58 protein-coding genes, 4 pseudogenes and 1 riboswitch (1 of these 63 running past the window's edge) are annotated in these 57,671 nt (G+C 38.7%); of the genes and pseudogenes, 15 read left to right on the top strand and 47 right to left on the bottom strand.

Annotation, left to right across the window (positions count from 1 at the left end; genetic code table 11):
- The 6 genes and pseudogenes from H0185_RS06280 to H0185_RS06250 form a co-directional block, all read right to left on the bottom strand.
- Positions 1–681 carry the 5' portion of a response regulator transcription factor gene (locus tag H0185_RS06280; protein WP_221872260.1) on the bottom strand. The gene continues 12 nt to the left of window position 1, outside the view, so only the first 681 of its 693 coding nucleotides appear in the window; the start codon lies at positions 679–681; the stop codon falls past the left edge of the window.
- A 350-nt stretch (positions 682–1,031) separates the two neighbouring features.
- Positions 1,032–1,545, bottom strand: a pseudogene (locus tag H0185_RS24425) (TnsA endonuclease N-terminal domain-containing protein); the annotation flags it as partial.
- Positions 1,546–1,672: 127 nt separating this feature from the next.
- Positions 1,673–2,278: pseudogene (locus H0185_RS06270) on the bottom strand (vitamin B12-dependent ribonucleotide reductase); the annotation flags it as partial.
- A gap of 297 nt (positions 2,279–2,575) precedes the next feature.
- Positions 2,576–3,091 (bottom strand): annotated as a pseudogene (locus tag H0185_RS06265) (vitamin B12-dependent ribonucleotide reductase); the annotation flags it as partial.
- A 193-nt stretch (positions 3,092–3,284) separates the two neighbouring features.
- Positions 3,285–5,049: pseudogene (locus H0185_RS24560) on the bottom strand (ribonucleotide reductase N-terminal alpha domain-containing protein); the annotation flags it as partial.
- Positions 5,050–5,389: 340 nt separating this feature from the next.
- Positions 5,390–6,226: a lipoate--protein ligase family protein gene (locus H0185_RS06250; RefSeq protein WP_221872256.1), complete on the bottom strand. Its 837-nt coding sequence runs from the start codon at positions 6,224–6,226 to the stop codon at positions 5,390–5,392.
- Positions 6,227–6,435: 209 nt separating this feature from the next.
- Here H0185_RS06250 and H0185_RS06245 point away from each other — a divergent pair, with 209 nt between their 5' ends.
- Positions 6,436–6,816: a rhodanese-like domain-containing protein gene (locus H0185_RS06245; RefSeq protein WP_221872254.1), complete on the top strand. Its 381-nt coding sequence runs from the start codon at positions 6,436–6,438 to the stop codon at positions 6,814–6,816.
- A gap of 63 nt (positions 6,817–6,879) precedes the next feature.
- On the opposite strand, the gene gcvPB is transcribed toward H0185_RS06245, so the two are convergent.
- The 3 genes from gcvPB to gcvT are packed head-to-tail and all read right to left on the bottom strand — an operon-like array spanning position 6,880 to position 10,804.
- Complete coding sequence (gene gcvPB, locus H0185_RS06240; RefSeq protein ID WP_221872252.1) at positions 6,880–8,340, bottom strand: aminomethyl-transferring glycine dehydrogenase subunit GcvPB; 1,461 nt, start codon at positions 8,338–8,340, stop codon at positions 6,880–6,882.
- The gene (gene gcvPA / locus H0185_RS06235; protein WP_221872250.1) at positions 8,333–9,679 is read right to left on the bottom strand and encodes an aminomethyl-transferring glycine dehydrogenase subunit GcvPA; all 1,347 of its coding nucleotides are present in this window, start codon (positions 9,677–9,679) and stop codon (positions 8,333–8,335) included. The genes gcvPB and gcvPA overlap by 8 nt, the downstream gene beginning before the upstream one ends.
- Positions 9,680–9,700: 21 nt before the next feature.
- The gene (gene gcvT / locus H0185_RS06230) at positions 9,701–10,804 is read right to left on the bottom strand and encodes a glycine cleavage system aminomethyltransferase GcvT (protein WP_221872248.1); all 1,104 of its coding nucleotides are present in this window, start codon (positions 10,802–10,804) and stop codon (positions 9,701–9,703) included.
- Positions 10,805–10,994: 190 nt separating this feature from the next.
- Positions 10,995–11,082, bottom strand: a riboswitch (glycine riboswitch).
- A 170-nt stretch (positions 11,083–11,252) separates the two neighbouring features.
- Between gcvT and H0185_RS06225 the strand changes: the two genes are divergently transcribed.
- Both H0185_RS06225 and H0185_RS06220 read left to right on the top strand, forming a co-directional pair.
- Complete coding sequence (locus H0185_RS06225; RefSeq protein WP_221872246.1) at positions 11,253–12,941, top strand: DEAD/DEAH box helicase; 1,689 nt, start codon at positions 11,253–11,255, stop codon at positions 12,939–12,941.
- Positions 12,919–13,713, top strand: a complete 795-nt coding sequence (locus H0185_RS06220) for a YqhG family protein (protein WP_221872243.1) — start codon at positions 12,919–12,921, stop codon at positions 13,711–13,713. Before H0185_RS06225 ends, H0185_RS06220 begins: the two co-directional genes overlap by 23 nt.
- Before the next feature lie 32 nt (positions 13,714–13,745).
- On the opposite strand, the gene H0185_RS06215 is transcribed toward H0185_RS06220, so the two are convergent.
- The 8 genes from H0185_RS06215 to comGA form a co-directional block, all read right to left on the bottom strand.
- A complete protein-coding gene (locus H0185_RS06215) occupies positions 13,746–13,928 on the bottom strand; it encodes a YqzE family protein (protein ID WP_221873051.1) in 183 nt (60 codons plus the stop codon).
- Positions 13,929–14,000: 72 nt separating this feature from the next.
- Positions 14,001–14,375: a competence type IV pilus minor pilin ComGG gene (gene comGG, locus H0185_RS06210; RefSeq protein WP_221872241.1), complete on the bottom strand. Its 375-nt coding sequence runs from the start codon at positions 14,373–14,375 to the stop codon at positions 14,001–14,003.
- Between the two features lie 3 nt (positions 14,376–14,378).
- Positions 14,379–14,816 carry a competence type IV pilus minor pilin ComGF gene (gene comGF, locus H0185_RS06205; RefSeq protein WP_221872239.1) on the bottom strand — a complete coding sequence of 146 codons (438 nt, stop codon included), beginning with the start codon at positions 14,814–14,816 and terminating at the stop codon, positions 14,379–14,381.
- Entirely contained in the window at positions 14,800–15,138 is a 339-nt protein-coding gene (locus tag H0185_RS06200) for a hypothetical protein (RefSeq protein ID WP_221872237.1), read from the bottom strand. The genes comGF and H0185_RS06200 overlap by 17 nt, the downstream gene beginning before the upstream one ends.
- Entirely contained in the window at positions 15,122–15,562 is a 441-nt protein-coding gene (comGD, locus tag H0185_RS06195; protein WP_221872235.1) for a competence type IV pilus minor pilin ComGD, read from the bottom strand. The genes H0185_RS06200 and comGD overlap by 17 nt, the downstream gene beginning before the upstream one ends.
- The gene (gene comGC / locus H0185_RS06190; RefSeq protein WP_221872233.1) at positions 15,562–15,879 is read right to left on the bottom strand and encodes a competence type IV pilus major pilin ComGC; all 318 of its coding nucleotides are present in this window, start codon (positions 15,877–15,879) and stop codon (positions 15,562–15,564) included. The genes comGD and comGC overlap by 1 nt, the downstream gene beginning before the upstream one ends.
- A gap of 64 nt (positions 15,880–15,943) precedes the next feature.
- Positions 15,944–16,978, bottom strand: a complete 1,035-nt coding sequence (gene comGB, locus H0185_RS06185) for a competence type IV pilus assembly protein ComGB (protein WP_221872231.1) — start codon at positions 16,976–16,978, stop codon at positions 15,944–15,946.
- Positions 16,962–18,044, bottom strand: coding sequence for a competence type IV pilus ATPase ComGA (comGA, locus tag H0185_RS06180; protein ID WP_343223097.1), 1,083 nt, complete (start codon positions 18,042–18,044; stop codon positions 16,962–16,964). Before comGA ends, comGB begins: the two co-directional genes overlap by 17 nt.
- Before the next feature lie 233 nt (positions 18,045–18,277).
- Here comGA and H0185_RS06175 point away from each other — a divergent pair, with 233 nt between their 5' ends.
- Entirely contained in the window at positions 18,278–18,979 is a 702-nt protein-coding gene (locus H0185_RS06175; protein ID WP_221872229.1) for a helix-turn-helix transcriptional regulator, read from the top strand.
- Between the two features lie 81 nt (positions 18,980–19,060).
- Positions 19,061–19,303 (top strand): DUF2626 domain-containing protein, encoded by a 243-nt coding sequence (locus H0185_RS06170; protein WP_221872227.1) that lies wholly within the window; start codon positions 19,061–19,063, stop codon positions 19,301–19,303.
- A 62-nt stretch (positions 19,304–19,365) separates the two neighbouring features.
- Here the strand turns inward: H0185_RS06170 and H0185_RS06165 are convergent, their stop codons facing one another.
- Together H0185_RS06165 and H0185_RS06160 are read right to left on the bottom strand one after the other, a co-directional pair.
- Positions 19,366–20,445 (bottom strand): class I SAM-dependent methyltransferase, encoded by a 1,080-nt coding sequence (locus tag H0185_RS06165; RefSeq protein WP_221872225.1) that lies wholly within the window; start codon positions 20,443–20,445, stop codon positions 19,366–19,368.
- Between the two features lie 160 nt (positions 20,446–20,605).
- Positions 20,606–21,241 (bottom strand): MBL fold metallo-hydrolase, encoded by a 636-nt coding sequence (locus tag H0185_RS06160; RefSeq protein ID WP_221872223.1) that lies wholly within the window; start codon positions 21,239–21,241, stop codon positions 20,606–20,608.
- A 94-nt stretch (positions 21,242–21,335) separates the two neighbouring features.
- On the opposite strand from H0185_RS06160, the gene H0185_RS06155 reads away from it, so the two are divergent.
- Complete coding sequence (locus H0185_RS06155) at positions 21,336–21,812, top strand: hypothetical protein (RefSeq protein WP_221872221.1); 477 nt, start codon at positions 21,336–21,338, stop codon at positions 21,810–21,812.
- A 102-nt stretch (positions 21,813–21,914) separates the two neighbouring features.
- The gene (locus H0185_RS06150) at positions 21,915–22,088 is read left to right on the top strand and encodes a DUF2759 domain-containing protein (protein WP_221872219.1); all 174 of its coding nucleotides are present in this window, start codon (positions 21,915–21,917) and stop codon (positions 22,086–22,088) included.
- A 33-nt stretch (positions 22,089–22,121) separates the two neighbouring features.
- Here H0185_RS06150 and H0185_RS06145 read toward each other — a convergent pair whose 3' ends face one another.
- From H0185_RS06145 to H0185_RS06050, 20 genes are all read right to left on the bottom strand, one after another.
- Positions 22,122–22,439, bottom strand: a complete 318-nt coding sequence (locus tag H0185_RS06145; protein ID WP_221872217.1) for an MTH1187 family thiamine-binding protein — start codon at positions 22,437–22,439, stop codon at positions 22,122–22,124.
- 29 nt (positions 22,440–22,468) lie between these two features.
- Positions 22,469–23,626 carry a YqgU-like beta propeller domain-containing protein gene (locus tag H0185_RS06140; protein ID WP_221872215.1) on the bottom strand — a complete coding sequence of 386 codons (1,158 nt, stop codon included), beginning with the start codon at positions 23,624–23,626 and terminating at the stop codon, positions 22,469–22,471.
- A gap of 112 nt (positions 23,627–23,738) precedes the next feature.
- Positions 23,739–25,601, bottom strand: coding sequence for an LTA synthase family protein (locus H0185_RS06135; RefSeq protein ID WP_221872213.1), 1,863 nt, complete (start codon positions 25,599–25,601; stop codon positions 23,739–23,741).
- A 389-nt stretch (positions 25,602–25,990) separates the two neighbouring features.
- Positions 25,991–26,974 carry an ROK family glucokinase gene (locus H0185_RS06130; protein ID WP_221872211.1) on the bottom strand — a complete coding sequence of 328 codons (984 nt, stop codon included), beginning with the start codon at positions 26,972–26,974 and terminating at the stop codon, positions 25,991–25,993.
- A gap of 5 nt (positions 26,975–26,979) precedes the next feature.
- Positions 26,980–27,195 carry a YqgQ family protein gene (locus H0185_RS06125; RefSeq protein ID WP_221872209.1) on the bottom strand — a complete coding sequence of 72 codons (216 nt, stop codon included), beginning with the start codon at positions 27,193–27,195 and terminating at the stop codon, positions 26,980–26,982.
- A 93-nt stretch (positions 27,196–27,288) separates the two neighbouring features.
- Positions 27,289–28,749, bottom strand: a complete 1,461-nt coding sequence (locus H0185_RS06120) for a spore germination protein (protein WP_221872208.1) — start codon at positions 28,747–28,749, stop codon at positions 27,289–27,291.
- A 275-nt stretch (positions 28,750–29,024) separates the two neighbouring features.
- The gene (locus tag H0185_RS06115) at positions 29,025–30,572 is read right to left on the bottom strand and encodes a rhomboid family protein (RefSeq protein WP_246629081.1); all 1,548 of its coding nucleotides are present in this window, start codon (positions 30,570–30,572) and stop codon (positions 29,025–29,027) included.
- A 113-nt stretch (positions 30,573–30,685) separates the two neighbouring features.
- Positions 30,686–30,883, bottom strand: a complete 198-nt coding sequence (locus H0185_RS06110) for a hypothetical protein (protein ID WP_246629046.1) — start codon at positions 30,881–30,883, stop codon at positions 30,686–30,688.
- Positions 30,884–30,985: 102 nt separating this feature from the next.
- Positions 30,986–31,936, bottom strand: a complete 951-nt coding sequence (locus H0185_RS06105) for an L-lactate dehydrogenase (RefSeq protein ID WP_221872202.1) — start codon at positions 31,934–31,936, stop codon at positions 30,986–30,988.
- Positions 31,937–32,014: 78 nt separating this feature from the next.
- Positions 32,015–32,803, bottom strand: coding sequence for a DUF92 domain-containing protein (locus H0185_RS06100; protein WP_343223103.1), 789 nt, complete (start codon positions 32,801–32,803; stop codon positions 32,015–32,017).
- Positions 32,793–33,362 (bottom strand): 5-formyltetrahydrofolate cyclo-ligase, encoded by a 570-nt coding sequence (locus tag H0185_RS06095; protein WP_221872200.1) that lies wholly within the window; start codon positions 33,360–33,362, stop codon positions 32,793–32,795. The genes H0185_RS06100 and H0185_RS06095 overlap by 11 nt, the downstream gene beginning before the upstream one ends.
- Before the next feature lie 109 nt (positions 33,363–33,471).
- Positions 33,472–33,621, bottom strand: coding sequence for a 50S ribosomal protein L33 (rpmG, locus tag H0185_RS06090; RefSeq protein ID WP_090740981.1), 150 nt, complete (start codon positions 33,619–33,621; stop codon positions 33,472–33,474).
- 82 nt (positions 33,622–33,703) lie between these two features.
- Positions 33,704–34,363, bottom strand: coding sequence for a phosphate signaling complex protein PhoU (gene phoU, locus H0185_RS06085; protein WP_221873048.1), 660 nt, complete (start codon positions 34,361–34,363; stop codon positions 33,704–33,706).
- Between the two features lie 75 nt (positions 34,364–34,438).
- On the bottom strand, positions 34,439–35,224 hold the full coding sequence (pstB, locus tag H0185_RS06080; protein WP_221873047.1) for a phosphate ABC transporter ATP-binding protein PstB: 786 nt from the start codon (positions 35,222–35,224) through the stop codon (positions 34,439–34,441).
- Between the two features lie 62 nt (positions 35,225–35,286).
- Positions 35,287–36,171, bottom strand: coding sequence for a phosphate ABC transporter permease PstA (pstA, locus tag H0185_RS06075; protein ID WP_221872197.1), 885 nt, complete (start codon positions 36,169–36,171; stop codon positions 35,287–35,289).
- Between the two features lies 1 nt (position 36,172).
- Positions 36,173–37,120: a phosphate ABC transporter permease subunit PstC gene (gene pstC / locus H0185_RS06070; protein WP_246629044.1), complete on the bottom strand. Its 948-nt coding sequence runs from the start codon at positions 37,118–37,120 to the stop codon at positions 36,173–36,175.
- A 117-nt stretch (positions 37,121–37,237) separates the two neighbouring features.
- Positions 37,238–38,227: a PstS family phosphate ABC transporter substrate-binding protein gene (locus tag H0185_RS06065; protein ID WP_221872195.1), complete on the bottom strand. Its 990-nt coding sequence runs from the start codon at positions 38,225–38,227 to the stop codon at positions 37,238–37,240.
- A gap of 286 nt (positions 38,228–38,513) precedes the next feature.
- A complete protein-coding gene (locus H0185_RS06060; RefSeq protein WP_221872193.1) occupies positions 38,514–40,634 on the bottom strand; it encodes a peptidoglycan D,D-transpeptidase FtsI family protein in 2,121 nt (706 codons plus the stop codon).
- Positions 40,635–40,898: 264 nt separating this feature from the next.
- Positions 40,899–42,116, bottom strand: coding sequence for an MFS transporter (locus H0185_RS06055; protein WP_221872191.1), 1,218 nt, complete (start codon positions 42,114–42,116; stop codon positions 40,899–40,901).
- Between the two features lie 132 nt (positions 42,117–42,248).
- Positions 42,249–42,857 carry a superoxide dismutase gene (locus H0185_RS06050; protein ID WP_221872189.1) on the bottom strand — a complete coding sequence of 203 codons (609 nt, stop codon included), beginning with the start codon at positions 42,855–42,857 and terminating at the stop codon, positions 42,249–42,251.
- A 374-nt stretch (positions 42,858–43,231) separates the two neighbouring features.
- Here H0185_RS06050 and H0185_RS06045 point away from each other — a divergent pair, with 374 nt between their 5' ends.
- Positions 43,232–43,924, top strand: coding sequence for a Crp/Fnr family transcriptional regulator (locus H0185_RS06045; protein WP_343223096.1), 693 nt, complete (start codon positions 43,232–43,234; stop codon positions 43,922–43,924).
- Between the two features lie 202 nt (positions 43,925–44,126).
- On the opposite strand, the gene H0185_RS06040 is transcribed toward H0185_RS06045, so the two are convergent.
- Both H0185_RS06040 and H0185_RS06035 read right to left on the bottom strand, forming a co-directional pair.
- Complete coding sequence (locus H0185_RS06040; RefSeq protein ID WP_221872186.1) at positions 44,127–44,606, bottom strand: DUF456 domain-containing protein; 480 nt, start codon at positions 44,604–44,606, stop codon at positions 44,127–44,129.
- Between the two features lie 61 nt (positions 44,607–44,667).
- Complete coding sequence (locus tag H0185_RS06035) at positions 44,668–46,299, bottom strand: Na/Pi cotransporter family protein (RefSeq protein ID WP_221872184.1); 1,632 nt, start codon at positions 46,297–46,299, stop codon at positions 44,668–44,670.
- A 214-nt stretch (positions 46,300–46,513) separates the two neighbouring features.
- Here H0185_RS06035 and H0185_RS06030 point away from each other — a divergent pair, with 214 nt between their 5' ends.
- The 3 genes from H0185_RS06030 to ispG all read left to right on the top strand — a co-directional run bounded on the left by H0185_RS06030 (position 46,514) and on the right by ispG (position 48,959).
- Complete coding sequence (locus H0185_RS06030) at positions 46,514–47,308, top strand: DUF1189 domain-containing protein (RefSeq protein WP_343223095.1); 795 nt, start codon at positions 46,514–46,516, stop codon at positions 47,306–47,308.
- 109 nt (positions 47,309–47,417) lie between these two features.
- Positions 47,418–47,744 (top strand): hypothetical protein, encoded by a 327-nt coding sequence (locus tag H0185_RS06025; protein WP_221872182.1) that lies wholly within the window; start codon positions 47,418–47,420, stop codon positions 47,742–47,744.
- Between the two features lie 117 nt (positions 47,745–47,861).
- Positions 47,862–48,959, top strand: a complete 1,098-nt coding sequence (gene ispG / locus H0185_RS06020; protein WP_221872180.1) for a flavodoxin-dependent (E)-4-hydroxy-3-methylbut-2-enyl-diphosphate synthase — start codon at positions 47,862–47,864, stop codon at positions 48,957–48,959.
- A 72-nt stretch (positions 48,960–49,031) separates the two neighbouring features.
- Here ispG and H0185_RS06015 read toward each other — a convergent pair whose 3' ends face one another.
- Positions 49,032–50,039: a DUF4190 domain-containing protein gene (locus H0185_RS06015; RefSeq protein ID WP_221872178.1), complete on the bottom strand. Its 1,008-nt coding sequence runs from the start codon at positions 50,037–50,039 to the stop codon at positions 49,032–49,034.
- Between the two features lie 58 nt (positions 50,040–50,097).
- Between H0185_RS06015 and H0185_RS06010 the strand changes: the two genes are divergently transcribed.
- On the top strand, positions 50,098–50,658 hold the full coding sequence (locus H0185_RS06010; RefSeq protein WP_221872175.1) for a hypothetical protein: 561 nt from the start codon (positions 50,098–50,100) through the stop codon (positions 50,656–50,658).
- Positions 50,659–50,696: 38 nt separating this feature from the next.
- On the opposite strand, the gene zur is transcribed toward H0185_RS06010, so the two are convergent.
- From zur to H0185_RS05995, 3 genes are read right to left on the bottom strand one after another with little or no spacing between them, the layout of a single operon-like run.
- A complete protein-coding gene (zur, locus tag H0185_RS06005; RefSeq protein ID WP_221872173.1) occupies positions 50,697–51,113 on the bottom strand; it encodes a zinc uptake transcriptional repressor Zur in 417 nt (138 codons plus the stop codon).
- A gap of 13 nt (positions 51,114–51,126) precedes the next feature.
- Positions 51,127–51,969 carry a metal ABC transporter permease gene (locus tag H0185_RS06000; RefSeq protein WP_221872171.1) on the bottom strand — a complete coding sequence of 281 codons (843 nt, stop codon included), beginning with the start codon at positions 51,967–51,969 and terminating at the stop codon, positions 51,127–51,129.
- Entirely contained in the window at positions 51,966–52,742 is a 777-nt protein-coding gene (locus H0185_RS05995; RefSeq protein ID WP_343223094.1) for a metal ABC transporter ATP-binding protein, read from the bottom strand. The genes H0185_RS06000 and H0185_RS05995 overlap by 4 nt, the downstream gene beginning before the upstream one ends.
- Before the next feature lie 158 nt (positions 52,743–52,900).
- Between H0185_RS05995 and H0185_RS05990 the strand changes: the two genes are divergently transcribed.
- Complete coding sequence (locus H0185_RS05990) at positions 52,901–53,161, top strand: DUF2624 domain-containing protein (RefSeq protein WP_221873043.1); 261 nt, start codon at positions 52,901–52,903, stop codon at positions 53,159–53,161.
- Between the two features lie 97 nt (positions 53,162–53,258).
- Here the strand turns inward: H0185_RS05990 and H0185_RS05985 are convergent, their stop codons facing one another.
- Positions 53,259–54,152: a deoxyribonuclease IV gene (locus tag H0185_RS05985; RefSeq protein ID WP_221872168.1), complete on the bottom strand. Its 894-nt coding sequence runs from the start codon at positions 54,150–54,152 to the stop codon at positions 53,259–53,261.
- Positions 54,153–54,177: 25 nt separating this feature from the next.
- Positions 54,178–55,494 carry a DEAD/DEAH box helicase gene (locus H0185_RS05980; protein ID WP_221872166.1) on the bottom strand — a complete coding sequence of 439 codons (1,317 nt, stop codon included), beginning with the start codon at positions 55,492–55,494 and terminating at the stop codon, positions 54,178–54,180.
- Between the two features lie 234 nt (positions 55,495–55,728).
- On the opposite strand from H0185_RS05980, the gene vrrA reads away from it, so the two are divergent.
- Together vrrA and H0185_RS05970 are read left to right on the top strand one after the other, a co-directional pair.
- On the top strand, positions 55,729–56,352 hold the full coding sequence (gene vrrA, locus H0185_RS05975; RefSeq protein ID WP_246629043.1) for a VrrA/YqfQ family protein: 624 nt from the start codon (positions 55,729–55,731) through the stop codon (positions 56,350–56,352).
- Positions 56,353–56,457: 105 nt separating this feature from the next.
- Complete coding sequence (locus tag H0185_RS05970) at positions 56,458–57,402, top strand: 4-hydroxy-3-methylbut-2-enyl diphosphate reductase (RefSeq protein WP_221872164.1); 945 nt, start codon at positions 56,458–56,460, stop codon at positions 57,400–57,402.
- Positions 57,403–57,671: the final 269 nt, after the last annotated feature.

Below are 57,671 nucleotides of genomic sequence, written 5' to 3'. Positions count from 1 at the left end.
TCGATACCCCATTCCCCAAATGGTCTCGATATATTGCTCATCTGGGTTAATGGCTGCCAACTTGTTTCGTATGTTGCTTATATGTACATTAATCGTATTGTCATCCCTATAGAACGCCTCTTTCCAAACACTTTCAAACAAATTTTTCTTTGTGAAAACCTTCTTTGGTGATGACATTAAAAGAACCAATATCTCGTATTCACGTGCTGTAAAATTTAGTTCCTGCCTTTGTACACATACAGTTCTCGCTTCTGAATCAACTTCAATATCCTTATGTATTAGTTTCTTCGTGTTTGGTAACTTATTTATTCGCTGGTATCTTCTTAAATGAGATTCGATTCTGGCAGAAACCTCCTCATTATCGAAGGGCTTTGTAATATAATCGTCTGCTCCTGTTCTTAACATACTTATTTTTGTTTGTTGATCCAATTTTGCAGAAATAATGATAACTGGGATATTACTGTGTTCAGCAATCTTTGTAAGAATTACATCTCCAGACATCCCTGGAAGCATAAGATCGAGCAATACCATATCCCAATCCTTCTTTTCCAAATAGAGCATTGCTTCTGTACCAGAAAATGCAAGCTGAGGAGAGTAGCCACTTTTTCTAATAATGTTACATAGTAATTGATTTATATCATTATCATCTTCTACTACTAAAATCCTTATTTGCTCAACCATAAGCTTCTTCTCCTTCACTTTGCGAATTATTTTTACCAATAATAAATCAGTGTTATTAATTTTAGATATACATCGATTCCTTATTTATTCAATAATTTATCTTAAAAAGAAAATAAGTGCTAATCCTTGTTATTAGATAGCACCTATTAGTCGATTTATGATTTATGAACAACTTTCCCTCTAAAAACATTTGGGATTGTTAACTTTTTATTAATTAGTCCTTTTAAATCGATTGGAATATGCATATAGTTTTCTGCTAAGTTACAATCCATCCACGCAACTTTCTCATTTCTTCAGGGTATGTTATATTTATTTCCCAACCAACCATCTTCCCAATTAAAGTAAAGAAGATAGTCATGTATATAACTAATATTACGTGCCTTCGTTTTTGCAATTTCTTCTTCTGTTACAATACCCCAATCAATATCTCTTCGCTGCCAATACTCTCTTTCTATTTCATGCTTCTCAAGAACCCGCTCATTTAACAATTCTTCTTTCATCTTGATTGTTCGAGCAACCTCAAACACGACTTGTCCTTTATCTAAAGTTTATAAAAAATCAGTTGTCATCACAATTGGTTCATTCGTTTTAGTATCTGTAGGATGTTTAATACCTAACTCATCTGCAATGACCATTGTTTCTTCCAACGGAAACCCCAGTATTCAGATAAATAAAAGTAATTTCGTTCAAACTCGGACAAGAATTCGTGCTGCCTTCTTGTTTTTGATTCCTTTCAATCGGGAGAGCGTTCTAACGAAGGAACCATCTTGAATATTCAACCACGTTTTATTCTGAGCCAATGCCAGGTCCACGACCTACTTTAATCCATTTGTCGATTTTAGACGTTCTTGTTCTTTTAGACATAAAAAAACACCCCTTTAGACAAAAATATCCAAAGAGGTAATTCTTCCCAACTTTTTTATAAACATCGTGATTTTTTAAAATATCGCAACTTTATTTCAAAACTACACATTTGGGTAAGATATATTTTTTATAGGCCACATTTTAACTGAGCATTACAGTTTGTGCATGTATTACAGCCACCAATATCTTTAACTTCCCCTTTGCGACAAACTGGGCATGTATCTCCTACCTCAGAGCCGATTGTTACATTTGTAGAGCGAAGTTCGTTAATGGTATCAACTAAAACAACATGCTGTTTTGACTTTTCTTTTTTCGTTACCTTATCTTCCTCAAAGCTGTTTTCTTCAGCTTTTAACGTTAGAACCTGGGTATCACGGGAACCGTCAACATAGACTGTCCCTCCCTTTGCGCCACCTTTGTACAGGCGCTCATACACTTTTTCAACCTGTTCAACACTGTATCCTTTTGGTGCGTTTACCGTCTTGCTGATGGAGCTGTCGATCCAACGCTGGATAATACATTGTACATCCGCGTGGGCTTCTGGAGCTAATTCCATTGCCGCAACAAACCAGTTTGGCAGATTCTCTGCATCAGCTTCTGGATTTGCATCTAGATATTCTTGGACAATATCTGCTTTTACTTCGATAAATTTACCAAGACGGCCGCTTCGGAAATAAGAGAAGGAGAAGTACGGCTCAAGTCCTGTTGAAACGCCAACCATTGTTCCGGTGCTCACGTTTGTTACTCTCTATTCGCAAATAGAGGGCGGGATTATCAGTACCCGCTCCGTATGTCGCCATATGGGTCAGACTATATCATCAACCGAATGAATACGGCTGCTCGGCATGTAGTCGTTGAGGGGTCAGCCACGACTTCCCTGCGGATTGTCTGGTAAGGTGTTTACCTACACTCTTGCATTTTTACCTGTATTACGAGCTGGCAAGGCTCAGGTAGCAAGAGATACGCCAGAGTTTCCCGCATATAGCCAAGTTTACGCTATATTCTTACGAATATATGGGGCAAGCAATTTACCCGTCGGAGCAACAGTTAGCAAATGTGAATTACGAATTCCATTTTCAAGAATAGATTCACGTACATCTTCAGGCATTTTCTTCATGAACCCTGTGTTAATGAAAGCATTTCTTAAACGATTTGTATCTTCAGCTGTTTCTCCATCCAAAAATGGGAAGCTTCCCTTTTCTTTTGCAAGCTCAACAGAAGCACGATACGCTGTTGTCGCAATGGTTTCGAAAACCTTATCAACTAGTTCATTTCCTTTTTCTGAACCATATTCAGTTTCACAGTAGATGAGAAGATCATGAAGGCCCATAACCCCAAGACCAACTCGACGCTCACCAAGAGCTTGCTTTTTATTCTCAGCAAGGAAGTATGGAGTGGCATCGATGACATTATCCTGCATTCTTACTCCAACTTCTACTGTCCGTTTTAATTTCTCAAAATTAACAGTTTTGTTCTCCTTATCAGCCATTTCCGCAAGGTTAACCGCTGCAAGGTTACATACACTGTATGGTGCTAGTGGCTGCTCCACTCTGTTTTCTCCTGTCTCCAGGAGTGTCGGACTGTCGCTTGCGGATATCCGCCCTTTTCGCTCAGTCTCTCACCGTCCTAAAGGAGTCATCTCCACCTCTACTTAAGAGTGGTTCGGCCCTGTTGCCCTCGTCTTTACGTTAGGGTTCCAAGTCAATCAGAAAAGGTTTTTAACGTGAGGCAAGCAGTTTACCACACGGGTTTGTTGCTACAACTTTCTGTCCATAAGCTTGTGCATTGGTCATGTCATTGGCATTATCGATAAAGAAAATGCCTGGTTCTGCCGAGTATGTCGCACAGATATTGACAAGATTCCAAAGCTCTTTTGCTTTGATTTTCTTATATGTGCGCACTTTATATCCGAGCTTTTCCCACTCGCGAACATCGCCTACTTTATGCCATTCTTCATTGTAGATTTTCATTGTTTTGGCATCATAGGATTCAACATCAGGGAAGCGTAACTCAAATTCAGCATCGTTTTCGACAGCTTCCATGAATTCCTTTGTTAAGGTAATTGAGATATTAGCACCAGTAAGGAACTCTGAATTGTGGACTGTATAATTTCCACCTGTCTCAAGCTTTTCTTCAGCTGCTCTGATAATATCTGCACTGAAACCGCCTAAACCAGGAATATTTTTATAATTAACAATCCCTTGGTACATTGCTTCTTCTTGCAATGTCAAAGGAGTGAATTTTAGCTTTTCTTTTGCATGCTTTTTAATCGTTTCGTCTTGAGTATTTTCAATCAAGAAGCGAAGGATTCTTGGATTTTGCATTTTTGAAATAATGAATTCAATGATGTCTGGATGCCACGTACCTACCGTTCCTTTCGGAATATTTCACTGCGTTTTAAGCAGCCGGACTAGACTATATCATCACCCTCAGCTTGAACTGTTAGGGGTCGGGCGCTTATGAGAGTTTATTGTTGGGACTCACTCTCTAGTCGTTTAACCTTCGCCATCACCTAGGCCCAATGACGCTTGGCTGCAGATTGTCCAATGCATAGCAATTTTTATAGCCATCACGCCCACCGTTTCCAGTCACGTTGTGGCTTGCTAGCCTCTAAGGATTTTCCCGCAATTCACCCGATTTACTAATTGCTCATTGTCTGAACAATGCGGACTAGTGCATCTTTTAATCCGCTAACATTATCATCTGAGCGCCCCTGCGTGATCCGCCCTGCTCAACCAAATGTGTCAACTTCGCAATATCATCCAACCAAGATACCGATCCGGATGATTTTCCGTTCACACCTTTTGCAAGCGTATTACGTGGTCTTAAAGTTGAACCGTTTGTTCCAACCCCCCCACCACGGCTCATGATTTCCATCACTTGCTTGCGGTGCTCAGAAATTCCTTCACGAGAATCTTGTACAAACGGCATAACATAACAGTTAAAGTACGTTACATCTGTATCTGCTCCTGCACCATAAAGTACTCGTCCTGCTGGAATAAAGTTCAGGCTCGATAATTCTTGATAAAACTTCTCAAACCATTCCTTCCGCTTTTCCTCTGTTTTTTCAACTGAAGCTAAGCCCGTTGCGTTTCGTTTAGCAATCTGCTCATAAAACACTTCTAGAGGTTTTTCAATGACATCGAGTGACTTTCTAATGATTCCTGTTTTAGCTTCTTCAGAATCATCAAGCACACCGCGAAACTCTTCATCTACGACTACCGTTGCCATTTTGGACTCCCAATCAATATCTAGGATAAATCCAAGTCCACGAGCAGGAAATTTTGGATCTTCCTTGATGGTAAGAACAACGAAATCCCCTTCTCCTAGTGTTACCTTCTCTGTATCCTTAAACGTATACCGATCCAGCATAACAAGTCGTGATACCCCTTTATGGGTTGTTTTCATATCCGGGGTAATCGGATGTACTTGAGGAAACAACTGGATGTCCTTGTTCAGATTTTCAATATTAATATTCATTTTTTGGCCTAGCTCAACAGACATGATCACATCTCCTTCTAGTAAAATTCAGAAATTCCGTCCAGTTTTACAAGGCTGATAGATTTTTAGCGTTGATTCTGGATGTACTTTCGAATTACTTTATACGTTATCATATAGAAATACCCTAAATCAATATATAGTGTATATTTAATTTTCGACAACACAACATATAGATTTTAATTCTAACGAAATAGAATTTGTCAAACTTAAAATTACGTATAAGAGTGAGAGAAAAAGAGAGAAAAGACGAATCCTCCCATAAAATGATATATTTCAACAAATTTCATCACTTGCAATTTTGATTAAAAGGGAAAATAAAAGATAGGAAAGTATTCTCGCTTTCCTACCTTTTAAAATTCCATTCATCACTCTCATATTTTGATTTTGCAAGGTTGTGGACATATTCTAATTCTTCGTCTGTAAGAGTATAAGGCTCTAATTCAATATTAAGTCCCTCTGCAAACCCTTCCTTAAAAGCAGCTTTCGCTTCTTCCATACTTACAGTGCGACCGCTAATCTCTTTAATTGCCACCGCTTTTGATTTGAATGCTTTTTGCATCCGTTCTTTTACCCGATCATTAGGATAGGTGAATAAACTAAAAAGCTTATCCTCATCTAAATCAAGTAAAATGGCCCCATGCTGAAGAATCACTCCTTTTTGTCGTGTTTGCGCGCTTCCTGCCACTTTCCTGCCCTCTACAACAAGCTCATACCAACTTGGCGCATCAAAACAGACAGCAGAGCGTGGACTTTTCAAGGCATTTCTTTCATCATCCGTGCGAGGCACAGCAAAATAAGCTTCTAAGCCCAACTTCTGAAATCCTCTTAAAACACCTTCTGAGATGACTCGATAAGCTTCAGTCACTGTCTGAGGCATTTCTGGGTGTTCTTCAGAAACAATCACACTATATGTAAGCTCGTGTTCATGCAAGACTCCGCGACCACCTGTTGGCCTACGGACAAAGCCAAGGCCATGCCTTTTAACGGCCTCCATATCAATTTCTCTTTCTATTTTTTGAAAATAACCAATCGATAAACTCGCAGGTTCCCATCCATAAAAGCGGATAATAGGAGGAGTTTTTCCTTCACTATGCCAATCAAGCAATGCTTCATCAAGCGCCATATTAAAAGCAGGTGAACCGTTACCTGAATCGATATATCTCCATACCTCTTTGCTCATTTTTAAACCCCACTTTTAACTTTTTTGAGATCAATGTATATGTAAAATCTGCATTTCGCACTTTTACTAGTCTATCAAAAGTGTTGCACAAAACAAAGTAGAGTGCACTCGTTATACAATCGTGAAGGTTACAAATAAATTCCTTTGCCCAAATACCAAATCACTTATATAATAGAATAGGTCTACTTAGCTCGAAAGGAGAAGGAACATTGGAAGCATTATATTTTATTCTTGCCTTAATCGGTGTAATCATTGCTTACTCAGCTTTTAACTATTTCTATCAACGCCGGTTTTTGAAAACACTAACAGAAGAAGAATTTAAAGCAGGATACCGCAAGGCCCAATTAATTGATGTTCGTGAACCGAACGAATTTAATGCTGGTCATATTTTAGGGGCAAGAAATATCCCTGTTTCGCAGCTAAAAATGCGAATGAAGGAAATTCGACCGGACAAACCTGTTTATCTTTACTGCCAAAGCGGAGCAAGAAGTGCTCGAGCAGCGCAAATGCTACACCGTAAAGGCTACCAGGAGCTTTCTCATCTACAAGGTGGTTTCAAGAAATGGTCTGGGAAAATTAAAGCAAAATAATATCTGTAGCATAAATAAACAGAACCCCCTCGGTCTAAACACCAAGGGGGTTCTAATTATTTTTTATACTTTTTGAAAACGAAGGATAGGCTTTCTTGCTGCGGTAGCCTCATCTACCCTTCCTATTACTGTTGTATGTGGTGCTTCTTGAACAATCTCCGGATTTTCCTCTGCTTCCTTTGCAATTTGAATCATTGCGTCGATAAATTCATCGAGTGTTTCCTTCGATTCTGTTTCGGTCGGTTCAACCATTATGCATTCCTCTACATTTAGTGGGAAGTAAATGGTTGGTGGATGGTAACCAAAATCAAGTAGTCTTTTAGCAATATCAAGTGTCCTTACACCAAGCTTTTTCTGGCGCTTACCACTTAATACAAACTCATGTTTACAATGCTTATCGAATGGTAGGTCGTAATACTCTGCAAGTCTCCTCATCATGTAATTCGCATTTAATACTGCGTTTTCCGTGACTGCCTTTAAACCATCCGGACCCATGCTGCGAATATACGTATACGCGCGGACATTGATACCAAAATTCCCGTAGAAAGGCTTTACGCGACCAATTGATTGTGGGCGGTCATAATCAAAAAGATAACTCTCACCTCGTTTAGTCACAATTGGTTTTGGCAGGAATGGAATTAAATCACTTTTTACACCCACTGGACCTGAGCCAGGACCACCACCGCCATGCGGACCTGTAAAGGTTTTATGCAGATTTAAATGGACCACATCAAACCCCATATCTCCAGGGCGCGCTTTGGATAAAACTGCATTTAAATTAGCTCCATCATAGTACAGCTTTCCACCTGCACCATGAACAATTTCAGCCATTTCAACAATATTTTCTTCAAAAAGACCAAGTGTGTTCGGGTTCGTTAACATCAACGCTGCTGTATCTAGTCCTACAACTCTTCTTAAATCATCTAGGTCAACCAGACCATGTTCGTTAGATTTCACCGTGATAGTATCGAAACCGGCTACAGTTGCTGAAGCAGGATTCGTCCCATGCGCTGAGTCAGGAACAATTACCTTCGTTCGCCTAGTATCACCATTTGCTTCATGGAAGGCACGAATCATCATTAATCCCGTCCATTCACCATGGGCACCAGCTGCTGGTTGTAAGGTGACTTCGTCCATTCCGGTGATTTCAATTAGATGCTGCTGTAAATCGTACATCAATTCTAAAGCACCTTGAACAGAGCTTTCATCCTGAAGTGGGTGGATGTGAGCAAATCCGTTAAATCGTGCAACATTTTCATTGATTTTAGGGTTATATTTCATTGTACATGAGCCTAGTGGATAAAATCCTGAGTCCACTCCATGGTTCCGCTTCGACAAAGCGGTATAATGACGCATAATATCAAGTTCAGATACCTCAGGAAGTTCCGCTTCTTCTTCGCGAAGGTATCCTTCTGGCAATAATTCCGCTAGATCAATTTCTTCTATATCCATTTCGGGTAGACTATAACCAATTCGGCCTGGGCTACTAATTTCAAAAATGAGTGGCATATCTTCCTTATGCATGGCAATCCCCCAATTCTTGCACGAATGTATCAATATCTTCCTTTGTCCTTTGCTCTGTAACTGCAATAAGCATATGATGGTCAAGCTCAGGATAGTCTCTGCCTAAATCGTATCCTCCGATAATTCCTTTTGATAAGAGTTCTTCATTAATCGCTTTTACCGGCCTGTTCATTTTTACAATAAATTCATTAAAAGAAGAACCCTCAAACACAATTTCGAATCCATGTGTTTTAAAAGCTTTCTTCGCATAGTGAGCTTTCTGGATATTGGCAACCGCCATTTCTTTTACCCCATTTTTCCCAAGAGCTGTCATGGCTACCGATGCCGCAAGCGCGTTTAGTGCTTGATTCGAGCAGATATTGGATGTTGCTTTGTCTCGACGGATATGCTGTTCACGTGCTTGTAGTGTTAACACAAAACCGCGTCGACCTTCATCATCCTTTGACTGACCTACAAGGCGACCAGGAGTCTTCCGCATTAATTTTGAAGTTACAGCAAAGTATCCGCAGTGTGGACCGCCGAATGCTGCCGGAATTCCGAATGGTTGGGCATCTCCAACAACAATATCCGCCCCAAATTTTCCAGGAGGAGTTAAAGCACCTAGTGCCAACGGATTACTAGAAACAACAAATAAAGACTTTTGATCATGAGCTATTTTTTGCAACTCCACCATTGGTTCAATTCGTCCAAAGAAGTTTGGATATTGAACAATCACGGCTGCTACAGAGCTATCGGCAAGGTCCGCAAGTGCCTCTAGATCTGTTACCCCATCTTTATAAGGAACTTCAACTACTTCAATATATTGACCTTTTGCATAGGTTTTTACGACTTCCTTCGCTTCAGGGTGAACTGTTGCCGAGATCAAAACCTTTTTTCGCTTTGTCTGACCAGCACTTAGCATGGCTGCTTCAGCAAGAGCTGTTGGGCCGTCATACATTGAAGAATTTGCCACTTCCATTCCAGTTAACTCACAAATCATTGTTTGAAACTCAAAGATAGCCTGCAATTCTCCTTGAGAAATTTCAGGTTGATATGGAGTGTAGGCCGTATAGAATTCTGATCTTGAAATAACATGATCAACAATCACTGGCATATAGTGGTCGTACACCCCTGCACCAAGGAAAGAAGAATATGTTTTTAAATCTGCATTTTTACCGGCCATGCGTGAAAGTTCCTTCATTAAGGCAGGCTCAGACTTTGCTGGTTTAATGTTGTACTCGCCTGAGAACCGTACTTTCTCTGGAATATCACTGAATAATTCATCAATTGATTCTACACCTATGGTTTTAAGCATGGATTGCTTATCATTTTCAGTCAGCGGTAGATATCGATGCTTCATGCTATTTCCCCTCTCTAATTCTTACTTCTCTCTTTTATAAAATGGTGTTTGAACAACAACAGCTTTTAATTTCTTTCCACGAATTTCAACTTCCACTTCGGTTCCAACGGTGGTGTGTTCGACCTCTAACAAGGCTAGACCAACATTCCGTTTAAGAGTTGGTGACTGAGTTCCTGTGGTTACTTCCCCAATCTCCTTGCCGTTCTTAAAGACAGGATATCCGTGGCGTGGAATCCCACGATCAATCATTTCAATCCCTACAAGGGTTCTTTTTAGGAACGTTTCTTTTTGCTTAATTAAAGCTGCCTTTCCGATAAAATCTACTTCCTTGTTTAACTTAACAGCAAACCCAATCCCCGCTTCTAGTGGTGAAATCTCTGGTGATAGTTCTTGACCATATAGCGCAAGATTTGCTTCAAAGCGAAGCGTATCTCTTGCCCCTAGCCCGCAAGGACGAATTCCTTCAGGTTGACCAGCTTTTAATATTTCGTTCCATAAACTAACCGCATCTTCTGGTTGGCAATAGATTTCAAACCCATCTTCGCCTGTATACCCTGTTCTAGAGATTAACGCGGTTTTCCCATTTAATTGAACTGCTTTATGAAATTTAAAAAACCCTATATTCCTAAGGTCAAAATCCCCAGCTAATTTTTGCAATATCGTTTCTGCTGCTGGACCTTGTACTGCAAGTTGGGCCATATCTTCAGAAATATTTTTTAAAGCAACGTCTCCTTCTAGATGTTCCTCAAGCCAGTTGAAATCCTTTTCAATATTAGCCGCATTTACAACGAGAAGATAATGATTCTCCTCCATTTTATAGATGATTAAATCATCTATAGTCCCACCATTTTCATAACACATCGCTGTATACTGTGCACCGTGAATTTTCATCTTTGAAACATCATTCGTCATCATTTTTTGAAGAAAGGCTAAACTATCTGGCCCTTTTAGTTCAAACTCGCCCATATGAGAAACATCAAAGAGCCCTGCCTTTGTTCGTACAGCCTCATGTTCTTCCTTGATGCTCGAGAATTGTACAGGAAGCTCCCATCCACCAAAATCCACTGTTTTTCCTCCATATTCCTTATAGACAGGAAACAGCGGAGTACGTTGTAATTCTCCCATGTATTTACCCCCTTCAAAATTGTCGGCTTTCGCTGATATTTTTCATTTTCTTCCCTCAAACTAGAGAAAAACAAAAAGGACAGAGAACCCCCTTTTTAAAAAGAAGGTCTCTGTCCTTTCACCTGAAAGTTTACCTTATACAAGGCTTTCCCCTTTGGTGGCTCCCTAGTGGGAACACTCTCCAGAGCTGCGTCAAACAAGTGTTCTTTTGCCTGAGAGATTCACATATCTGCTTGCTCCTTCGGCGCTACTACTGTAGTCTCTCCCCTTGTCATCATCCGCTATTATAAAATTCTCATTGTGAGGGCATGCTATACGATAACCACTAAATAATCAGCTATTTCCATTTTCATATTGTAGTAAATTTCAAAACATTCAAATCTACTCCCATCCTACCATTATTAAGCTAGTTTCGGCAATATATTTTACCTTTAAAGGAGTGGACAATTTGACGGTTCAAATTACCTTTGATTCCTCTTGGCAAGATGAACTCATAAACAGAATCACAAATGATGGTCCTTGGGGGAACTGGGAGCTTTATAAGCTCGCGAATGAGGTTGAACAGCACACGCTCATTCCACAGTTTGAAGGCTTACAGGCCCCTAAACATCTTTCACAATTGACTCCTTTACCCCATCAACTTGAGGTAGCGAAACAGGTCGTTGAAAATATGAATGGGAAAGCAATTCTTGCGGACGAAGTAGGACTTGGAAAAACCATCGAGGCTGGCCTTGTTTTAAAGGAATACATGATCAGAGGTCTTGTAAAAAAAGCCCTGATTCTTGTACCCGCTTCACTAGTTTCACAGTGGGAGATGGAACTGAATACGAAATTCTTCATTCCTGCAGTAGCTCAAAGAAAGAGCTATGTATGGGAGCAATGTGACGTAGTTGTGTCGTCCATTGACACAGCTAAACGGAACCCTCATCGAGATATTATCTTCCAACAAAGCTATGATATGGTCATCATTGATGAGGCCCACAAGCTAAAAAACAGCAAAACTAAAAACTATGAATTTGTGCAAAATTTAAAGAAGAAGTTTTGTCTGTTGCTGACAGCTACCCCCATTCAGAATCGGGTATCTGAAATTTTTAACCTTGTTAGTTTATTAAAGCCGGGACACTTAGGAAGTGAATCAGCCTTTTATGGAAAATATAAAAAAGATGCTCGTTCAATTGATGATGATAAGCATCTACAAGAACTCGTTAACAAAGTAATGATCCGTAACAGGCGTGAAGATACGGGAATAGAATGGACGAAACGCCATGTGGAAACAATTCCTATTGAATTCACAAGCGCCGAACAGGAATTATACGATAGTATTCAGTTGCTTAAGGAAAATACAAGCGAAACGGCATCAAGTCCGTTTTCAATCATGACCTTGCAACGTGAAGCCTGCAGCAGTAGAGAAGCCGTTTATTATACATTGAAAAACATGCTAAAACGTCAAGAAACACCATCAGCAATATTTGAACAAAAGATCGCTTCCATTATAAAAAAAGTAGAAGCGGTAACCTCAAATTCGAAGGCCGAAAAGACGTTAGAATTAATTAAAAAGATTGATGATAAAGTGATTGTTTTTACTGAGTACAGAGCCACGCAATTATATTTGCAATGGTTTTTGCAGCAACATGGAATTTCTTCGGTTCCCTTTAGAGGTGGCTTTAAGCGAGGAAAAAAAGACTGGATGAGAGAGCTATTTGAGAAGAAAGCACAGGTCTTGATTGCAACAGAAGCCGGTGGAGAAGGAATTAACCTTCAATTTTGTAACCATATTATTAACTTTGATTTACCTTGGAATCCAATGCGACTTGAACAAAGAATTGGTCGTATTCACCGACTTGGACAAAAAAAGGATGTAATGATTTACAACTTCGCCATTAAAGATACTGTTGAAGATCATATCCTGAAACTGCTATATGAAAAAATCAATCTTTTCGAAAAGGTAATTGGGGATTTAGACGATATCCTAACTAAGCTGGACTTTGGAAAGGTTGAAGAACATCTTGTAGATATTTTCAGTCACTCCTCTTCCGAAGGGGAAATGAAAATTAAAATGGAAAACTTCACCTCAATGATCCAGTTTGCTGAAGAAATGAGAGAAGGGGATGGACATGCAGCAACAGGAAATTCATGATTTTCTTCTAAGATACTTTCAGGCTAATAACTGTGAACTAGTCGCTTCAAGTCCTAGTTATATGACCGTGCAGTTAACAGAGGAAATGGATAAAGAGCTAATGAATCGACCATTTTACTGGCACTACTTAGAAAAAACTGGTGGGGTCCCAAATCCCATGAAACTTACATTGATCACAAATCAACAGCAAGTCCCTAGCGACCTTAAAGGAGAGAATATTCACTTTGGTTCCCCAAGGTTGCACCAAATTTTCTCATCCTCAAAGAAACTTGCTGGCTATATTCGATTATATGAAAATTACCAGGGAGCTCCCGGCAGGCAAACTCCATTGCTCCCTTGGTTATGTTTAAATACAAAAATCTCCTACCAATGTGATCGAAAACGTGATGTATATCAATCCATCGGCTTACAATTAATCAATGGTCGAATGGTTACCGGGTTTCATGACCGTTTGTTACAAGTTCCATTGACACCCAAAATACCAGACTATGCTTTCACACTCTCACCTATAATCATGCCAAAAAGCGGTGTAACCAGAATTGAAAATCTGCTTCGAGCCAACCTTAGTGAAGAGGATCACACCTGGGCAGAGGAAGCCCGACAACGATGGGAAAAAGATTTACAATTATTGGAGCACTTTTATAAAGATATAGAAGATGATACAGAGAGTTATGAAATTGAAAAACAAGCTTTACGAGAGCAGTTTGAACCAAAGATTACTATTTCCGTTATCAACGGTGGGATATTTTACCTTACTGATCAAGCAATCTAAAATAAAAAAACCCGGCATTGCCGGGTTTTCGTTTAGTGTTTACGACGTTTTATCAATAGCATAAATGAATAAGGGATAATCCCGAACCAACGCAATAAGAACGGAGATTTCTCTGATTTTCTCTCCACTCTAATCTTGACTCGTTCTTCCTTAGGTTGCTCGGCATATTTTACCACAGTCTGCGTTAAATATTTAACATAATCATTTGTTTTCATATTTGACACCTACTTTCTCACCTTACAAGTCTGTCCAAAATCCACCCATTTAAACCTGCTACTAATCGCCTATTAGTTCTTCTCGATCCATTTTACAAATTTTTGTTTTACTCGGTCATATTGTACAATGGCAACCCATTGTTCACCTGTATTTAACTTTAGGGTTAAGGTGACCTCCTCAAGCACTTGCGAAAGATGGCGTCGCGTGAATCTTACTTCCCCATTTTTATATTCAAACGTTCCTAGCTGCGCTAGTTCGTCTTTGTTGAATAGCTGCTCAGCTTCTACTACCGAAGCTTGGAAATAGTATTCAACTAACAGAATCGTCTCGGTCTCCTTAAAAAACCTTCTCTCTATTCCATTTTGCTCGACGAGCATTAAAAGAAACAAGCTAATGAAGACCAATACCCCAAGTGACAAAGGGTAAGTAAAACCTTTCTCACCCATTCGTCACTTCCCCTCCGTACTAATAAACGACCTAATATTAGCACCGTATTCAACTTGATCAAGGTCCTGAACGTGAATGCCAAACCCTCCAGTAATTTTGAAAAACCGTACGTTCGTTACATTTTGCAAAAGCGTCTCATGTCCAGTGTAGTTCACCCTCCTCCTGAGAATCGATCCATATTTTTCGTATAAAATGGTTTCGCCATTTTTTTCAATGAGCAACTTATCAGCTGAAACCGTAATTTGATCTGATACACGTGCTTCTTTTTTGAGTTGACTGAGAAACACCTCCCATTCAAGTCTTTGATTTCTTTGCTCTACATCGTTATGAGAAGCTATTGTCTTTATGGCAAGCGGATAAAAAGACGCAAGCATGCAAAAAACCATAAATGCAATGAGCATTTCTACTAAAGTAAAACCTTTCTCATTCTGCAAATGCACATTTTGAACGCTTCTCAGAAAAATAACCATTATACTCGACACACACCTCCATCACTGATTCGGATTCGTGATGAATCATTTTATAATTAAATACCACTCCATTCTTTTCGACCCTATCGATTTCTGTTGGTGCAATTCCTAATTTCATTTCTTGCAGACGCTCATAAACTAAGTGTATGGCATCTGTCCCATGTCGGAGGTCTATAGACTGACCAATCAGGTATATAGCTAGTGGCAGCAGAATAGTTGTTGCAATTAACCAAGCCGATAGAGACAAGAGTAGCTCAGCGAGAAAGAATCCACCATTACTCTTCCACCACATAAAATCGCCCTCTCCCTATTAGTAGCGTCATCCGATATCGTTTATTGCCAATTTCAATAAAAAACGTACCAAATTTATTTGTATTTCCATCCGCCATAAACTGAAAAAACAGTTTAAGACTCCCTTCCCTAACCTTAATTTCTGGAGAATAGGTTCTTTCAATAAGCATAGGGCCATTGAATCTCGTTCGGACATAGTAATAATTTGATTCAGGCATGATGTGAACGGAAACCTCCTCCTGATGGGCAATCGCATATTGTTGGGCAAAATACAGATCTGATTTAAGTTGTGAGAAGAAGACTTGGCTTTGTAGATAATGATGGGTAGGTTTTAAGAGAAGAACAGAAGAAAAAGACATAATCAGAAAAGCAGATAGGACAATGAGTGTTTCAATTAGTGTGAACCCATTGCTCTTAGCATCCATTAGTTTGATGTCGGTTTAATAGCACTAACAACCCCTCCAGCTGTTAAGGTAATTTGTCGCCCGTCAGGACACGTTGTCTCTCCAGTTTTTAAATATCCACCACTGACAAGATCATTCACAGAAGATGGAAGGCTTTTTTTATCTATATTATAAGCTTGAACCTGTCCCTCGACCATTTTTACAAACGCATCGCAGCCCTTCGTATTAATTGTGTTGTTATGCTGCGTAACGTTTGGAACCGTAATAATGAGAAGTACTGAAATGACCATTAAGACAATCATCATTTCAATTAACGTAAAACCCTTTTCATTTTTCATGTCATCATCCATCCTTTCATTCATTACTTACATTAAAGCGCAACGAAACTGCCTTTCATAAACTTTAAATTCCTTGAATAAGTTGAAACATTGGCAGTAAGATGGCCAAATAAAGCGAGACAATAAGAATGCCAATCACGCTAAACAATAATGGCTGAATAATTTTCATCGACTTTTCCGTTTTTTCCTCCAATTTAGAAAGACAATGTCGGCTATAAAAAAACAATTCCTGATCTAGTTTTCCATTTTCTTGGCCATGCTTAATAATTCGCCCAAGCTCTTCTTCAAAAAAAGAATAAGACGATACAGCAACATCCAAATCCATACCAGTAGAAAGACATGCTTTTATTTCTTGCCCTAGTTCTACTGAGAATGGCTCATGGATATTTTTCTCAAAGACCTGCAATGCATCAATGACTGACATCCCTCCAGATAATAGATAGCTCAACTGAGTTGAGAAGTAATGAGAATATAGTAGCTTGAAGAACAGGCCAATCAATGGAATCCGGATGAGCTTTTTCCTCTGATCGAGTATTCGATACTTTTTGAAGACAAACATATGATAGAGGCTAGTGACAAAGAGCAAGGTAAGAAGAAGATAAAAAGCGATGGGCATAAATGTACCGAAGGCACTAATTACCCTACTAAAGAAGGTTGCCTCCACTTCCATGTTTTGATAAAGCACCAAAAATCGCGGTAGCAATGCATTGTCAACAAAATAGAAAAGAAATACTGTCAAGAAGACTAAGAAGATAGGGTAGCTCAATAAACCTTTCAACCTTTTATAATCTGCGTCTCGTTTAAGAACCATCGTACTCCCTTCAACTATCGCATTGGCCAAACCACCATGCTGTTCGGCAAAGTATACATAACTAACCAAGTCCTTATTAAAATTTAGATCTGACAACACACGAAAAAATGGATAACCCTCTTTTAAGCTCGCTAGGCATTCTCTGATCTCACGCTTTTTCTTGTTGTCTAAATAAAGAGAAATTGAATCAATTGCTTCTGCGATTGGATAGCCACGCGATAATAAATCACCAACATGTTTCAAAAAATGGGCCTGCTCCTGCACAGGCCATTTAATTTTCTTGCTCATCCAATATCCACCTCTTAAACTCTTCCTCCTTTATATATCCAAGGGCAATCCCCTTCCTTAAGGCGTCCCTTAATGTTCGATACTGCAATTCTTCCTTTATTCCCTTTGATTCTCTTAGGACAGCATTTAATGAACTTCCACTTAAAATTTCAAAAATACTCCCCCTCTTTCCACGACCAGCTGAATAGCAATGAGGAGGACATTCACCTTCACAATACGGACATACAAGCTCCACTAAGCGCTGTGCGGTTACAGCAATTAAGGTCTGTTCAATTTCTAACCAATTAATCCCGAATTCTAAAAGGCGATAAATCGCCCCTTTTGCATCACGGGTATGCATCGTTGTCAATACAAGATGACCGGTTAACGCTGCACGAACAGCGATTTCTGCTGTTTCTTGATCGCGAATTTCTCCTACCATAATAATATCGGGGTCATGGCGAAGAATGGCTTTTAAGCCGGAGCCATATGAGATTCCTGCCTTTTCATTCACCTGAATCTGAAGCATATTGTCGCTCTGCATTTCGATGGGATCCTCGAGCGTAATGACATGTCTGTTAATAATTTGTGAGGCTTCTGAAAGGAGGGAATACAAGGTGGTTGATTTCCCACTACCTGTTGGACCAGTGAGAATAACTAACCCATGGGCATGCTTCATAAGAGAAATAAGTTTATTGGATGTGTCTGAGAATAGGGAAAGCTTGTAAAAGGGAATTTGATTTTGCTGGGGTAGTAGGCGAATGACCATACTTTCAAGTTTGGCTGCAGGAAGGGTTGAAATTCTTAGACCCACTTCGATACCTTTGTAGCAGTATGAGTGTGCTCCACTTTGTGGACGCCTTTTATCGCCAATATCCATGGAAGAAATAAATTTAAAATGAGAGATGAGTCGTTCGCATACATCCTTTTTGAGATGATATCGATGCAGGAGTTGGTTACCAAGGCGTATCTTTATTACCGTATTTTTCCCTTGAGGGATGATATGGATATCCGAAGCGCCTTTATGCAATGCATCTGTCAAAATACGATTTGCTAATGCTTGAATGGATTGTTCAATTTTAAACACCTCCTAGTTTTTATAAGGATATGAATTCTACTTATTCACTCCCTTTCCTTCATACGTACGCAAAAATATATGGATAAATTGTGTCTGTTAATTGAGTTGATCAATGAATTTTTTCGTTCATTAAATCGTCATTTAGTTGTGAACATTTTCTAAACATATAGTGCAAACAGTGTTAACCCAATTTCCTGCTGTATTATAATAAAAGAAAATTCAGCAGTAAGAGGTGAAGCAGGGTGGAACAAACATTAAAAATAACAAGTGTTTTATCTGATCCCACGCGCTACTATATTTATCAATACATTACGAAACGTCATAAAGATGTGACTGTGCAAGAAATTGCCGATAATTTTGAAATACACCCAAATGTGGCAAGGCTCCATTTATCTAAATTAGAAGATGTGAACATGCTGGTTTCTGAAACAAAGAAAACCGGAAAAGGTGGCCGCCCAAGCAGACTATACCGCTTGTCTGAAGATGTTATACAGTTGAATTTTCCATACCGAGATTATCAATTGCTTTCGAAAATTGCCATGATAACAATGATGTCACTAGGAGAAGAAGGCAAGAAAGCCTTATATCTCACAGGTAAGCGACTAGGCATGGAATTAATTGAGCAAGAAATGGCTGGCCATCACCAACATGTTGAAGACTTAACATTTGAGCAAAAGTTAAATATCGTTAAGGGTGCAGCTACTATTGCAGGTTTTTACCCTGAGTTCGAATCAAATGAAGAGCAAACTAAAATTTACTTTCAAATTTTTAACTGCCCATTCAAGGAAGTGGCAATGGAACATCCTGAAACAGTCTGTACCATGCACGTAGAGTTCTTAAAAGGTATGTTTGAATCATTATTCGGAGATATCGAACTAATTGAAAAAGAGAACCTTATTGCTGGTTGTGAATCCTGCACATACCAGGCATTAGTAACCGTTTAAACAATGCTTATTTACTTTTCCCTCCTCTTTACTTTATAATTGGAATGTGATGGACTTGATTGGTAAAAAGGAGGGGTGGCTATGGATCGGATGTACAGGGTTTTAGGATTCTGGACAGGTATTTTCGCAGTCATGTTTTTTGTAGGGGATATGCATACAGCATCCTTGCTTTTCTTTGGGCAAACTGGGTTTTTCTTGCTATTAAGTTATTTGAAATTATCCGAACGCATGTATATATACATATTCGGAGCATACTTAACGGTTTTCTTTGCAGGATTTACTTATTACACCACATTCTTAATGGTACCTGGTGCAGGACATTAATGCCCAAGCTGCAACCAAAAAGCGATGGAATTTCCCATCGCTTTTTTCTATTGCCTTTTATACTAAACTGATTCATTTGAATTCAAGCCTTTTTCTTGAATGATGACGTGAAAGGCACTACTCATACCGCCAGGTAAAACGAGACTTTTTATCGCCCTATTCAGTTTGCTTTGTTCTGAGAAAGGATCTGGGTCATATGTGTTAGCTAATTCATCCAAAATCCCTGCGGTTAATAAAAATTCATCCTGTCTTTGTTTCACCTTTAACTTCAAGTTATGTTCTTCGCCAGAACGAATGAGGGCATCAAAATGAACATGGCTGGTAATATCCATCATCCCAGGAAACTGTAAGACATCTTCATACATTTGTTGCCGGTAATAACCCCTTAAGCTCCCATTTTTCCTTTCAGGTCTTTGCCATTCTTCTCTTGTGTATCCATAATCAACGGTAAAAACGATTCCACGTGTAAGCATCTCACTAATCGATTTTACCATTTCTTCCATTTCTAACGGAATCTCAATCCGCTGTCCTTCATTTAAGTAAACACCATTTTTTTCAACAAATGTCAAAATCTCTTGGTTTTCAAGCGGCACGAGGACTTCCTTGAGTCCATGCTCTCCCGAGGTAATCATTACCTCGCATAGTTCGCCTCCCCTCTTTTCAATAACATGAACGGAGAGGGCATCAAAAAGTTCGTTAGAAAAGATTAACCCTGTAAAATCACGAAGCTCATTTATATTCTGGTTCTGTACAAAATTATTAAAACCAACGAGCTTCTCAGCCTGCAATTGTCGATGATAGGGACTTGCTTCAACCAGCCAATACGTTAATGGGACGGAAGAATATTGCTCCCATCCTTCCAGAAACGCCTTAGCAAACCGCCCTGTTCCACCGCCGATTTCACAAACAGCTGCTGGAAGCTTATACTTTAAATGATTGACGGCATACCATTTGGCGATTATTTTCCCGTATATATCTGATACATTGCTCGTTGTAATAAAATCGCCTGAGCGCCCTATTTTTATATCATTTTTCATATAATAGCCTTGCTCAGGATGATATAGGGCAGCTCTGATAAACTCTGCATAGGTAATCCTTTTGTGATTACTGTGATTAACCATATCCTTAATGTATGTGGTCATAGTATCTCCTTGTTGATTTCCACTATTGACGTAGTGGATTCGTTATTGTATTCTACAGCTAGTAACAAAGAAATAACCTTCCCTTATTTTAAACAGTAGCATCCCTAAAAAAACCCTTCTTGCCTGAAGGGTTTTTATTTGGGCCTCGTTTCTCTACATTCTAAAATCCATTTAAAAACGGGTTGGAGTCCATTTCTTGGCCAATGGTTGTAGCAGGTCCATGACCTGGAAGAACCAAGGTTTCCTCAGGGAGTACGAGTAATTTTTTATGGATGCTTTCCAATAACTGATCATGGTTTCCTCCTGGAAGATCTGTTCTTCCAATACTAGCTTGGAATAAAGCATCTCCGGAAGCAACAATTCCCTCCTGATTAAAGTAAAAAGAGATGCTTCCAGGAGAGTGTCCCGGAGTTTCAAACACTTCGAATGTAAATCCTTCAATTTCCATACTCTTTTCATTCGTTATAACATAGTCTGCTTTCTTCGCTTTTATCTGTTGTCCAGGTAAAAAAAGCTGCGAACCATTCAATGCTGGGTCTGAAAGCCACTTTTCTTCTTGTTTATGGATATATACTGAAATTCCATATTTCTCCCTAATTGCATCAACTGCTCCAATATGATCAAAATGAGCGTGAGTCAATAAAATGGCTTTAGGATACAGCTTTTTACTACTTATGTATTGAATGATTTTGTTAGGCTCTTCACCGGGATCAATAATTAAACTACTACCATCCTTTTGTGAAAGAATATAGCAGTTTGTTTGTAAAGGTCCGAGTGGTAGCGGGAACCAGTTCATAACCTTGCACCTCCATGGTTGTTTTCTCACTACATCTATCTTACACTATTATTAGCTTATCATTAAGTATGATCATAAAGGAGGTTTTTCCGCCATGCATTTTGCTTATGGTGTCGAGGCTACCCCTCTTATATCGGATATTCAAGAGTTTGTTCCGTTGCTAACCTCTAATTTAAAGCTAATCGAAGCAGTTGACTCTTTTTATATTTACGAAGATGAGCATGATGCAATCAATGTTATGTCTCTACTAAAGGAAGCAGAACTTTTCGAAACACTACACCCCCTCATCGTACTTGATAACGGCTCTACTGGTGAATGTTTCTTTGATAACGGTTTTAAAGGACAAACATGGACATACTTATATAAAGACATCCTAACTGCCTTTTTACTAACCGGAAAGTGTGAGCAATTGGAGATGGCCAAAATCCAAGTTGACGAACAGCTTGTTTACAAAACCAGTATGGAAGGATCTGAGGTTTTTTTTGTAGAAAAACAATTTTCCACCCTAGTGGAAGGTATTGCAGCTGCATATAATTGTAAGCTCAGCTTTTTAGACCTCGACAAATGCTAGAAAAAGCTATAAAATAGTATCGAATATAAGGTAGCGTCTACATAAGGCATATGCCTACCATCGTTAATGATCTTATTTATAATATTTTAAGGGGGATTTTGTATGGGACTGGTTATTATATTTGCATTAGTAACAATTTTGGCTGCATACGGAACTTTTTCAGCTTTAAAAAACAAGAACCTACTTGGAATCGTTTTTGGTGGAGGTTCCCTACTCGTTTTTGGTTGGTTTACAATTATGACAGTAATCCATTCCGGATATCCTGTTGCACATTAATGGAAAAAATAAAAGGACCGCATAGCGGTCCTTTTATTTTTTATCCAGTAAACTCTGTACCTTTTCAACCTTATCTTCCATTTTCCTTGATACATCACGGCGATCATCAATCCTAATATTTGTACAAACCCGTTGAATCCCTTTAGAAAATGGGGCCTCATGCATTTCTTGAATGACCTCCAATAAAACAGGAAGCTCCCCCTCAATAATCGTATTCATTGGGGTGAGCTGAAATCGAATTTTCTCTTGTCTTTCGTAATTAGCTAAAAGCTTCTGGATTTCCGCCACGTATGCACTGACACTAGGTGATTGAGTTCCTACTGGAATCACGGTTACATCTACAATTGCCATTTTTATTTATTCTCTCCTTTTTCTTTCTTCTATTGCTCAACCAAATTTATTATTTCCTTTTCCTTCAAATCAATCAACTTTTCAAATTGATAGCCATAAAGACACAAAGTACCATTTGGCGAACATGAAATCGGTTCGTTCTCAAGGTCATTTAAAAGTTGCTTTCCTTTCTTAGTTTCAAAAGAATACTCCGTTAGCACAAATCCTTCATCGTATAAATCAGCCTCTCCACTCCGAACTGGATGAAGGTAGATTATTTTTTCTTCACGGTCAATGAAATCATAGAAGGGCACAAGCCAACTTGAAAAAGCAGTTAAGTGGTAAACTTCAAACTCTGAAATCTTTTCAAAATCTGTGTTCATAATACTATAGATTGACTCTTTAGAATCCTGTTCACTCGTAGAGATAGCCAAAATATATTCCTTAGAAGAATCAATATGATGCACTGAGTTCATTAAAGTAGCTTCTTTTTTATTTTCTAAGTTTCTTTTAATAAGTGGTGCATTGAGATTTAACCCATTTTCGTCCCACTTTAAGTAAAGCATCTCTTTTGCTTTTGGCCAAACAATAAAGGGTTCGGGAAGGGGCACTTCCGTTAAGCTGCTCTTTGGGATGTTCAGAACATAGGTATTAAAGCTCCAATCCTCGTTAAAGGCCGATAATAATACCTCTTCCTCATTTTCAAAGTTCCATTCATAGGCTAGCTCAAAGGAATCGATTTTCGCTTGAGAGAGAGTTTCTCCGTTTATATCTACAACGATTACCTCCGCCTGGTAACTTGTTGGCGCTGCATGAATGAAAACCTTGTCCCTCAATGGGCTAATATCCGCGCTAACAACTGGAACATCACTTTGATAAAACAACGAACTAACACCTGAGGATAAATGATAAGTGTATAAATTTGATCCTTTATGGAGATTTGTTATGTAAAGGATGGTGTCATCTGTAAGCCATCCCGCAACTTCAGAGAAACTACCTTCCACCTCTGTTATTGGCATGAGCTCTTCTCCAAAAAAAGAAACCCCCGGTTCTTCTTTTTTAATGGGATTATGGCTTGAACCTACATTTGGCTGGGAAAATTGATTGTTTGAACAGCCCATAACCATACCTGTAATTATGAATAATAACGAAACAATAAAGATAAGTTTTACGTTCACTATCCTAAATTTATTAAAATACTCAATCAAGTCTCCCCCACCTTTCTCGCCCATTAAATAGTACGTATTTACTCAAAAAATGTTTCAGACTTTTTAAAAAACCCACGCATTTTCGCGCAGGTTTAGTATGAACATCATATGGTTATTTTGTCCGTAGCGGTTGTCCATAAAATCTAAGAAGATCACCATAAATAATTTGATCAGAATACTCTAGTTCAATTTTAGCTTTTTCTATATAAGGTTCGCACAGAACTTTTTCTACCTGCTCACCAGTTTCATTACTATAGCATGTATTTCTTGTAAATAGATAGTCTTTAGTTATAAAGCTCCCATTTCTGAGAACAGCGATGTCCATTCTTTCTTGACTAAATAAATCAGAGCCAAATTGCATATCACCTTTTGTCTCAATACCTAAAAGGTGGAGAATTGTAGGCTTTAAATCTATTTGACCACCTATCGAAGAAATGGTTTCGCCTTTCATTCCAGGGATATGGACAATTAATGGAACACGTTGAAGTTGCGTACTCACAAATGGAGTAATGTCCTCTGAAAGGAACTCTTTCATGGCTTTATTGTGGTTTTCTGAAATTCCATAATGATCCCCATACAAGATGATAATAGAATTTTCGTACAATCCGGCATTTTTTAATTCTGAAATGAACGTTTTAAGCGACTCGTCCAAATAACGGACCGTTAAAAAATATTGATTAACCGTTTTATCGTTTGAATTAAATGGTTTGATCAAGCGGTCTTGTTCTTCCAATTCAAACGGAAAATGATTGGTCAGCGTAATGAACTTTGCATAAAAAGGCTTAGGTGCATCTTTTAAATGCTGAACAGACTGCCGAAAAAATTCTACATCTTTCAATCCCCACCCAACAGAGTTTTCCTTGGTGATTTCATAATCAGTATAGGAGAAAAAACGATCATAGCCTAGAGAGTTATACATAATATCCCGATTCCAGAAACTTTTATTGTTGGCATGTAGCGAAGCTGTAAAATAGCCATGGTTGTCGAGCACTTCAGGAATTGCATAAAATTCATTCGCAGAGTGTGTAAAAAATACCGCCCCTCTACTCAATGGATATAAAGAATTATCAACAATAAATTCAGAGTCAGATGTTTTCCCTTGTCCTGTTTGATGATAGAATTGATCAAAATAGAAGCTTTCCTCAATGAACTTATTTAAAAACGGAGTGATATCCTCATCGTTTACCTTTGCACCGATTACAAAGTTTTGCATAGATTCCATTGAAATTAGAATAATATTCTTATTTTGGGCAATCCCAAACATTTCTTCACTTGGTGGGATATAATTTGCACGAACATAGTTCTCAATATCTGCTAATTTACTGCCATCAGCCAAAGCACGCTGTGCAGATGATTTAGATTGTAGAAAAAGATCATAAAGATGATAATGATATGTACCAATATTTTTTACGAGCATTTCTCGGTCAAAGGTCCTTGTTAGTAGCTGGGGGCGCTCCGACTCGGCTAGACCAAGATTAAAAAAGGTCATCGCTAAAGATAATAATATAAATGCCCGCTGTTGCACATTTGAAAAACCAAGGTTTTCCATTGGTCTTGCTCGAAACTTCATAAGATAAAATATCAATAAGCAGTCACTAAAATAAAGCAGATCGGTGATGTAGATTAATTCGGTAACACTACTCCCCAAATCGCTCATATTGCTTGTTTGAAATAGGACAGGAATCGTTAGAAAATCATTAAAAAACCTGTAGTAAACAACATTCGCATATAATATGCATGAAATGATAAAGCTGGTAGCAACAATGTAACTTGTCCGATTTCTTGGGCTGATCCAAAAGCTTAGCCCAAATATAAGCATGAGGAAGCTTAATGGATTGATGAATAAAATGAACTCTTGCACGACATTTTCAATTTTGATATCAAAGCTAGTTTTATAGACCATATATGTTTTTATCCAAAGTAGGAAGACTGCCATTGTCAGGAATGAGATATTCAAACTCCCTTTCATTTTCATACGGGCTACCTCCTGTTAAAGCGAACAGCGATGGGACTTTTTTTCTAAACAGAAAACCAACACCATCTAAATTCTATATTCCGTCGTATAAGTGAAAATTAACACATGTTTAAGAAAGCTATCATACTAATGCAAACTTGCTTTTATTCTTCCCACTTCCATTTTATTATTTATTTCTTTTATTATTCCTCTTAAGAACTTAGACCTATTCCAAACTAAGTTGTTTTCTTTATAGAAGGAAATTCTCATAAAAAAAGTGCCCATGAAAATGGACACTTTTTTGTTATGGCTCTTTTATCAAATTTGGTACTTATGACATTGTTACTTTAGAACAAGCTGTTTTAACGCTAAAAATTCTAGATAACGACAATCTTTACGAAAACAGTTTTTTAATCGTTTACCTTTTTCGCTTTATTTTTTACAATCCATGCGGCACCAATAACTCCTGCGTCATTCCCCAATGTTGCTAGGGCAATTTCGGTTGATTTAGCCACTCTCGGAAAAGCGTATCGCAAAAAGCTTTCTTTAACTGGATCTAGTAATACAGAACCAGCTTTAGAAACTCCTCCACCTAGCACAATTTTTTCAGGGTTTAAGATGTTTGCAATGTTAGCAAGGGCTAATCCAAGATGAAAGGAAACGTCATTAATAACCTTTTCTGCAATATCGTCCCCTTCTCTTGCAGCATCAAAAATATCTTTGGCTGTTACTTGTCCTTCTTGACGGAAAATAGTACTAAGAGCTCCCTGTTGATCTCCCTTTTTTAGTTCCTCTACAGCTAAGCGAACAATACCAGTAGCGGATGCAATTGTTTCAAGGCAACCACTCTTTCCACAATTACAAGGAGATCCACCATCTGCAATCGAAGTGATATGACCAATTTCCCCAGCTGCTCCACTTTTTCCATGAACGATGTCGCCATTGGTAATCACTCCGCCACCAACCCCTGTTCCGAGGGTTACACATACAATGTCTTTAGCGCCGTTACCGGCTCCTTTCCACATTTCCCCTAAGGCTGCACAATTCGCATCATTATCAACAACGACTGGAAGTGAGGTTTCAACCTCAAGCAAGTCTTGTAATGGGTACTCATTCCTCCACCCAAGATTAACAGCTTCGTATATCCCGCCTGTGCTCAGATTAACTGGACCAGGAGCACCAATTCCGATTCCAAGGACATTGCTTTTCGCCCGTCCAAGTTCATCTAGCTTTCCATCAATTGCTTTTGCAATATCTGTGGTGATATTTTTCCCCTCATTCGAGACATCTGTCGGTATTTCCCACTTATGTAGAATTTCTCCGTAGAAGTTGAAAAACGCAATTTTTATCGTTGTGCCACCTAAATCAACACCAATTAACCATTTTTCTGCCATCACTCTCACCTAGTTTCTGCTTGTCTTTTTTCCCTTTCCAGTCTGATTTCATGCCTCAACAGCATAATGGCCGACTGAAAATCAGCTGTTTCAATTAATTGTGAGCTATAGAGTTCTTTAATTTCTGTTTCCATTAGCTCAAGGTCTGCCATTCTATCTCCAATATAGATAAAAGTTCCAAACCTTTTTAATAATTGTTGGATTTCATAGATTGTTTTCAATTAGATTCCCTCATATGTGAACAAATTTACATTTATTAAGTATAATCGATACAACGAGGCTTCTCAAGTATGAAACTTTTATAACAATTGTGATTATCGATCTGGGTCCTTTGGATGCATGACTTGCGGTCTTTTATTTTTCAATGGCATAGGTGAACGTACGATAACATCCCGGAAGGCCCTGAAATTAAACGGAATAAATGGCCATAAATATGGAATTCCAAAAGAGTTCATGCGAGTTAAGTAGATGATTAAAAGAACCGTTCCAATCACTAGCCCTGGTGTAGCAAAGGCAGCCGTTGCTATTAATAGGAAGATTCTTGCAAGACGATTCGCAAGACCCATCTCATAACTTGGTGTTGCAAATGTACCAATTGCAGCTACTGAGAAGTATAAAATCACTTCATTTGTCAGCAAGCCAACTTCAATGGCAACTTGCCCAATCATTAAGGCTGCAACAAGTCCCAAGGCGGTAGCGAGTGATGTTGGTGTGTGAATTGCAGCCATTCTTAAGCCATCTAGACCCACTTCAATAATCATAAATTGAACAAATAGCGGAATCTGACCAGGGTCATTAATTCCGATATAGGAAAATTTCTCAGGCAATAGTTCTGGATGAGACGCTAGCAAATACCATAGAGGCAGAAGAAACACTGATGCCCAGACCAGTATATACCGAATCATCCGTAGGTAAGCTCCTACAAGTGGACTATTGCGATACTCTTCTGCATGCTGCATATGATGCCAATAGGTTGTTGGTGTAATCATAACACTAGGCGATCCATCAACGATGATACAAACATGACCCTCGTATAAATGGACTGCAGCTGTATCTGGTCTTTCCGTGTACCGTACAGTGGGAAATGGATTCCAATGCCTCCCTAAAATAAATTCTTCAACGGTTTTTTCGGCCATCGGGAGACCATCTGTATCAATTTTTGCTATCGCGTCCTTTACCTTTTTCACCATTTCGGGATCAGCAATATCCTCGATATAACTGACAACGATATCTGTTTTGGATCTACGCCCTACCTGCATATATTCCATTCTTAATGTCCGATCTCGAACTCTTCTTCTTGTCAAAGCTGTATTAAAAACAATTGTTTCTACATACCCGTCCCTGGCTCCTCTAACCACTCTCTCTGTGTCAGGCTCTTCAGGACCTCTAACTGGATAGGTCCGGGCATCGATCACAATCGCTGTATCTAAGCCATCAACTAGTAGGACTGTAGGTCCTGCCAGTACCTTATCTGTTACTTCATCCAAGTCATCTGATGTTTCCACCTCAACGTAAGGAATATATGTACGAAGAAGCTTGTGCAAGGTATCATTCTGAAGATCTTCTGGCTTTTGTTTAGCCAAGAATTTCATAATTAAATGTAAAAGGTCATCTTTTGCAAAACCATCTATTAAAAAGAATGCCATTTCCTTTTCAGCATATTCTACATCAAGCTGAATTACGTCAAAACTTTTATCAACTCCTAAGGACTCTTTTAAATAAGCGATATTTTTCTTGATATCTGCTTGAACAGGATGTTTTATTTTTTGCTCCATAATCCACCTCGAAAATCTTCTCTTCTGATTATTATTAATCCAGTATTTTCCTTACCACTTTCCCATCATTGCCACACAAAAAAAAAATCATACTCAGTGGATTGTAAGTAAGCACAAAATAAATCTTTTAATAAGAGAATAAGAAAGGTTTGGTTAACTTTCGTAAAGAAAGAGTAACGTGAAGAACAAGAAAACGGTGTAATCATTGGAATCATTGATTACACCGTTTCTTAATTTCAATCATTCTATTATGTGATGGAGCAAACAACATATTTTTATGAGTCCTTCAATTTCATATAGGAAGAAATATCTTCTAGCAAGTCTTTGTATTCCTTTTTCTCAGCGTTCAGCTCAAGCGCTTGTTCCGCATGTTTTTTGGCTTTCTCAAATGAATCTTGTTCTAAATAAACCAATGAAAGATTATAATGTGCTTCGTGAAACATAGGGTCAAGCTCGACCACCTGAAGTAGATAGGATTTGGCACTATCTAGATTACCTCTTTTAATCTCAGTATAAGATAGAAGAAATAGAATCTCAGCAGATTTTTCATCCTCATCTTGATAATTGTGTAGCAGTCGGTAGGCTTGATCATATTCTTCGTTTTTAATATATTCCTGTGCAAGAATTAACACAGATTGTCTATCCACTACAGAAGCATAGTCGCTAAAACCGTATTGAAGCAGACCAACAATTAAAGCAGCCGTGACAACGAGGAAGATTGCTTGTGATTTTAATCTTTTTTTTCTAGGAAAATGTAATATACCTGCCGCAGCAAATCCTCCAAGTAGTCCGCCTATATGACCAGCATTATCAATACCGGGAACCGTAAATCCAAACACTAGGTTAAGAGCAAGCACAAAAAGGATATTAAATCCTAGTGATCGAATAAAAAGCCGTGGAAAAACGACCCCGAAATAGAGTAAGGCACCGAAGCATCCAAAAATAGCTCCACTTGCACCAGCAGACAAGTTTGCACTAAATAAAAAACTGGCTGCTACTCCAGTAAAACCTGCAAAAAGATAGAGGAACAAAAATCGAACATTTCCATATATGCGTTCGACCAATGGACCCAAATAGTATAATGCCATCGAGTTCATTAAGAGGTGGAGAAAACCAATATGCAAAAACATCGGAGTAAAAAACCGCCACCACTCTCCCTCAAGGATAAGTGGGTTAAATTTAGCTCCAAATTTTAACAAGGTAGAAGAATCTGTACTTCCCCCTTTAAATTCCATGAGCAAGAAAACAACTAGTTGGATCGCGATTAAGATATATGTAAAAAATGGAATACCAGAGTGAAAGATTGCTTTCTCCTCCTTCGCTCTATCCGATGCGTTAGTCAAAGCTTGACTCCTACTTTTTTGTATATCTTCCTCATTAAAATTGTTATGTATTTCTGAAGCAAAGTGCTCCCCTAATAGCTGTTTGAGTGTATCCTTTGATCCTGGTAAATCCCTACTATCCAAAACGTAGCTTGATACTTTTACTCGACCTTTATCTGGGCTAAACTTTGGCTGAGTTAGAAGATATTCATAATCATCCACAGGAGGTAAAGCCATAAAATAAAGGTTGTTTATGGTTAAATCCCCTCTAACCAATTTTTTCCTGACGATACTTCCATTTTCTGCAACCAACTCAATGTCCCTTTGTAGCATTTGGCTCCAATCTATGCTAGTGCAAAAGAGCCTATATAATTGTGCACCTTTATTTTCTACTTTTTCTAACCAAATTTCTTTTTGGTCTTTTGATATTTGTATGATCCTATAATGATTATGAACAATTAGGAAGTTCGCTGTTTTCCAAAATAAATATTCAGCTTGCATGTCCAAGTGTTTCACTCCTTCCCTTTCCCTCTTCCTCCGTCCATTATAAACGAATCACCTAGGGGACAGTAGGTAGGACAAAAGAAAAAGAAAAAAAGACCCAAAAGGCCTTTTTACCTGATTTCTGATGGACCTGAAAAAACAGATTGAAAAATCTTCTGGCGAATACCAGGGATTCCCATAAGAGAACTTACCGCAAATCGTCTAAGTATTGTGTTACCTAAAATTCTGTTCATCAATCTATAACGATTTTGGTATACATAAAACCCAGTGATACTTAACAGAAAGACCGATACCAGTTTTTTTAGCATGTTCATCCCTCCACCTATATATTGTGGCAATTTAACAGGTTTTATCCTAAAGGATATGTCAAAAAATAACCCGCCTAAACAAATTTAGGCGGGAAGCTTGATTTAGGATGGAAAGACAGAATCTTTTATCTTCTTTAAAACATTTGCAGAGTGACTGAATTTCTCATTTTCTTCTTCAGACAATGAAAATTCGACTACTTCACGTACCCCATTCCTATTTACAATAGCAGGGACACCAATGTAGAGATCATTGTGATTATACTCTCCGTCAATATAAGCCGATACGGTCAATATAGAATTTTCATTTTGTAAAATTGCTTTGGTCAACCGAACGAGACCCATTGCAATCCCATAATAAGTTGCGCCTTTACGCTCTATAATATGATAAGCAGCATCCCGTACATTCGTAAAAATTTGTTCAAGATCCGCTAGATTATACTGCTCCTGTTCATCGATAATCGTTTTAATCGGTTTTCCGCCAATGTCTGCATGACTCCAAACAGGTAGTTCCGTATCTCCGTGCTCACCAATAATATAAGCGTGGACATTTCGCGTATCAATATTAAAATAATCTCCTAGAAGGAAACGAAAACGAGCTGTATCAAGTATTGTCCCCGAGCCAATTACGCGTTCTTTTGGTAAACCTGAAAACTTCCAGACTGCATATGTTAGGATGTCTACCGGATTCGTTGCGACGATAATGATTCCATCGAAACCACTTGCCATTATTTGTTCGACAATCCCTTTAAAAATTCTCGTATTCTTCTCAACAAGATCTAGTCTTGTTTCACCAGGTTTTTGGTTAGCTCCCGCACAAATGACAACAATATCAGCATGTTGGCACTCTTCGTACCCTCCGTACCATATTTTCGTTGGAGCTGGAGCAAATGGCATCCCGTGATTTAAATCCATTGCATCCCCTTCAGATTTCTCCCTGTTTAAATCAATTAGAACAAGCTCTTCCGCTACCCCTTGGTTTAACATTGCAAATGAATAGCTAGATCCTACAAACCCGGTCCCTATCAAGACAACCCGATTTACACGTTTATTCATGACTAGTCCCCCTTTATTTATTTGCATATATAATAATTTCCCCTATATAAAGACTTTCATTAAATTAGTGAAAACATATTAAAATCCATTAAAAAAGAATAACCCCAACAAGACAGCACTCAAACTAGAAATAAAATTAACGGTGTCATTCCGTATCCAGCTACTCCCTTTACACAGCACAGCTTCCTCATGGCAATGGATGGGTTTTTCAATATGTAAACCGCACTTCCTACATATGTATTCCGCCTGCAGGTACGCACCCAGTATGGTATCAATTAGCATCCCGAAAAATCCAAAGAAAAGAATGAAAAAAAAGAGTTCGAGACTTAATTGGAACAGCAAGGTTGAAACCACAGCTATCAGCAAACTCCCGAGAAAACCAGCCAATGTCCCCCCTAAAGATATAGCTCCAGAGGTACCCGTAGCAACTCTTTTGAAGTTTCTAATAGAGATTGGCGGACGCTTACTTAGCGTACCTAGTTCTGAAGCCCAAGTATCCGAATTAGCACTTGCTAACGAGATTCCAAGTGCAAGGAAAGAAAGTGGGGTCGGCCAAAAGAAGACGGATAAACCCGCTGCTGCTGCAATCCCACCGTTGGCAAGCACTTGTGCCCAATCACGAACTGAACCCTTCTCATGAATCTCTACCAATGAGCTTTTTTTCTTTCCATTCCATTTTGATAATAGGCTCGAACTTACAAAAAAAGTCCCCATTACTATGATGCCTTTTATCCCGAAACCGAGAGTAAGGCAACTTCCCACAAGTACTGCCATTACAGCACCTGAGGGACTTAGCATTTTAGATTTCCAAGCCAATACCGCTCCAATTACAATAAAGGCGAGCACCCCTATGTAATCAGCGTTCACACTCAATCACTTCCGCTTCCGTGATAATCTTGGATACTGGAAGATCATGGGGTTCAACTGGTAGCTGAGCAACCACTTGTTGACTAAATGCTAAGCTCACGGTTTGTTTTTTATGTTCCCCTAAATAACGATCATAATAACCTCCGCCAAACCCAAGCCTGAAACCAGACTTTGTAAAAGCTAACCCTGGAACAATGAGTAAATCAAGTGCATCAGCGTTGACTTCCTCCGTCAGTGAAACCACGGGTTCATAAAGACCTGAGTAGACCATTTCAAGTTGAGAGAACCTTGTAAACGTGCGAAATACAAGTTTTCTTGTTTCTGGATTACACTTTGGAATGGCTATCTGTTTTCCCTGTTCCCACGCTTTTCGGATGATCTGCAAAGTATCGACCTCTGGCGGCTTAGAGATGGTAATTCCTATTGACTTAGCCTCAAGCCAGTTTTTGTCTTTAAACAGCTTCTCTGCTATTTTATAAGAATAATCCTCATATAGAGGAAAGCTAAGATTCTCTAGCTGCTTTTTCATTGAACGTCTAAGCTGTTTTTTTTCATCCACTTTATACATCCTCCTATATTGGAATTTTTATGTAAATTAGTAATGAATCACTAGGAACTGAGCTTAGGTTATTATATAAAAAAAAGCAGTCGGGAAATTCCCGCTGCTCTTATTTTGTTTCACGATGTGCAGTTGCACGTTTTTCTCTTGGGCAATATTTTTTAAGCTCAAGACGATCTGGATTATTACGTTTATTTTTTTTAGAAATATAGTTACGGTCTCCGCACTCTGTGCACGCTAACGTAATATTTACACGCATATTTTTTCCCTCCAAACATACCTGTTTCGTTCATACGACTTTTCTATAATAGCACTTTTCACTCAGAAATGCTAGTGGGTTTTTAATTATTTAAATCATAACGTTTTCCCTTAACAAGATAGAAAACATTTTCAGCTATATTCGTAGTATGATCAGCTGCTCGTTCCAAATAGCGGCAGATAAATAAGAGTTGGGTAATTTGGGAAGACTGATTCGGTTGGGTAGCATTTAAATGCAATAAATCTCTTATTGTTTGCCCGTATAAATCATCTACTTCATCATCCATCTCTGCAATCTTTTTCGCTTTCGTTAAGTCTTCCTCACCAAACGCCTCCAGAGAAAGAGAAAGCATTTGAAGTGTTAAACGGTGCATGTGCTTGATATGCTCAATAGGCTTTACAAGAGGCTCTTTCCCGATTCGAATGGCTGACTTTGCAATATTTACCGCAAAATCTGCAATACGTTCGATATCATTCGCAATTTTAATAGCGACAATAATTCGGCGCAAGTCTACAGCAACTGGAGACTGTTTAGCAATTAAAAGAATAGCAAAATCATTGATTTCTTCTTCGATAATATTAACCCTTGCATCATCCTCCATTATCTTTAAGGCTAATTCGATATCCCCGTTTTCAAGAGCGACTAATGAATTTGTTAGTGCATTTGATGCGAGATTTCCAAGTTCTATCAATTTATGTTGCAACTGGTTTAATTCTTCTTCGAACTTTTCTCTTACAACCATCATCCTTATAAACTCCCTTCAACTAGGCTCTCTATTCTTGAGATTTTGATATTTCTTTTTTGACAAGGAAGCTTATTAACCGAACCGACCAGTAATGTAATCTTCCGTCCGTTTATCAGAAGGATTTGAGAAAATCTTATCTGTTTGGGCAAACTCCACCACTTCTCCGCTTAGGAAGAAAGCTGTTTTATCAGAAATACGAGCAGCCTGCTGCATATTATGAGTGACAATAATAATACTAAAATCTTTTTTCAACTCTTGCACAAGTTCTTCTACCTTTAATGTAGAAATGGGATCAAGTGCTGAGGTTGGTTCGTCCATTAAAATAACATCTGGTTCAATCGCTAGTGCCCGAGCAATACATAATCGTTGTTGCTGTCCTCCAGATAAACCATAAGCATTTTCATTAAGTCGATCCTTTACTTCATCCCAGATAGCGGCACCTTTCAAACTTTTCTCGACAATTTCATCAAGGGTTTTCTTATCGCGAATTCCGTGGATTTTAGGACCATACGCTACATTCTCATAAATAGACTTTGGGAAGGGATTAGGTTTTTGGAACACCATTCCTACTTTAGTTCGTAAATCCTCTACTTTATAAGTTCGTTCAAGAATATTCCTTTCACGATACAGAATCTCACCGGAAATACGAACAACTGGAATTAATTCGACCATCCTATTTAACGTTTTAATATAGGTAGATTTACCACAACCTGATGGTCCAATAATCGCAGTTACTTCATTCTCATAGATAGAAAGATTAATATTCTTCAAAGCATGATCGTCGCCGTACCAAAGGTTTAAATCCTTTGTATCATAAACAACTTTTTTGGTTGACACGTTTTTGGGAGCCTCCTCCATGGATGTAAACACTTGAATCTTATTGTTTTCAGCTAATGCTGGCATAATTAAAACCTCCTAGATTAAAATCTCTGTTGAAATTTATTTCGAATAAAGATGGCCACCGAATTCATAAGGAACAAGACAACTAATAAAATGACAATGGTGGCTGCTGCTAAATTGGTGTACTCTGCTACCAGCGCGGAATCAAGCGTCCAATAATAGATCTGAACTGGAAGAATCGTAAATTTATCAAAAACCCCGTCTGGAAGCGGAATTAATAGTGCTGGAATCCCAATTACAACTAGCGGTGCTGTTTCACCGATTGCGCGGGAAAGAGCTAAGATTGTCCCTGTTAAAATTCCCGGCAGTGACGCGGGTAACACCACATTTTTGATGGTTTGCCATTTTGTAGCTCCCATTCCGTAAGAGGCTTCTCTTAAAAACCCTGGTACAGCTCTTATCGCCTCTTGTGCAGCTACCACAACTACTGGAAGTACAAGAAGAGCCATCGTTAAGCCCCCTGCTAGAACAATGTTTCCTAAGTCCATCCCTCTAACAAACACCGTCAAACCGAGGAGTCCAAAAACAACAGATGGAACTCCTGCTAAATTTGATATATTCGTTTGAATAAGAGCTTGTAGTTTGCCTTTTTTGGCGTACTCCTCCAAATAAATAGCCGTTCCTATACCTAGAATCATCGTGACAGGAGCAACGACCAACATTAACCATAAGGTTCCAAGAATAGCTCCCATAATTCCGGCCCTTTCAGGGTCCGTGGATAATTTATTGTTAATAAAGTCAAAATCAATCCAAGCTGCGCCGTCACGGATTACTCGATAAATGAGAATAACTAATACGAAAAGTCCAAAAAGTGTCGCAAGCAGAAAAAAGAGTTTTGCAAGTTTATTTCGGAGTAAACGTGACCCCATTTTTTTCTGGACTAAATTATTATCAATATACTTCATATTAATATTCCTCCCTGAATCTACGGGAAATATATTGTGCAATCATATTCATGACAAGCGTGAATACAAATAGAGTAAACGCTACGGCATATAGACTATGATAAAGGGTGGTCCCGGCAGCAGCTTCGCCACCCGATACTTCTACAATGTAAGCCGTCATGGTTTGCATCGATTGTGTCACATCGAAAGTGAAATTCTTCGAACTTCCGCTTGCAATCGTTACAATCATCGTTTCCCCAATTGCACGGGAAATCCCAAGTACGAAGGAAGCAATAATCCCCGAAATGGCTGCAGGGAGAACTACTTTAAACGTAACCTCTAGCTTCGTCGACCCCAGAGCTAAAGCACCCTCTCTCATTGCATTTGGAACGGAACTCATGGCATCCTCAGACAATGACGCGACCATTGGAATAATCATAATTCCCATTACAATCCCCGGACTAAGAATATTTGTCGGCTCCAAGCCAGGGATAAATGACCTTAATAATGGAGTGACAAAAGTAAATGCAAAGAAACCATAAACTATAGTCGGAATACCCGCTAAGATCTCAAGAATTGGCTTTAGGATTCTCCGTGCTTTTTCAGATGCATATTCACTTAAATAAATGGCTGTCATCAAACCAATTGGAATAGCTACAAGCATCGCAATCACCGTAGAAATCAAAGTCCCTGTTAAAAGAGGCAAAACACCAAAAACCGCATTGTCTCCAAGAGGTTTTAATTCCGTACCTGTGAAAAATTCTATTATTGAAACTTCTTTGAAAAAGAGGAACGTTTCTGCAATAAGAGTAAATAAAATACCAATTGTCGTAAAAATGGATACACCAGCTATGACTAATAAAATACCGGGTACCATTTTTTCCATAGTTCTCCCAATGCTCTTGGTCTTTTTCTTTTCTTCGATTAGAGCACGAATATTTGTATTGTTTTGACCTGCTGTATTTTGCAAATTAAGTTTCTCCTTTCGCCTTTTTTATAAAGGAAGGGGGGATTGGAAAGATAGAAAAACAGGGAAAAGATGAGAAGGGATGAATCTTCTCACCTTTTAAATAGATTGAGACTTTTATTATTTCAATCCATTTAGCGTATCAACAGCGGCTTGAATTTCTTCTTCAGGAAGCGGTGCAAAACCAGTTTCTTGAGCTACGGTGTTTGCATTTTCCATCGTATAGATTGCATAATCTAATACTTCAGGCTTTTCTTTCGCATGATTCACATTTAGGTATGTGAATACTGGGCGAGTAAATGGTGCATATTCCCCATCTTCAGCAATCGTATCAACTGATGGTTCAACTGGTCCGTTTCCAAAATCAACTTTTACAGCTGTTAACTTATCTGTGTTACTTGCGTAATAACCATAGCCAAAGAACGCAATTGCGTTTTTATCTTTTGAAACCAAGTCAACTAGTACAGAGTAGTCTTGCTGTAAGTTGATACCATCCACTAAATCTTGCTCTTCAAGAATATTTTCAAACATAAATTCGTATGTTCCATGGTTTTCATTCGGACCATAAGTTTTGATTTCTTCATCCGGGAAATCCGCACGAACATCAGACCATTTTTGTTTTCCAGCACTTGCAAGGAAGATATCGATGATTTCCTCTTGAGTTAACTCCGTCGCCCAATCGTTTTCTTTGTTCACAACAAATGTTAATCCGTCTAAAGCAACTTTAAGTTCTTGAACTTCTATTCCTAGTTCTTCAGCCGTTGCCTTTTCTTCATCTTTTATAGAACGGGATGCATCATTAAAGTCTGTACCATCTTCAATTAAGAACTTTTGGAACCCTGCAGACGTACCAGCACGGCTTACCTCAACAGAAACATTCTCCTGTTCATTTGTCATATAGTTTTCAGCCATTTTTGCCATAAATGGATAAACTGTACCAGATCCATCAATCACAACGCTACCTTCTAGTTCTGTGGATTCTTCCGTGTTTGCATCCGAGCCACCTTCGTTTGTTTCCCCACTTGACTCTTCGCCACCTCCACATGCCGCGATAAACATCATGACGGCAGCAAGTAATGCCAGTAAACTAAATTTTTTCAAACTCTTCATTCCGTTATTCCCCCTAAGTAATATCTTTTGTTTTGTCCTACAAGTAATAGAATACAGACCTTTTTTTAATCTTGTTTAAAGGAAACGTAAAGGTTTTGTAAATTCAAACAGAATATATGAATATCTGTCGAAAAAAAGGGAATCCTTATATCCTTTTATAAGAACCTATAAAAAAACTCCTAAATTCGTCTCTGTAATTTCCACGCCAATAATGATGCGCAACCAGTGCCTAAGGCTAAAAAAGAGCATAAAAAAAGACTGCCCAATTGGACAGTCTTTCCATTCTTTATTCATCACTTGCTTCTTCTTCAGTAGATTCGTCTTCTTTATCTGTTTGTTTTTCCAGACGTTTTTCTTTTAGTTCAAAATAGGTATCCAAAACCCTGCGACCAATCGCACTGTTTGCTGAATGGCCACTATTCCCTTCATATGCCCACGGGACCATTACAGCCATAGCTACTTCAGGATTGTTATATGGAGCATACCCTACCAAACTAAGGTTCATTACTGGAGGAGCTTCTTTAAATTTACTCCGCTCTGGCCCGTCATAGAAGGCTTGGGCTGTTCCAGTTTTACCTGCTGGCTTATATTTTGCACTTCCAAAGCTTCCATAAGCAGTTCCACCAGACACCTGCATAACACGTCGGAATCCTTCCTGTACGCCAGATATCCAGCTAGGCTCAGCATCTATCTTGTTAAGAACCACAGGCTCAAACGTTTTTAACACTGGCCCAATCTCTTCATTATTCATAACTGGTTCACGAATCTCTCTAACAATTTGAGGTTTAATTCGATTCCCGCCATTTGCAATGGTTGATACATATTGTGCAAGCTGCATTGTTGTATACGTGTCATACTGACCGATTGCAAAATCAAGCAAGAGACCTGGTCCACGGTCAATCCCTTTAAACCCGGCCATTTCGTTCGGAAGATCAATTCCAGTTCTTACCCCTAGTCCATATTGAGCAAATGAATTTCTAAATGTATCAAACGCTTTTGGACTGATTGAAAGAGGTTGATTATATTGATACACTCCTCCGCCAACATTGATAGCGGTCCTGTACATAAAGACGTTTGACGATACTTTAAGTGCATTTTTGTAATCAAGAGTACCTAGACCAGCTCTCCAAGAACTTTTAGGTTTTGTGCCCTTAATGACAATCGGAGTATCATGAAAAGTCGTTCCCGGGGAAATTGCGCCTGTATTTAAACCTGTTAATACAGTGGCCCCTTTAACAGCTGAGCCAACAGTATAAGATGTGGTGATGTTTCCGAGTGCAAAATCTCTCATAGTATTAGCACCCGTTTCTTCATCTTTAACAATTTGCTTACCTGCCATTGTCAATACTTCACCTGTAAAAGGATCCATTAAAACGACAAACGCTCGATCTAAAAGTCGAGTTCTCGGCTGTTGTTTTGCCTTGGACAATTCTTCTTCAATGATTTTTTCCACGGCAATTTGTAAGTCCATATCAATCGAAAGGACGAGATCTTTTCCTCTTTCCCCTTCAGTAATAATCTCGGTATCCAAAACATTCCCCGCTTTATCGGTAATGTTTTTTACCTTCGCCTTTTGGCCATGGAGAACATCTTCATATTGATGCTCTAAATAGCTTTTCCCTACACGATCATTTCGACTGTAGTCTCTCGATAAGTAATACTCTAATCTCTCCCTTGGCAACCCCTCATTAGAGTCCGTAATCCCACCAAGAACCGTTGCTAACGTTGGCTCAAGCGGATACTCCCGGTCCCAGTCTGTAGTTGTATCTACACCAGGTAGTTGCTCAAGATTTTCACTAACTGCAGCATACTCCGCCGCTGTTACATTTTTCTTAACAATTTGTGGAGTCAATGCATATCCACCGCTAAACTCACGGAAGATGGCAATTATCTCCATGTCCTTATCTGTTAGTTCGTTTAACTCTTTTTCAGTAATTCGCTCGAGCTGGAGATTATAAATGTCTGTGTTATCGAGTTCTTCTTCGTAAAATAAGTCCCATTCTTCTTCAGTAATCTTTTCTTCTGCTAATTCCGGATTCCTAAATAACCAATAATCCTTTTTATCGCGTTCTCTAACGTCTTTTACATCCTTATGAATAAGTGCCGCCAGTTTTTCAGCAACCTCAATCATCTCTGCTGTTCCCGTTCCTTGACTCTTTGTATAAGTAATCGCATTACTAGCGGAATTATCAACAATGGTTGTCATGTTACGGTCATACATTTTCCCCCGAGGTACTGGACTGTTTACCGTTATATCTTCAGTACGCTCAATTTCACGTTTATAATCTTCTCCATAAACAATTTGCACGATCCCGAGCCTTAAAATTAACATTGAGAATAAGACAAACACCGTGAAAAACACTAAATTCAATCGAAGGGAAACTTGTTTCTTTTTCTTTTTCCCCATATCCCCCCACCTTCCTAAACAATAAAGGTTTTCTATGCATTACCTTTTATTTTATAGGAAAAGCAGGTATATTTCTATCGAAAAATCTCAATACCTTTATTTACCGAGGCTCTTTTCTCAGACTTTTTTGCTTGAAGATTCAAATACCATTGACTTTGAGCGTATTTCTATCTTTTAAGATGCTTTCAATTATGAGAAAAGAGCTTCGTGCATAGAACCCCATAACTAGCTGTACTATCACTAAAATCAGCTTTTACCAAAGACCTAGGCAATAGAAAATTTTACTTTGCGTATAAAAAAGTAAATAAGCGTATGACCGCTTCCGATTATCAGAAGCAAGATTGGAATGCTCTTTTCTTGATTAAAAAACCTTATCGCCAACAAGAAAAGAGTAATCGAGATAATCCTCCCGATATTTAAAAACACTTCTTTTACCACTATGTATTCAATTCTCATTTCTGCGGCCTTCCATCCTCGTCCAATAACATCATAGGTAAGCGATGAGTACGGAACCAGCAATAGTGGATACGCTACTGCAATGATGGCAGCATACATAAGAAGCTTCATATAAGTTAATTCAAAGACAAGTAAGAAAATGACCAAATAAAGCAGAATTCCTCCGATAAGGATAGCCTTTTTCCTAAAATCCTTCTTCAGCATTCTTGAAACAAAAAAGTAAGTTAGAAAAGAAATACCTGAATTAATGAGCCCAAAAGTTCCTAATGCCATTTCACTACCCGTTGAAATGAACACAAATACTGAGACTATAAAGGCAAAGGTCCCTTCCCTTAGCCCTTGGAAAATATGGGCGTTTGTAACCATACGCCAGTTTAGGCTTTGCTTCCTTTCTTGCCATATACGCGCAAACCAATACCTGCCTTCAGCCGGACGTCGTTTTAAAAAGAAACTTAGAAATACCGCTACTGAAAACAAAACTAAGGATATGCCAAAAATAACGGTGTATCCGGTAAATTTCTCCAACCTTGAAATAATAATACCGGCGGCAAACGGACCAATCATCCCACCTGCAGATGACAGTATTCCTAAAAACCCATTGAAAAAGTCCCTCGTTTCGGGTTCTGTGATTTCAAAGGTGAGGACATTGAATGCAAGCCAATAAAATCCATAACCGATACCAAGGAGACCACCTAACACCAACAAAAATTCCGATGCCCTTGCCCCAGCGAATAAGACGGCTAAGTAAAAGGCCGCTAAGAATATGACACCAATTCTAAGGACGATGACCCTGTCTACTTTTTTGGCCCATCTGCCTGCCAATATAAAGGTTAGAAGTTGCATAATGACTGTGGATAAATTATAGAGCCCAAGATCTATAAACTCGCCAGACTGCTTCCATAAATAAATGTTCACAAAGGTGTTGGACAAGGCAACACTCAGCGAATATAAACCACCAATTAACAAAAGAAGCATAAGGTCTTTCGTCAGTTCCACATCACCTATCAGTTTTTTTAATTTACTCATTAAGAAACTCCCCTTTTCTTCTGAGTAGTTTCTAACAATCCATACTGAGTTATGCATTATATCCGAAAGCTCTTTCTGAGTATAAAAAAAGAAGACAGGCGAGATTTCGCCTGTCTTCTTTATATGTCATCATTATTTCGCAGCGTTGTAACGCTTATTTACTTCATCCCAGTTTACTACGTTCCAGAATGCGCCAATATAATCTGGTCTTCTGTTTTGGTAGTTTAAGTAGTAAGCATGCTCCCAAACATCAAGTCCAAGGACTGGAGTCTTACCTTCCATTAGTGGAGAGTCTTGGTTTGGAGTACTAGTTACTTCAAGCTCACCGTTATTTACAGCAAGCCATGCCCAACCAGAACCAAATCGAGTCGTCGCTACTTTAGCAAACTCTTCTTTGAATGCATCAAAGCTTCCAAACTTGTTTGAGATTGCTTCAGCAATTTCACCAGTTGGCGCGCCGCCACCATTAGGTGAAAGGATTTGCCAGAAAAGTGAGTGGTTAGCATGTCCACCACCATTGTTACGGACAGCAGTACGTGCAGCCTCAGGAACAGCATCAAGGTTAGCGATTACTTCCTCAACAGACTTAGAAAGAAGCTCCTCATTTCCTGCTAGAGCATTGTTTAAGTTAGTAACATAAGTGTTATGATGCTTCGTATGATGAATATTCATTGTTTCTTTGTCAATGTGTGGTTCAAGTGCATCATATGCATAAGGTAATTCAGGTAGTTCAAAAGCCATTTTTAACATCCTCCTATGTATCGTATGATTTCCCTCTGAAATCTTTCCAACATCCAATTATTTAAATATTGGAATCATTCACAAGGCTCTAGCAATAGATTACCAAACAACGGTAATTGAATCAAATAAAACGCTTAACTTAACGCAACTAAGTTTGTGCTCCAGACTCTTCATTTATTCATGTTTCTTTTAAAAAAACAGACTTTAAAAAATAAATTCGAAAAATCGTCAAAATTTTATAATTCCTATTCTGTCAACGATTTTTATCGCACCTACAAAAACACACTTCCTTTTTCTTCCAAAGCACTATTGACATAGTATCTACAATTCATTTAAATCAAAGGTGTAAAGGCTTTTTATAGGGAGTGATCCTCGTGGAAAAAAGTATTTCCTTGTATAGTTTAATGTTACAAAACTTTATTGATAAAGAATCCATTCAGAAAATTCCAGCAGATACCATTCTCTTTCAAGAAGAGGATCCAGTCGAAAATATTTATCTTGTTCTCAGTGGAACGATTTCGATTGGCCGCGTTCATATGAAAGGCAAAGAATTCATTATGAAGCTATTAAATGGTGAGGAAATGATTATTGAGTATGAGATGTTTAGACACAATCCCCGTTATCACTTTACGTCTAAGGCATTAACAGATTGCGAACTTATCGTAATTAAAAAAGAAGCATTTGAAGAATATGTCTTAAATAACAAAACAGCGATGAATTCGCTGTTAAATTGGTTAAGTACACGGTATCTTAAAGCCCAGATGAAGTGTCAAGATTTAATCATGAACGGAAAAAAAGGGGGACTTTATTCAATCCTAATAAGATTATGTAATAGCTACGGCGTTAAAACCGATGAAGGTATCCTTATCGACCTTCCCCTTACACATCAAGAACTAGCAAATCTAACTTATGGGACGCGAGAAGTCATTCAACGAATGTTAAAAGAGTTGCGTGAACAAGACATTATCACCTATGATCAGCTTAGATTCACTGTAAAGGATCTAACATTTTTAAAGCGGGAAGTCGATTGTCAAAATTGCGCGTTTGAGCTATGTGGACTAAATTAATAAAAAAATCATGCTAAGCATGATTTTTTTATGCTTTCTTAAAAAACCTGGTTGTTTATATAATAGGAAAGAAGTGTTTAGATAAACATTTTACGGAAGTGTAGACTTTAATTAGAGAAACTTGGAATTGTTTTACTCCAAATACGTAAAAACAGCCTGATTGTCTCTTGGATATTTAGCTACATTCTTTACGAGAGCTTAATTAAATCACGAAAAAAAAGTAAACTAACATAAGCACTTGGATGATTCCCTTAGTAATGACACTACTGACAAATCCAACTACTGACCCAAACCCAATTTGCATAGATTCTTTTATATTTCTTTTATGAACGATTAACTCAGCTACCATTGCTCCTAAGAAGGGTCCTATCAGAATACCGACTACCGGAATAACAAACGGGCCAATAAGTAACCCAATTGTACTTCCCCAAACACCTGCCTTTGAACCTCCGTACTTTTTAACACCAATAATATTGGCTGCATAGTCAGCACCAAGTAACAAAATAATAAACAAGACTTGAATAGACCAAAATAGCCAATTAAAGGACTCAAAAGAATAGAAAACCCCATACAGCAGAAAACCACCAAACAAGAAAACCACACTCGGGATAACAGGGTAGACTAACCCAATAAAAGCAACTAAAAACAACAAAATGATGATGCCCCAATATACGTAATCCAAATACATTCACCTCTTCCATAAAATAAAAAAGCAAGGGAGAGATCCCCTTGCCATTTTACCATTAATGATTTTCACCTAAAACATAATCCGCAATATTTACAGCATGGTCACCAATTCTTTCAAGGTTGCTGACAATATCCACGAAAACAATACCAGCTTGACCTGAACAGCTGCCTTCGCTTATACGGAGAATATGCTGTTTCCGTAACGATCTTTCCATTTTATCAATTTCTTCTTCTTTTCTAACAACTTTTTCTGCAATTGTTCGATCGTTCTGATCTAGCGACTGCAACGCATTATTTACTGTAGAGATTGTTAGAGAGAACATAGTATCAAGGTCACCCATAGCAAGATCCGTCATTTTCACCTTATTCGCTTGTTGATATTCAACTAGTTCAAGGATATTTTCAAAATGGTCGCCGATACGCTCAATATCGCGAACGGTATCCATTAAGTTCCCATGCACTTCCGAGTCCTGTTTGGAAAGAGAACTAGACGAGAGACGAACAAGATAATCTGTAATTTTTCTGTCTAAATTATTGATTGCCTCTTCCAACTGATATGCAGTACTCGCATTTTTACTATTTTTTGTTTCTAAATATTGCTTGGTTTCTTCGAGTCCCTGTACTGCAAACTGTCCCATTCGCAACACTTCTTCCTTTGCTTGTCCAAGTGCAATAGAAGGTGACTGCTCGATAAAAATAGGGTCTAAATGCTTCGCCTTGTAATCCACGACTGAATCCTGACCAGGAATTAGCTTGGTCACAATATAAGCTAGTACTGCCACAAATGGCAATTGTATTAATGTATTCGTTGTATTAAAGATTCCGTGTGCAAATGCAATCGTCATTTCAGGATTTAGATTCATTGCCTCCTTAATAAATTCGACTACACGCGTAAAGGGATTTAACAGAATCGTAAAAATGATTGTTCCAACTAAATTAAAGAGAACATGGGTTGCAGCTGCACGACGAGCTGCTACTGATGCACCAATCGAAGCTAGAATCGCCGTGATGGTAGTCCCGATATTATCACCAAAGAGTACTGGCAAAGCCGCATCCAGTCTTATTAGCCCATCACCGAACAGTCCCTGTAGAATCCCGATCGTTGCACTTGAACTCTGTACTATGACTGTAAAGAGTGTTCCAATGACAACTCCTAAAATTGGATTATCACTCATCTGAACTGTAAGATCTTGAAAGGCCTGGAGGCTGCGAAGTGGTTTCATACCAGCGCTCATTAGCTCTAGACCATAGAATAATGCCCCAAATCCAAAAACAATCTGGCCGATGTTATGGATTTTTTGGTTCTTAAAGAAAAATAACAGAATTGCACCTAATGCAATAACTGGTAAAGCAAATTCACCAATATCTATCCCGATGATAAAGGCTGTTACGGTTGTCCCAATATTTGCGCCCATAATGACACCAATTGCTTGCCTTAAATTCATAAAGCCAGCACTAACAAGACCAACTGTAAGAACCGTCGTTGCAGAACTACTTTGAATTAGAACAGTTACGACTATTCCTGCTAGAACGCCCATCACTGGATTTGTCGTAAAGCGGTCTAATAAATCTCGTAAGCGGTCACCTGCAGATTTTTGAAGACCGTCCCCCATGTATTTTATTCCGAATAGGAAAATACCAAGGCCGCCCAAAAATTCAAACAGCATTGCTTGTACATTCAATTCCATTGTTTCAACAACCCCTACATTATTATTCGACTATATTCAACAAACCTCTACAATTATGGAAGATAAGTGAGAAGGTTGTAAATATTTTTTGAAGGAAATTTACAATACCTTAACATTTACGCCTAATGTTACAGAAATATTACAAAGAAAAGGATATCACTTGTGATTCCCCATTGTTCAAGATACAATAATACCCGTTATAACAACGAAGGGTGTGAGTTCAATCAATATTTTTAAACAATTTTATAAAAGCCTGTACTCTCCAAAGGACATCGCTTCTTTTCGAGTACAAGGTATAGGCAAAACCATTCTTTATGTTTTTCTCTTATCCTTATTATCCGTCTTACCTACCATATATTATACAAATTCAACAATGAAGGAAGCGGTCGTAGTTACTGAAGAAACCATTAAGGAAGATCTCCCAGAGTTCAAGATTGAAAACGGTGTCCTTACCTCTTCAGAAGACCAACCCATTACAATTAATAAAGGGAAGTTTTCGATCATTTTTGATGCAACCGGTGTAATGGATGTAGACAATGTATCGAAAACAGGTGACACCCTCGCTCTACTTCAAACTGAAATGGTCTTAAGCTCAGGTGGTGAAGCGAATTCCGTACCTTACTCAATGATGGCAATGGATCCAATCACCAAACAAGATATCATCACATTTATTGAAGGGTCAGATACAGCAATGGCCTTTATACTGCCTATCTTTTCAATTTTGATCTTTCTTTTTAGTAGCGGGTTAGATTTCATTGAAATCTCTATTCTTGCATTAATAGGAATATTACTTAAAAATATTGTGAGAAAGGATCTGAAATATCGCCATTTGTGGAGAATGACAGCTTACAGTGTGACTCTTCCAACTGTGTTCTTTACGATTATGGGTTTATTTCAAACGCACGTTCCATTCGGATCACTCATTAATTGGTTTGTTAGCCTCACCATTTTACTTTTAGCCATACAAGAGGTTCCTAATTCGAACAATGAATCAACATCATCTACTTGAACATTATAAAAGTCGAAGCTGCGCTCACATTGGTTGAGGGCAGTTTTTTGTTCTATTCTTTTCAATCCTTGCATATTAATGGACAAACCTTAACATGGAGGATTGTCCTATGAAAAAGCTAGCTGGATTCCTATTTATCGTTCTTGTAGTTTATTCAATTTACAATGATTTAAATTATGGAAGTCTTCCAACTCCTGTTAGTACGAATAAAATAGAGGCAAAGACAGTCAGCCAAGACACGACATCTTATTATGAACAAGAGATACATCCTGGGGATACAGTTTTATCAATTTTGGAAAGGAATCTAGATGGGCCACTACCTGTTTCAATTACAGAAGCAGTAGCAGATTTCCAAGAGTTAAATGATGGAACACCTCCAGAAGAAATCATAATTGGTAACTCCTATAAGTTTCCAAATTATAGTCAATCACAATAGCATAAGGTAATGAAAGAGAACTTCTTTTCTTGTCATTTTTCCATTCCTCCTGATAGAATGAATATGACTACAAAAGTTAAAGATGAATTTCTTTTTATAAAAAGGAGCGAATCACTGTTGAGTGAATTAACACATCGTACTAAAACTCGTCCAGTACGCGTCGGGAACTTAACCATCGGTGGCAACAATGAAGTTGTTATCCAAAGCATGACGACAACCAAGACGCATGATGTTGAGGCAACTGTCGCAGAAATCAAGCGCCTTGAAGAAGCCGGATGCCAAATTGTCCGTGTAGCTTGCCCGGATGAGCGAGCTGCAAATGCTATACCTGAAATAAAAAAACAAATAAATATTCCTTTAGTCGTTGATATTCATTTTGATTATAAACTGGCGCTAAAAGCGATTGAAGGCGGCGCCGATAAAATAAGAATCAACCCAGGTAATATAGGAAAAAGGGAAAAAGTCGAGGCCGTAGTGAAAGCAGCTAAAGAACGCGGAATTCCAATTCGAATTGGGGTTAACGCTGGTTCCCTTGAAAGAAAGATTCTTGAAAAATATGGGTACCCGACTGCGGATGGTATGGTCGAGAGTGCACTACACCATATCAAAATTCTTGAGGACCTAGATTTCCATGACATCATTGTCTCTATGAAAGCTTCCGATGTAAATCTTGCAATTGAAGCTTATACGAAGGCTGCTCAAGCTTTTGATTATCCCCTCCACCTTGGGATTACTGAATCCGGAACCCTGTTCGCAGGAACCGTTAAAAGTGCAGCGGGGCTTGGGGCCATTCTTAGCTTGGGGATAGGAAACACTGTTCGTATTTCATTAAGTGCTGATCCTGTCGAAGAAGTTAAAGTGGCTAGAGAATTGTTAAAGTCATTTGGCCTTGCAGCGAATGCTGCAACACTTATTTCTTGTCCCACTTGTGGTCGAATCGAAATTGACTTAATTTCCATTGCCAATGAAGTAGAGGAATATATTTCAAAGATTAAGGCTCCAATTAAGGTTGCGGTTCTTGGATGTGCTGTAAATGGTCCTGGTGAAGCGAGAGAAGCAGATATTGGGATTGCAGGGGCTCGTGGTGAAGGATTATTATTCCGCCACGGAAAAACCGTCCGTAAAGTTCCCGAGGAGCAACTAGTTGAGGAATTAAAAAAAGAAATTGATAAAATTGCTGAAGAAAAACTTAGTGAGATGGCACAACAAAAATAATCAATTACTCATGCCTAAATTAAAAGGCCCGGATAAAAACCGGGCCTTTTTACTATGCTCCTAAAGAATGTCTCAATAAAACGGCAATACAAACATACCAATGATAATCGAGATAGCTCCAATTCCGATTGCCCAATTGGCAAGTCCCTTAGCTCCACCACGTTTTCTCGCTACGAAACCAAGCACAACACCAGTGATACCAAGAATAACAGGGAGTACGAATAGTGAAAGAATGGATATAGCAAGTGCAGACATACCCATTATCCCTCCACTCGCTTTTGTCTCCTGATCTTGGTTGGTTGTATCCTTACCACGATTTAGTCCTAGATTAACCGGTGCTGCAATTTCTGCTGCCGTTTCCTCACGATGAGTAGAATCGGACAACATAGTCGCACTAGTGTTTGAATCATTTAAGGTTTGCCAGTCAGTTGACCGGTCGTCTGCTCCCATGGATTGCGATGATTCGGTTGAGGATGGAGACTCAGTTGTCTCTGAAGACCCGGTCATTTGCGCAGATCCTGATTCGTTTAATCCATTTGCACCTGAAAATCCCGACATTTGTGTAGTTCCTGTTGACTCATATGCTCCCGTTGTACCAGAAGCTCCTGTCGCTTGTTCGGTCCTTGTTGACTCGAAGGCTCCTGTTGTACTTGTAGCTCCAGCCGTTTGTGCGGACCCTGTTGACTCATATGCACCTGTTGTTTCAGAAGCATCAATTAATTGAGCAGACCCTATTGATTGATAAGCTCCTATTTGTGTTGCCCCCGCTGTCTGAGAAGGTCTACTTGATTCCTCAGCCATTTGTGCTTGAGACCCAGTATTCATTCCTGAGACTTGGTTATAATCAACGTTATTTTCTCGTGGCAAGGCTGCAGGGGTAGAGCCTATGGAGCTTCCTGCATTCATGTCACTTAGTAAAGAATCTTGTTCTTGCTCATTTAGATACTCGGGTTTATCCTGGTTCCGTTTTTCGTCTGCCATCATAATCCCTCGCTTTCTTAGTGGAGCACTATTATTGTTCACGAGGAAAGCAAGTTTTACGATGTCAATTTTTGTCTTAAAAAATAGATATTTCTTCAAACCCTCTTTATCATCTGATAAGATAAACAAGATAAGAATTTGATAAGGGAGTCTTAGCATGAAAAAAAGATTTGGAATTGACATAGATGGAACTGTTACTTGCCCGTCCTCAATGGTTCCTTTTTTAAATGAAGCATTTAATTTGAACCTTACACTGAACGATATTAAACAATATGATTTAATGCCTCTTGTACCGACAAGTGAGGAAAAATTTGCTGAATGGTTCACTACGAATGAGCCAACAATTTATGCCAATTCCCCGCTAGCACAAGGCGCAAAGGACATCTTAAGTAGTTGGTCTCTAGAACATGAATTATTCTTTATTAGCGCTAGAAGAAAGCAGCTCTTAGATGTCACGAAAAACTGGTTTGATACGCATCAAATTGATTTTGACCATGTTGAATTAATTGGTAGTCACGATAAAATAGCTGCTGCAAGAAAATTCAAAGTAGATATCTTTTTCGAGGATAAGCATGATAATGCAGTAATGATTCATGAAGAATGTGGCATACCAGTGATATTATTTGATACACCATATAACCGAGATCCCATTCCGAATGGAGTTATTCGTGTAGAGAATTGGTTTGAGGCAAATCAATGGGTTCAAAAATGGAAATAGGAGTAAAAAAAATGGTCCATCAATTGATGGACCATTTTTTAATGAAGACATTCTGGACACTTTCCGTAGATTTCAAATTTATGACCGGAAATATCGTACCCCTGTAAGCTTTCATTAATGGTATTCATTGGACAGGTTTCAATCTCTTTCGTTTTGCCACAATCCATACAGATAAAATGATGATGATGATGAGCTTCTTTCGAACAAGCAAACCGAAAATGTTTCTCACCCGACAGCTCTGTCGTTTCGAGTATTCCTAATTCAACAAATATAGAAAGATTCCGGTAAATGGTATCAAAGCTCAAACCTGGATATTGATACTTCAGCCTTTCAAGAACATCACGGGCCGTAAGATACTTATCATTATCCGAAAAAAGCTGGAGCATCTCTTCCCTTTTTCCTGTATGTTTATAGCCGGAATCCTTCAAAAGATTCATCGCTTCATTTACATTCATCTAACCACCCCATTTAAACAGCTCTCCCAGAAACAAGCTTTTTAAGTAAAACCGTAAGAATTAAAATGAGAACAGCAATCATGACAATTGTCCCACCAGGTGCTAAGTCTAAATAATACGATAGGAACAGCCCGCCCAGAACGGATGCTTCTCCAAAAATGACAGAGAAAAGAATCGTCTGCTTAAAGCCTCGAGCAATCCTAATACTTGCGGCAACAGGTAAGGTCATTAAAGAAGAAACAAGAAGAATCCCAACAATCCTCATTGAAGCTGCAATAACAAGTGCGACCATTACAATAAAAATAAAATGAATCGATTTTGCCGCAATACCTGTAGCTTTTGCATATTCCTCATCAAAAGAAAGCAAGAATAACTCTTTATAAATTAATACAACCGTTAATACAACAAATAGACTAATGATAATGATTGTCCATAAGTCTGCGCGACTTACAGCACTTACACTTCCAAATAAATAACTAAACAAGTCCGTGTTAAACCCATCTGCCAAAGAGATGAAAATAACACCTAAACCAATCCCACCCGAAAGGATGATTGGAATCGCCAACTCCTGATAGTGCTTATATACCGTTCGAAGTTTTTCTATTAATACCGCACCGCCCACGGAGAAAGCCATTCCCATATACATTGGGTTTAGTCCTAGAAAAAAAGTTGAATATTTTCCAAGAAATAAACTTGCCGCGATCCCAGCAAGAGTGACGTGACTTAAAGCATCAGCGATAAGAGAAAGCCTCCGTACAACGATAAAAACACCTAATAAAGGTGCGATTGCCCCAATAATAATCCCGGAAAGAAAGGCATTTTGCAAAAACTCGTACTGTAGGATACCGGAAATCATGTATGTGCCCCCTCATGATGTTCATGAGATAATAAATGGACATCATGACCATATATCTCGGAAATCCCTTTAATTTTTTGTTCTTCAAATTCACTCGAAGTTCCATGGAAAAACAACCCTTTATTCAAACAAGCAACATTGGTTACTTTGTCTGAAATAGCACCGATATCATGTGTAACCAATAACAAGGTAATTCCTGTTTGATTCAGGTCTTCCAACATTTCATAAAAGGATTGGACATTTTCTGCATCAACCCCTACTGTCGGTTCATCAAGGATTAATAATTCTGGTTCACTAACAAGTGCCCTTGCAATAAAAACCCTTTGCTGTTGCCCACCAGACAGCTCTCCAATGTTCCGGTTCATAAACTGTTGCATCCCAACCGATTTGATCACTTTCACAATTTTATCTTCATCCTGTTTTCTTAGAAAACGAAACAAACCCATTTTTTTAGTCAATCCGCTTGCCACCACTTCATATACTGTTGCAGGAAAGCCAGAGTTGAATGAATTTGCTTTTTGTGAGACAAAACCAATCTTTTGTTGGTCTCTGAAATGCTTTATTTCTTCTCCAAAAAGTTTTATCGTTCCTTTTTGCGGTTTGATTAACCCAAGAATTAATTTGAGTAAGGTAGATTTCCCAGAGCCGTTTGGGCCAACTATTCCAAGAAATGCCCCCTTTTCTATTCTTAAACTCACATCCTCTAGCACATTTTCCCGATCATATCGATAATATATATGGTTTAGTTCAATAATTGGAAGATTATTCTTCACCTTTACCACCTTCAAAATAAGAATCATTCCGATTTACTCACGTAGTATAACCCAAGGTGAAGAAATTGTAAACAATGGTCTCTTCTTAAATTTTTTTAAGTATTTTAAAGTCACGATTGTGATTGTGTCCTCATACCTTACAAAGAGGAGTGATGAGAATGAAAATATTTGAAAACATCGTGAATCATAAAATCAACAATATCACTGGCGATGAACTCTTGAAGTATGCTGAACCGTTTAAATTGGATATTAATAAGAAACAAGCAGATAAAATTGCCCAATACTTACGAAGCAAAAAGGTAAATATTTTTAATGATAAAGAACGTGTAAACTTGATTAAAGAAATAGCGAAAGTCACTGGCCCTGAAACAGCAAAGGAAGTAAATAAATTATTTGTTTTGTTTATAAAGGATAAATAATCCAAGCCACGCAAGTGCCTTTGTAAGGAACATGATGTTTCGCAATCCTTCAACCTTATGAAAAAAAGCTGTGACGTTAACCGTCACAGCTTTTCGTTTATCCATTCATTATCTGTTCTAATAGGCTGTCTTCAAATTGCTTGTTTTTTAGCATTGCAATTTCATGGCGATAAGGTGCTTTTTTACTATTTTTGTCTTCCCCTACAAAAGGAGTTTCCAAAATCTTCGGTACGTCTGCTAACTGAGGATGATGAACGATATAATTCAATGCTTCAAAGCCAATATGGCCAAACCCGATATTTTCATGTCGGTCTTTCCTTGCACCGCATGGGTTTTTACTATCATTGATATGGAGGACTCGTAAGCGGTCAATACCAATGATTTTATCGAAGTCATTTAAAACACCATCAAAGTCCTCAATAATATTATAGCCTGCATCATGGGTATGACAGGTATCAAAACAGATTGATAATTTATCATTATGAGTTACACCATCAATAATCATTGCAAGTTCCTCGAATGACCTTCCACACTCTGAGCCTTTTCCCGCCATGGTTTCTAAAGCAATTTGAAGGTTTTCCTTTCCAGTAAGAACTTCATTTAGACCCTCTACAATCTTTTTAATGCCTTCTTCAGGTCCTGCTCCCACATGTGCTCCAGGATGCAAAACGATCTGCTTTGCCCCAATGGCTTCTGTTCGCTCAATTTCACTTCTTAGAAAACGGACTCCTAAATCAAATGTATCAGGATTTGTCGTGTTCCCAATATTGATAATATATGGAGCATGGACAACGATTTCTTCAATCCCATTTTCCTTCATATGCTGTTGGCCAACTTCTATATTCAAGTCTTCGATTTTTTTCCGTCTTGTATTTTGGGGTGCTCCAGTATAAATCATAAAAGTATTTGCACCATATGAAACAGCCTCTTCACTGGCTGCAAGTAACATTTTCTTTCCACTCATTGAAACATGTGAACCTATTTTTAGCATTCTCATTTCCCCTCGCTACATTAATCTATTTCTTTCTTTTCTCAATTCTATGAGCTCGTTTCTTTAATTTATCAAGATCAGCTTGCATCTTTTTCTTATAACCAGGTTTTACCTTTTGAGGTTTTTTTACCATCGATTTTGCTTTAACATCTACTTCATTTTCTTTTTTCTGTCGTTTCTTCCGTTTGTTCCGCTCAGAAATTTCAATGAGTTCCCCATTAGTCAGATCCACATTTTTAAAACTTATCCCCATCTTTTCTAACCGGTTTAGTGCATCTTCATCTGAAGATTCGTAAACGGTCAATGCAATTCCGGAATACCCTGCACGTGCTGTTCTTCCCACGCGATGGATGTAGAAGTCTAGGTCTGACGGAAGTTCATAATTAATAACATGACTTACCCCTTCAATATCAATGCCCCGAGCGGCTAGATCTGTAGCTACGATATATTGATATTCTAAGTCTTTTACTTGCTTCATTACTCTTTTCCGTTCACGAGGCGTTAAATCCCCATGAATACGACCAACTTTAGCTCCTTGAGCAATTAGTCCATCTGCCACCTCATCCGCTTTTTTCTTTGTATTGGTAAATACAATCGCTAAATATGGATTGAAAGCAATGAGCGCGGAATGAACAAGACTGACTTTATTTCGGTGTCTTGCAGGCATCAGCATATGTTCAATATTTTCAGCAGTCGCTTTTTTAGGATCAATTTGAACGTATTTAGGGTTTTCCATGTATTTTTTCATGAAAGGTTTTAGTTTCTCAGGAATTGTCGCCGAAAATACTAGCATTTGTAATTTCTCTGGCATTCTTCCTGCAAACTGGTCGACATCTTGGATAAAGCCCATGTCGAGCATCAAATCAGCTTCATCTATGACAAGAATTCCAGCTTTATGGACATGTAACGCATTTTCTTTTACAAGGTCATTGATTCTACCAGGCGTCCCTACCACGATTTGTGGTTGGTTTTTTAGTTTCTCAATCGCTCTTAACTTATCTGTTCCACCTATGAAAGATCGTGCAGTGTACTTTTCTGCTTCATCAGCGTGTTCTATCACTTTTAAAATTTCTTGATAAATTTGGTTAGCAAGCTCTCTCGTTGGGGCAGTGATAACTGCTTGTACCTCATTTAGATTAGGATTTATCTTTTCAATGATTGGGAGGATATAAGCATGTGTTTTTCCCGTGCCTGTTTGAGATTGCCCAATGGCACTCTCACCTTTTTCAATGATGGGAATTAATCTCTCTTGTATCTCAGTCGGCTCAGAAAAGCCTAATTTGGTGACAGCCTCAATGATAAACGGCTTAAAATTATATTTCTCGAAATTGGTTGAATTCATTAAAAAGCTCCTTTTTTTCTACCTACTTATTCTGGATTTATATCGGCCAGCGTGCAATCGGCAACATGTCCATCCTGTTATTATAATAGACAAACTAAAAAATCTCCATTTAAGCTTATTTTAACCAAATTTAACATAAATTTTTCGATGCACGCGAAATTTGGATTAATCCAAACCAAATGTGTCTCCATGCATATTCTAATCATGAGAGTAATTTGTAAAGGAGGCCATATTATGCGTCCAGGACCAAGAGCCCCCTATCATGGAAGGGGAATAAGAATGATGGGACCAGGACCTACAAGACAGGGACCTAGTCCCTTCGGGGGTTCATTTATGGGACCAGTGGGACCACCATACCCTCAAATGAATCCAATGATGGGGGTTCGCCAGCCTGCTAAACAGGGGGGCATCCTCGCCAGAATTTTAGGAAGAGGACAGGGGCAAGGAGCAACCGGATTCCCGGGTTTTGGAGCTGCCGCTCAGGGTGCTCAACGAGCTTCCGGTGGAGGAGGGCTACTAAACGCACTTACGAACCCAGGTTCAATTAATGGATTTTTAAACAATACCCAACAGGTGCTAAAAACAGCTCAGCAAGTTGGACCGATGATTCAACAATACGGTCCACTTGTAAAAAACCTTCCGGCAATGTGGAAGCTTTACCGCGGATTAAAAGATCTTCCTGACCAAGAAGAAGCGGTTGAATCAAGTGCAAACGACAACAACCCATCAACAGAAACAACCAGAAAATCCAAATCCACATCTAAACCTAAGAAATATTCAACATCCACAGCTTCAGTGCCAAAAGAAACGCGACCAAAGCCTGTTACAGGAGGTTCGACACCAAAGTTATTTATTTAATTCCGTAAAAACTCTCTGCTGGAAAAAAACTATTTTTGTAATCTGTTATTAAGTTTACTATAATAGAGAAATAGAAATAGAGCTTTCTGCAGGAGGATGACTGATTTGAAAGTAATTAAAATCTCACCGCGTGGCTACTGCTATGGTGTTGTAGATGCCATGGTCATTGCCAGAAACGCGGCTCTCGATAAAAGTTTACCCAGACCTATCTATATCCTAGGGATGATTGTTCATAACAAACATGTAACAGATGCGTTTGCTGAGGAAGGGATTATTACATTAGACGGAAGTAATCGGAGAGAAATCTTAGAAAAGGTTAACGGTGGTACCGTTATTTTCACCGCACATGGTATTTCTCCAGAAGTGCGTGAACTTGCAACCAAAAAAGGACTTGTCACGATTGATGCAACTTGCCCTGATGTAACGAGAACTCATGTTTTAATAGAAGAAAAAGTTCGGGAAGGTTTCCAGGTTATTTACATTGGCAAAAAAGGCCACCCAGAACCTGAAGGTGCAGTTGGTGTTGCACCAGGTAAGGTTCACCTTGTGGAAACTGTGGCGGATGTTGAAGCGTTGAACTTATCTGACGACAAACTTATTGTGACAAACCAAACAACAATGAGTCAATGGGATGTCGCGGATATTATGAAAAAAGTACAAGAGAAGTTTCCAACTGTTGAGGTTCATAGAGAAATCTGTATGGCAACTCAAGTTCGTCAAGAAGCTGTTGCAGAGCAGGCAAAAGAGGCAGATGTCCTTATTGTCGTCGGAGATCCAAAGAGTAACAACTCTAACCGCTTAGCACAGGTATCCCAAGAAATTGCGTCTACAAGTGCTTACAGGATAGCAGATGTATCCGAACTTGACCTTGAGTGGCTAAAAGACGCTGAAACAGTTGCTGTGACAGCAGGAGCTTCAACCCCTACCCCAATTACAAAAGAAGTGATCGCATTCTTAGAACAGTATGAGCCAGAGGATGAACAAACTTGGAATAGGGAAAAGAAAGTACCGCTGCATAAAATACTTCCAAAAGTTAAAAGAACCACTTAAGGCGAAAATTCTCCATAAAGATGGAAATAGCATACCTATCACAAAGTGATGGTATGCTATTTTTGTTGTTTTATATTTATGGTTGTTCGTACTCTTCTTAATGGGGGTAGAAATTTGGACGGAATTGCTCAACATTTCTGTCCGAATGAGACCAGGATTCGGACTAGCTTTGGCTTTTCTCTATCTCCTCTGTCCGAATGAGACCAGGATTCGGACTCGTTTTGGCTTTTCTCTTCCTCCCCTGTCCGAATTAGACCGCTATTCGGACT

Source organism: Mesobacillus maritimus (assembly GCF_019749255.1).
In the GTDB taxonomy this organism is placed as follows: domain Bacteria; phylum Bacillota; class Bacilli; order Bacillales; family Cytobacillaceae; genus Mesobacillus_B; species Mesobacillus_B maritimus_A.
The sequence above is the reverse complement of the archived record's forward strand: the minus strand, read 5'-3'. Positions and strand labels throughout refer to the sequence as shown.

Excerpts from the sequence above, each read along its gene's own strand:
- H0185_RS06145 (WP_221872217.1), bottom strand. The coding sequence starts at position 22,439 with ATGGCAATTGTAGATGTAACCGTGATTCCAGTAGGAACTCAATCACCT.
- H0185_RS06065 (WP_221872195.1), bottom strand. The coding sequence starts at position 38,227 with ATGAAGAGTTTGAAAAAATTTAGTTTACTGGCATTACTTGCTGCCGTC.
- H0185_RS06135 (WP_221872213.1), bottom strand. The coding sequence starts at position 25,601 with ATGAAAATGAAAGGGAGTTTGAATATCTCATTCCTGACAATGGCAGTC.
- comGB (WP_221872231.1), bottom strand. The coding sequence starts at position 16,978 with ATGAGCAAGAAAATTAAATGGCCTGTGCAGGAGCAGGCCCATTTTTTG.
- comGC (WP_221872233.1), bottom strand. The coding sequence starts at position 15,879 with ATGAAAAATGAAAAGGGTTTTACGTTAATTGAAATGATGATTGTCTTA.
- H0185_RS05990 (WP_221873043.1), top strand. The coding sequence starts at position 52,901 with ATGAAAATATTTGAAAACATCGTGAATCATAAAATCAACAATATCACT.
- H0185_RS06170 (WP_221872227.1), top strand. The coding sequence starts at position 19,061 with ATGGATCGGATGTACAGGGTTTTAGGATTCTGGACAGGTATTTTCGCA.
- comGD (WP_221872235.1), bottom strand. The coding sequence starts at position 15,562 with ATGGATGCTAAGAGCAATGGGTTCACACTAATTGAAACACTCATTGTC.
- gcvPA (WP_221872250.1), bottom strand. The coding sequence starts at position 9,679 with ATGAAGCATCGATATCTACCGCTGACTGAAAATGATAAGCAATCCATG.
- H0185_RS06200 (WP_221872237.1), bottom strand. The coding sequence starts at position 15,138 with ATGTGGTGGAAGAGTAATGGTGGATTCTTTCTCGCTGAGCTACTCTTG.
- H0185_RS06035 (WP_221872184.1), bottom strand. The coding sequence starts at position 46,299 with ATGGAATTGAATGTACAAGCAATGCTGTTTGAATTTTTGGGCGGCCTT.
- H0185_RS06010 (WP_221872175.1), top strand. The coding sequence starts at position 50,098 with ATGAAAAAAAGATTTGGAATTGACATAGATGGAACTGTTACTTGCCCG.
- H0185_RS06130 (WP_221872211.1), bottom strand. The coding sequence starts at position 26,974 with ATGGCAGAAAAATGGTTAATTGGTGTTGATTTAGGTGGCACAACGATA.
- H0185_RS06155 (WP_221872221.1), top strand. The coding sequence starts at position 21,336 with ATGCATTTTGCTTATGGTGTCGAGGCTACCCCTCTTATATCGGATATT.
- pstB (WP_221873047.1), bottom strand. The coding sequence starts at position 35,224 with ATGGAGGAGGCTCCCAAAAACGTGTCAACCAAAAAAGTTGTTTATGAT.
- H0185_RS05985 (WP_221872168.1), bottom strand. The coding sequence starts at position 54,152 with ATGCTAAAAATAGGTTCACATGTTTCAATGAGTGGAAAGAAAATGTTA.
- gcvPB (WP_221872252.1), bottom strand. The coding sequence starts at position 8,340 with ATGCATAAGGAAGATATGCCACTCATTTTTGAAATTAGTAGCCCAGGC.
- H0185_RS06220 (WP_221872243.1), top strand. The coding sequence starts at position 12,919 with ATGCAGCAACAGGAAATTCATGATTTTCTTCTAAGATACTTTCAGGCT.
- H0185_RS06165 (WP_221872225.1), bottom strand. The coding sequence starts at position 20,445 with ATGACCACATACATTAAGGATATGGTTAATCACAGTAATCACAAAAGG.
- H0185_RS06110 (WP_246629046.1), bottom strand. The coding sequence starts at position 30,883 with ATGCTAAAAAAACTGGTATCGGTCTTTCTGTTAAGTATCACTGGGTTT.
- H0185_RS06060 (WP_221872193.1), bottom strand. The coding sequence starts at position 40,634 with ATGGGGAAAAAGAAAAAGAAACAAGTTTCCCTTCGATTGAATTTAGTG.
- vrrA (WP_246629043.1), top strand. The coding sequence starts at position 55,729 with ATGCGTCCAGGACCAAGAGCCCCCTATCATGGAAGGGGAATAAGAATG.
- comGG (WP_221872241.1), bottom strand. The coding sequence starts at position 14,375 with ATGGGTGAGAAAGGTTTTACTTACCCTTTGTCACTTGGGGTATTGGTC.
- H0185_RS06105 (WP_221872202.1), bottom strand. The coding sequence starts at position 31,936 with ATGAATAAACGTGTAAATCGGGTTGTCTTGATAGGGACCGGGTTTGTA.
- H0185_RS06120 (WP_221872208.1), bottom strand. The coding sequence starts at position 28,749 with ATGGAGCAAAAAATAAAACATCCTGTTCAAGCAGATATCAAGAAAAAT.
- phoU (WP_221873048.1), bottom strand. The coding sequence starts at position 34,363 with ATGGTTGTAAGAGAAAAGTTCGAAGAAGAATTAAACCAGTTGCAACAT.
- gcvT (WP_221872248.1), bottom strand. The coding sequence starts at position 10,804 with ATGGGAGAATTACAACGTACTCCGCTGTTTCCTGTCTATAAGGAATAT.
- H0185_RS06160 (WP_221872223.1), bottom strand. The coding sequence starts at position 21,241 with ATGAACTGGTTCCCGCTACCACTCGGACCTTTACAAACAAACTGCTAT.
- rpmG (WP_090740981.1), bottom strand. The coding sequence starts at position 33,621 with ATGCGTGTAAATATTACGTTAGCGTGCACAGAGTGCGGAGACCGTAAC.
- H0185_RS06055 (WP_221872191.1), bottom strand. The coding sequence starts at position 42,116 with ATGAGTAAATTAAAAAAACTGATAGGTGATGTGGAACTGACGAAAGAC.
- H0185_RS05980 (WP_221872166.1), bottom strand. The coding sequence starts at position 55,494 with ATGAATTCAACCAATTTCGAGAAATATAATTTTAAGCCGTTTATCATT.
- H0185_RS06250 (WP_221872256.1), bottom strand. The coding sequence starts at position 6,226 with ATGAGCAAAGAGGTATGGAGATATATCGATTCAGGTAACGGTTCACCT.
- H0185_RS06215 (WP_221873051.1), bottom strand. The coding sequence starts at position 13,928 with ATGAAAACAAATGATTATGTTAAATATTTAACGCAGACTGTGGTAAAA.
- pstA (WP_221872197.1), bottom strand. The coding sequence starts at position 36,171 with ATGAAGTATATTGATAATAATTTAGTCCAGAAAAAAATGGGGTCACGT.
- H0185_RS06115 (WP_246629081.1), bottom strand. The coding sequence starts at position 30,572 with ATGCAAGCTGAATATTTATTTTGGAAAACAGCGAACTTCCTAATTGTT.
- H0185_RS06000 (WP_221872171.1), bottom strand. The coding sequence starts at position 51,969 with ATGATTTCCGGTATCCTACAGTACGAGTTTTTGCAAAATGCCTTTCTT.
- H0185_RS06050 (WP_221872189.1), bottom strand. The coding sequence starts at position 42,857 with ATGGCTTTTGAACTACCTGAATTACCTTATGCATATGATGCACTTGAA.
- H0185_RS06025 (WP_221872182.1), top strand. The coding sequence starts at position 47,418 with ATGAAAAAGCTAGCTGGATTCCTATTTATCGTTCTTGTAGTTTATTCA.
- H0185_RS06150 (WP_221872219.1), top strand. The coding sequence starts at position 21,915 with ATGGGACTGGTTATTATATTTGCATTAGTAACAATTTTGGCTGCATAC.
- zur (WP_221872173.1), bottom strand. The coding sequence starts at position 51,113 with ATGAATGTAAATGAAGCGATGAATCTTTTGAAGGATTCCGGCTATAAA.